Below are 49,167 nucleotides of genomic sequence, written 5' to 3' on the forward strand. Positions count from 1 at the left end.
GAGGGTGGGGAGAGGGGTGCCCTCGGGCGAGATGATCGATGAGGGCGCGAACCGCACAATCGGAACGTGCGTCATCGAAACGCATCCGGAAGCAAAATGGCCTTGATTTTGATGGATTGCCGGGTCATCCCGGCGTCCAACGCCATGACGCCACGAGCTACGGACCCACAGATGCGATCCATTTCCGCACGCGCGCCCCTCGCATTGCTGCTCGCCCTGCCGCTGCTGGCAGGCTGCCTCGAGCGCGGGCGATCGCCGATCGCGGAGAGCATGGGCGACGACGATCAGTACTGCCAGGCGAATGGCAAGGTGGCGGTCGGCTCGCCCGAATATGTCGCCTGCCGCAAGGATCGCGACGTCCAGCGCCAGAACGCCGAAGCCCGTACCGATCGGCGGCAGCGCGATCTCGGCGAATACATGATGAACAATCCGGACCGGCACTAGGCGCCGCGGCTACGGCGCGGATCTCCTAAGGAAGGCGAGCTCGCGGTGCAGCGTGACAGGATCGGCGAGCTCGACGGTTTGCGCGCGATCGCGGTCCTGATCGTAGTCATCTGGCACTATTTCGGAACGCCTGATGGTCCCGACGGCTGGCCGTGGAAATTGCTGCATGTCGGGCGTTTCGGCGTCGACCTGTTCTTCATTCTGTCCGGCTATCTGATCACCGACATCCTGCTGCGGCATCGCACGGCCGAGCGATATTACTCGGCGTTCTACGGCAGGCGCGCGTTTCGCATCTGGCCGCTCTACTATCTGATGTGCGCGGCCGCGCTGATCGGCTGGACGTTCTCGCTCAGCCCCGACCTGTTCGACACCAGGGGCGTGCCCGGCTGGCTGTATCTGTTCGGCTTGCAGAATTTCGGCATGGCCAAGGCGCAGACCGATGGCGCCTACTTTCTGGCCGTGACCTGGTCGCTTGCGATCGAGGAGCAGTTCTATCTGCTGTTTCCGTTGCTGGTCCGCAACGTGCCGCCGGAGCGACTGTTCGCGATCCTGCTGGTGCCGATCCTGATCTGCCCGATCGGGCGCCTGATCGACAGCGCGCTGCCGGACGCCTATGGCTGGTACGTGCTGCCGCAATTCAGGATCGATTCGCTCGCGATCGGCGCGCTGATCGCCTGGTGGCGGCTCTATCGCAAGCCCGATGCCGAGGTCTCCCGACGCGTCGCCGCGATCCTCAAATGGTCGAGCCTGTCGCTTCCATTGCTATGGCTGTTCGGCTGGAAGCGCTGGTCGGTGGCGTTCTCGCACACCCAGGTCGAGATCTTCTTCGGTGCGCTGTTATTTGTCGTTCTGGAAAACCGTGGCTCGCCAAAACTCGCGATCCTGCGCAGTTCGGTCGCGACCTTCTTCGCCAGAACCTCCTACGCGGCGTACCTCACCCACCACGTCATCGTGTATCTGCTGTTCGCCGTGCTGCATGAACCAAGAACGATCGAGAGCCTCGCCGGCATTTCGTTGACGTTCGGCGCATTTGTCCTGACGTTCGGGTTGTGCGCCCTGAGCTACCGCTACTTCGAGCGTCCGCTGCTCGACTTCGCGCACCGGCGCTTCTCGTTCGGCTGAGCGAAGGCCGCAAGCACCGCGTGCTGCAAACAAAAACGCGGCGGGTGGTCCCGCCGCGTTTGGCATTGCATTCTACGCGATGCGCGGTCGGTGCTCACTCTTCCTCGTCGTCGGCCTTCTTGCCGCCGATCGTCTTCAGCTTGGCGAACACGGCATCGACGTTGAGGTCGTCGTGCTTCTCGGCCGGCTGGTCGTCGAACTCGTCCTTGCGCGTGGTCTCGGAGGCCGGCAGCAGGGTGGCGCCGCCATAGACGGTCGTGGTCGGCTTCTCCTTGGCAGCGCGCTGCACCTCGAAATCGAGCTCGATCTGTGAGCACAGGCCGAGCGTGACGGGGTCCATCGGGGTCAGCGTCGAGGCGTTCCAGTGGGTGCGGTCGCGCACGCTCGCGATCGTGGTCTTGGTGGTGCCGACCAGACGCATGATCTGGGCGTCCTTCAGCTCGGGATGGTTGCGCACCAGCCAGAGGATCGCGCTGGGCCGCTCATGGCGGCGCGACACCGGGGTGTAGCGCGGGCCCTTCTTCTTGGCGGCCGACGGCAGCACCACCTTGCTCTCCTGGAGCCTGAGGCGGTAATTCTGGTCGCGCTCGCCGCGCTCGATCTCCTCGCGGGTCAACTGGCCGTTGGAAATGGGGTCCATGCCCTTGATGCCCTGGGCGGCGTCGCCGTCGGCGATGGCGCGGACTTCCAGGGGGTGCATTTTGGTAAAATCGGCCACCTGATCGAAGGTCAGGGCGGTATTATCGACCAACCACACGGCAGTCGCCTTCGGCATCAGCGGTGCGTTGCTCATGGCAAATCTCCTTTGTGCTTCGCCCACCTCTGTCGAGGCGAAGCTGGTAGTCATCGGCGATGACGGGAATTATGCCGCCTATATAAGCCCTCCGGGGGGAATGGCGCAATGGGCCAGCAAAATCGCCTTGACAGCGCCCGAAAGCAGCCCCAAGTCCTTACCTTAACTGGCCGTTCCCCGCCCGCCGGCGAGGGGTGATTCGGTCCCGAAATTTGCCCCGAGACAGCCTGATGTCAGCGAAAAAACCCGATCTCAGAATCGTGCTTTGTTCCCCCCGCGGCTTCTGCGCCGGGGTGGTCCGCGCCATCGACACGGTCGAACGTGCCCTCACGATTTATGGCGCCCCGGTCTATGTCCGGCACGAAATCGTCCATAACAAGTACGTGGTGGACAGCCTGAAGACCAAGGGTGCCATCTTTGTCGAGGAATTGTCCGAAATCCCCGATGAAACCAACGCGCCGGTGGTGTTTTCGGCCCATGGCGTTCCGAAATCGGTTCCCGCCGAGGCCAAATCGCGCAATTTCTTCTCGCTGGACGCGACCTGTCCGCTGGTGACCAAGGTCCACCGCGAGGCGGCGATCCATTTCAAGCGCGGCCGCGAGATCCTGCTGATCGGGCATTCCCACCACCCGGAGGTGGTCGGCACCCTGGGCCAGCTGCCCGAGGGCGCCGTGACCCTGATCGAGACCGCCGAGGACGCCAAGACCTTCATGCCGAAGGATCCCAACAACCTCGCCTTCGTGACCCAGACCACGCTGTCGATCGACGACACCGCCGAGATCGTGGCGCTGCTCAAGCAGCGCTTCCCGAACGTCAACGGTCCGCACAAGGAAGACATCTGCTACGCCACCACCAACCGCCAGCTTGCGGTGAAGAAGGTGGCGCCGGTGGTCGATGCGCTGATCGTGGTCGGCGCGCCGAACTCGTCGAACTCGCAGCGACTGCGTGAGGTCGCCGAGCGCGAGGGCTGCCCGATCGCGATCCTTGCCCAACGGGCCAGCGACATCGACTGGGCGCGCTTCGAAGGCATCAAGAGCCTCGGCATCACCGCGGGCGCATCGGCGCCGGAGGTGATCGTCGAGGAGATCATGGGCGCTTTCGCTGAGCGTTACGAACTGCATGTGGAGACGGTCTCGGCCGCGGAAGAGAACGAGTTCTTCCCGCTGCCGCGTTCGCTGCGGCCCGACGCTGCCGCGGCGGAATAGACCATATGGCGGTCTACACCGACGTTGCCGCCGAAGACCTCGCGGAATTCCTCAAGAGCTACGACATCGGCGAACTGCTCTCCTACAAGGGCATCGCCGAGGGTGTCGAGAATTCGAACTTCCTGCTGCACACCAGCCAGGGCGCCTACATCCTCACGCTCTATGAGAAGCGCGTGGCGGAGGACGACCTGCCGTATTTCCTGTCGCTGATGGCGCATCTCGCCGCGCGCGGCGTGTCGTGCCCGCAGCCGGCGCGCAACCGCAAGGGCGAGGTCACCAGCCGGCTCGCCGGCCGACCCGCGGCGATCATCAACTTCCTCGAAGGCGTCTGGCCGCGGCGGCCGAACGTGGCGCATTGCGCTGGCGTCGGCGATGCGCTGGCCAGGATGCATCTCGCCGGCCGCGACTTTCCGCTGGTGCGCAAGAACCCGCTGTCGGTCTCCGGTTGGCGGCCGCTGTTCGATCTCGCCGCCGCGCGGGCCGACAGCGTGCAACTCGGCTTGCACGACTTCATCGCGCGCGAGCTCGATCATCTCGAGGCCGCGTGGCCGACCGATCTGCCGGTCGGCGTGATCCATGCCGACCTGTTTCCCGACAACGTCTTCTTCCTCGGGGACAAGTTGTCCGGCCTGATCGACTTCCCGTTCGCCTGCAACGACATCCTGGCTTATGACGTCGCGATCTGCCTCAACGCCTGGTGCTTCGAGCCGGATCATTCCTTCAACGTCACCAAGGCGCGTGCGCTGCTCAATGCCTATGGCCGCGAGCGGCCGCTGTCGGCGGCAGAGGAAACCGCATTGCCGCTGCTGGCGCGCGGTGCCGCGCTGCGCTTCCTGCTGACCCGGCTGGTCGATTTCCTCAACGTGCCAGAGGGCGCGCTGGTGCAGCCGAAGGACCCGCTGGAATATGTCCGCAAGCTGCGCTTCCAGCAGAGCGTCGCCGCCATCAACGACTACGGCATCACGCCGGCGGGATGCGCGGCGTGAGCGACAAGCCGCATGTGATTGTCTTCACCGATGGTGCCTGCTCCGGAAATCCCGGACCGGGCGGCTGGGGCGCGATCCTGAGATTCGGCGATGTCGAGAAGGAATTGAAGGGCGGCGAGGCGCATACCACCAACAACCGCATGGAGCTGATGGCGGCAATCTCGGCGCTGGAGGCGTTGAAGAAGCCCTGCGTGGTCGACGTCACCACCGACAGCCAGTATGTCCGCCAGGGCATCACCGGCTGGATCCATGGCTGGAAGCGCAACGGCTGGCGTACCGCCGACAAGAAGCCGGTCAAGAATGTCGAGCTGTGGCAGCGCCTCGACGCCGCGTTGAAGCCGCATGAGGTGCGCTGGCACTGGATCAAGGGCCACGCCGGCCACGCCGAGAACGAGCGCGCCGACGAGCTCGCGCGCGAGGGCGTGGCGATGGCGAAGCTGAAGGGGTAGGGGGCGCTATCGCGCCGCGAACCGTCTGCGTAGCGTGGGTAGAGCGAAGCGAAACCCACGATCTCCATGCCCGACACGAAGTTGATGGGTTTCGCTGCGCTCTACCCATCCTACAATTCCGCGGTCGCGGTGATCGCCATGCCCAAAACTGTCATCGCCCGCGAAGGCGGGCGATCCAGTATTCCAGAGACGGTGATGGCCGAAACGAGAGGCCGCGTCGTGCCAGGTCGCCCGGTCAAGCCGGGCGCCGGCAGTGTGCCTGGGGCGTCGGCTCAGAGCTGGCCGAGCAGCGTGTCGCCGCCGGAGACTTCGACCTTGCCCGGAGCCGGCTCCTTGTTGAGCTTCTTCACCACGCCGTCTTCGACCAGCATCGAGTAGCGGTGGGAGCGGATGCCGAGGCCGTTGCCCGAGGCGTCGAGCTCCATGCCGATCGCCTTGGCGAAGTCGGCATTGCCATCGGCGAGGAAGACGGCTTCGTCGCGTTGGTCGGTGTCGCGCTTCCAGGCGTTCATCACGAAGGCGTCGTTGACCGAGACGATCGCGATGGTGTCGACGCCCTTGTTCTTCATGGCGTAGGCGTTGAGGAAGATGCTCGGCAGGTGCATCTTGTGGCAGGTGCCGGTGTAGGCGCCGGGCACCGCGAACAGCGCGACCTTCTTGCCCTTGAAAATATCGTCGGTGGTTTTGACCTGCGGACCCTCGGCGGTCATCACGCGAAACTTGGTTTCCGGCAGCTTGTCGCCAACATTGATCGTCATCGGTATTCTCCCTCGGTGAAGCTGAATTGTCTTAGACCCGGCGGTTGGACGGCACAATACGACCTGCTGCAAGAACGGCAATGCCGGAGAGCAGAGCGTTTTCGAGCGAAGTGGATACCGGTTCGCGTGAAGAAAACGCGTCAAAACAAGATTCTAGAGCCCCGTTTCGATTCAATCGGAACGGTAAAGGCTCTGGTCACCGTTCCGTCATCAGCCGGAAAACCCGCCGGCGTCGAGAAAGGCCTGTTCCTCCGCGGTCGTTTCGCGGCCCATCACCCGGTTACGGTGCGGGAAGCGGCCGAACCGGCGGATGATGTCGGCGTGGTCCTCGGCATATCTGAGGTTGTCGGGGTGGCAGTCATATTGCCGGAACAGCGCCACACAGCGTTGCTGGTCGTCGAGGTCCTCCGAATGCTCGAACGGCAGATAGAGGAATTCGCGCAAGCCTGGGTCGGTCCGCGCGTCGACGCCGCGCGCGATGGCGCGGCCTGCCACCTCACGGGCCAGCGTATCGCTTGAAAAGGCCTTGGCATCGCCTCGAAACAGGTTTCTCGGAAATTGGTCGAGCACGATGGTCAGCGCCAGCGCGCCGTCGTCGCTCGCCTCCCATGACGACATTTCGCCGGTAGCCGCTTTCTGCCAGGTGGCGAGGAAGCGGTTGCGGATTTCCGCATCGAAGGCATCGTCGCGCGTGTACCACCGATCGCGGCCAGCCTCGCGCCAAAAGGCGAGCACGTCGGCAGGCGTCGCGATGCGGGCGTCAGTCATGTCGATCCAACGCCCGCTCGTGATGTCGTCAGGCCGCGGCCTTCTTCTCGTCGCGCAGCTCGCGGCGCAGGATCTTGCCGACATTGGTCTTCGGCAGGTCGGTCCTGAACTCGATCTGTTTCGGCACCTTGTAGCCGGTGAGCTGGGTGGCGCTGAACTTGATGATGTCCTCGGCGGTGACGTTCGGGTCCTTCTTGACCACGAACGCCTTCACCGCCTCGCCGGACTTCGCATCGGGCACGCCGATCACGGCGCATTCGAGCACGCCGGGGTGGCTCGCGATCACTTCCTCGATCTCGTTCGGATAGACGTTGAAGCCGGAGACCAGGATCATGTCCTTCTTGCGATCGACGATCTTGGTGTAGCCCTTCTCGTCCATCACGCCGATGTCGCCGGTGCGGAAATAGCCGTCCGCGGTCATCACGCGCGCGGTCTCGTCCGGCCTGTTCCAGTAACCTGCCATCACCTGCGGGCCCTTGGCGCAGATCTCTCCGGCCTGGCCGAGCGGCAATTCGTTGCCGTCGTCGTCGCGGATCGAGAGCCAGGTCGACGGAACGGGAAGGCCGATCGTTCCGGAGAACTCCTCGATCGTGGCGGGATTGCACGTCAGGGTCGGCGACGTCTCCGACAGGCCATAGCCTTCCGACAAGGAGATGCCGGTGACCTTCAGCCATTTCTCGGCGACCGGCCGTTGCGTCGCCATGCCGCCGCCATTGGCGATCTTCAGCTTGGAGAAGTCGAGCTTGTCGAATCCGGGCGTGTTCAGCAGGCCATTGTAGAGGGTGTTGACCGCCGGGAAGAAGCTGACCTGGTACTTCGACAGCTCCTTGACGAAGCCCGCCATGTCGCGCGGATTCGGAATCAGCAGATTGGTGCCGCCGCACCGCATGCCGAGCAGATAGCAGGCGGTGAGCGCGAAGACGTGATAGAGCGGCAGCGCGCAGACGATGACCATCTGCTCGACGATCGGCGGCTTCACCAGCGCCGGCTGCAACCAGGCGTCGTTTTGCAGCACATTGGCCAGGATGTTGCGATGGAGCAGGGTCGCGCCCTTGGAGACGCCGGTGGTGCCGCCGGTATATTGCAGGAAGGCGACGTCATCGAGCGTCAGCGCTGGCTTGCTCATCTTCAGGCCGCGGCCGGCCGACAGCGCGTCGTTGAAGGGGACGGCACCGGGGATCGACCAGGCCGGCACCATCTTCTTCACCCGCCGCACCACCAGATTGACGATCACGCCCTTGAAGCCGAGCAGGTCGCCCATGCTGCCGACGATGACGTGCTTGACGGCGGTGTTGGGCAGCACCTTCTGCACGGTGGTCGCGAAGTTCTCCAGCACGATGATGGCTTCCGCGCCGGAATCCTTGAGCTGGTGCTCGAGCTCGCGCGGAGTGTAGAGCGGGTTGACGTTGACCACGGCAAAGCCGGCGCGCAGCACCGCTGCGGTCGCGATCGGATATTGCAGCACGTTCGGCATCATCAGCGCGACCCGCGCGCCCTTTTGCAGGCCCTTGCCCTGGAGATAGGCGCCGAGCGCGATCGACATCTCGTCGAGCTCGCGATAGGTGATCGCCTTGTCCATGCAGATGAACGCCTTGCGATCGGCGAACTTCCTGAAGCTCTCCTCGAGCAATTCGACCAGCGACGAATATTGCGTGACGTCGATATCGGCAGGCACGCCGGCCGGATAATGCTTGAGCCAGATCCGCTCCATAATGGTCTTTCCCTCTCTCAAATTTGCCTGATGTCCCGGATTGATTCCGGGTTTTCCGCGCCTTGGTTGCATTATTCTTGGCCGCGGTATTTCAAGCAGTATTGAGCGATGCCGCGGCCAATGGCAAGCCGCTGCGCGCTATCGACGCATTGGGAAGATCGGAGGGGGACGCTCTGCTAGCCGGCCGGCTTGGCGTCAGCCTTGGGCTTGGCGTCAGCTTTGGGCTTGTCCGCGGCTTTCGGCTTCGCGGCCGGCTTTGCCGCCACCGGCTTGCCGGCGGGCTTTGCAGCGGCCGGCTTGTCCGCCGCCGGCTTCGCAGCTGCGGCATCCGGCTTGGCGTTGGCGTGACGCACCGGCTTGGCCGCCGGCTTGGAGGCGCTCTTGGCGTCGGCCTTGGCGTCGTCAGCTGCGTCGGGCTTCTTGCCTGCGGCGCGGGTGTGCTTGCCCTTGGCGCGCTTGGCCGGCTGCATCTTCTCGGTGTCGGCGTCGACCGCGGCGATCAACGCGGCGCCGGTCTTGGTCGGCCCGGTATAAACCACGACCGGCTCGGACGCCGCGGCCGGCTGCGCCAGCATGTCGGCCGGCTTGGTCGGCATCGCGGCCTGGAGGCCGGAGGCGAAGAAGCTCGCGCCATTGTCGCCATTGGTGCTGGCGCCTCCGGCATTGGCGACGGTGTCCTCGCCGTCCTCGTCGCTGGCGGGGCGCTTGTGCTTGGCGCCGCACATCTCCTCGCGCAGGTTCGGCGGGGTGGCATCGATCGGCACCAGATTGTCGACGGTGCCGAGCGAGGGCCGCAGCCATGCCAGCCCGTTGCCGGCGAAGCCGCGATCGAGCAATTGCGCGGCGCGGATCGCGCGCATGCGGCCCGACGAGGCGCCGAGCACCACGGCGATCAGCCGCTTGCCGTCGCGCGTCGCCGACGCCACCAGATTGTAGCCGGAGGCGCAGATGAAGCCGGTCTTGAAGCCGTCGGCGCCGGGATAGCGGCCGATCAGCTTGTTGAAGTTCTGGGTGACGCGGCGACCGAAGCGGATCGAGGGGATGTGGACGAAATACTCGTATTCCGGCAGGTCGCGGATGATGGCGCGGGCGAGGATCGCCATGTCGCGCGCCGAGGTGATCTGGCCGTCGGCAGGCAGGCCGTTCGGATTGACGTAGCTCGTCTGCGTCATGCCGAGCTTTTGCGCGGTCTGGTTCATCATGCCGGCAAAGCCGTCGATCGAACCGCCGACGCCTTCGGCCAGCACCACGGCCATGTCGTTGGCCGACTTCACCAGCATCATCTTCAGCGCGTTGTCGACGGTGACCTGGGTGCCGGGCCGGAAGCCCATCTTCGAGGGCGACTGCGACGATGCGGTCGGCGACACCGTGAGCAGCGTATCGAGCGACACCCGGCCGTCCTTGACCGCCTTCAGCGTGACATAGGCCGTCATCAGCTTGCTGAGCGAAGCCGGATACCACGGCATCGTCGCGTTGTCGGCTTGCAGCACCTTGCCGGTATCGGCCTCGACCACCAGCAGCGCCTCGGCGCGCGCCATCTGCGGCGTTGCGATCGCGAGCATCGCGACGGCAAGGATCCATTTCAACGACGGGCGCAGCGGGCGAGGAAATTGCACGAGTCCGGTTCCGGTCCTTTGAGACCCGCCTTCTGGGAAGAGGAGGTCTTGCGATTGACGTTCGGGTTTCAAGCGTGTCCGGCGCCGCGTTGCGGCGGTGCAAACCCTATACCGGCTTGCCAGTAGAGAACAGAGGCCGGCCAATTATATCGTGGACGAAATCGGCTGAATTTCGGCAGCCGCCTCAATTGGAAAGCCCGATTTATGGCGTCTCGATGCTGGTGCGCGCCTGCTCCTGCACCATGAACTGGGCACGCGCGAGATCGGCAAAACGGCCGCCTTTTGCGACCAGTTCATCGAAAGTTCCGCTTTCGATCACCCGTCCCTGGTCGAACAGCAGGATGCGTGTGGCGTAACGGATGGTCGAGAGGCGGTGCGCGATCACGAATGTGGTACGGCCCTTCATCACTTCGTCGAGAGCAGCGTTGACCTTGGCCTCCGTGACCGCGTCGAGCGCGCTGGTGGCTTCGTCGAGGATCAGGATCGGCGGATCCTTCAGCAGCGCACGCGCGATCGACAGCCGCTGGCGTTCGCCGCCGGACAGCATGCGGCCGCGTTCGCCGGCATGGGTGTCGAACTTCTTCTCGCTGCGCTCGATGAAATCCAGCGCCTGGGCGCGGGCCGCGGCGGTGCGCAGTTCCTCATCGGTCGCGTCCGGCTTGCCGACGCGGAGGTTCTCAGCGAGCGAACGGTTGAACAGCAGCGCTTCCTGAAACACCACGCCGATGTTTCGCCGCAGCGCCGTCAGCTTCATCGCACGTATGTCCATACCGTCGATCTTGATGATGCCGGATTGCGGATCGAACGCGCGATGCAACAGCGCGATCGCGGTCGACTTGCCGGCGCCGGTCGAACCGACCAGCGCGATGGTCTGGCCCGGCAATGCGGTGAGGGTGAGATCCTCGATCGCCGGCCGCTTGCCGTCATAGGAGAACGAGACGTCGTTGAATTCGACGAGGCCCGACAACCGTCCGGGATCGATCGCGCCGGGCCGGTCGCGCACCGCCGGCACCGCATCGAGCACGTCGAAGAATTCCTGCAACCGCGGCGCCTCCATGAACACATTGTTGATGAAGCTCACCACCTGCTCGAGCTTCTGGATCAGCATGGTGGCGAACGAGACGAACATCACGATCTCGCCGACCGTGGTCAGGCCCTCGTTATGCAGCGCGATGCCGACGGTGAAGATCGCGAGTACCGTGATGGTGGTCGAGGCGCGGGTAATTACCGAGACCAGCGCCCACCATGACAGCACCGGCATCTGCACCGCCAGCAGCTTGTCGGCGACATAGCGCAGGCCCTGCACCTCGGAATCGATCCGCACGAAGCTCTGCACCAGTGCGACGTTGCCGAGCGCGTCGGAGGCACGCGCCGACAGGTCGCTGTAATAGGCCTCGACCTCGCTCTGCATGCCGTAGGTCTTGCGCACCACCAACGTGGTCAGCACCGTGAACACGACGCAGAGCGCGAACAACAGGATCGCGAGCCGCCAGTTGATGTAGAGCGCGAGCGGCAGCAGCACCACCAGCGACATGATCGCGGCGAAATGCTCGCGGAAGAAGCCGATCCAGAGCCGCCACAGCGCGTCGACGCCATTCAGCATCACCTTCATCAGCCGACCGGAATGAGTGCCGGAATGGAAGGTCAGCGGCAGTTGCAGGATGTGCTCGAAATAGCTCGTCAGCACCGCCTGACGCCGGCGGTGTGACAGCCGGTCGGCCTGCAACGCTACGATCGCGCTACAGCCGATCGTGAACAGGCCAAATGCCGCCCAGGCGCCAAGCAGCGGCCATGCCGAGGAGGTCGCGAACATTCCGGTGACCGGACGGCCCGACAGCACGTCGACGATCTTGCCGAACAACACCGGCTCGGCGAATTGCGCGCCGGCGAGCACCAAGTTGGCGGCGGCGAGGATCCAGCCGAGCCGCGCCTCCTTGCCGAGCAGTTCGAGGACACGGGTATAGAGGCGAAGCATGGACATGCCGGCGGGACTCTCGAACAATGGTCGCCCGGTCAGGCGGGATACGATCTAATCAGGGTTCGCGATGCAGGGCCAGCGGTGACAGCGCGTCATGCTCAGGTGACGATAATTGTGGCGAGCTGCTCCCTGCGCGGTCGTCCTGGCGAAAGCCAGGACCCATAGGCACCGAACTTGATCGTGAGTGGGATAGTGGCCCCGGCGTCGCGCAACAACAAACGGCCGGGGTAATGGGTCCTGGCCTTCGCCAGGACGACGCTGAACACTTGGCGGAGTTCGTCAGTTATGCATTCGCGTGCTCTCAATTCACCAGCCGGCCGTCGATCGGCGGCAGGAATTGGTCGTCGAAGATGTCGGCGGTGTGCGGCCGCTTCAGGAATTTGCCGTCCTCGGCAAGCTGGTCGACCGAGCGCTCGAAGCGCTCCGCCTCGATGCCGCCGATGCCGTTGCGTTTCACTTCGGCGGTCAGGATATTGTCGCGGATGATGGCGGATAGCCGCTCGAGCTCCAGATCGCGTGACCCGCCATCCATCCGGTTCACCACCTCGCCGGCGGCGCGGGCCGGGTCCTTGATGACGAGGTTGGTGCCGCCGATCACCGCGCGCACGAACCGCTTGACCGTATCCGGCTTCGCACCGGCGAGGCGCGGGCTGGCGATCACGGCAAAGCCATAGGCTTCGCAGCCATAGTCGGCGAAGCGCAGCACCGCGAGATCGTCGGCCGGCACGCCGCGATCGCGCAGATTGATCGCCGAGAGATAGGAGAACCCGGTGACGGCATCGACCTGGCCGGCGGAGAGCATCGGCTCGCGCACCGCCGCGCTGATGGTGCTCTGCTTCACGCTCGAAAGCTTGATGCCGTTCTGCTTCGCGATCGCGGGCCACAGCCGGATCGAGAGGTCGCCTTCGGCGACGCCGAGGCTCTTGCCGTCCATATCGGCCAGCGTCTTGATGCCACGGCTCTTGCGGGCAACGATCGCGTAGGGCGCCTGGTTGAACAGTACGAACACCGCCTTGATGGGGGCGGCGCCTGGCTTGTCGCGGAAGCGGATCAGCGCATTGATGTCGACGAGGGCGAAATCGCTCGAGCCGTCGGCGACACGTGCGATCGCGTCCGCCGAACTGGTGGCAATGTTGGTGCCGACCGCCAGGCCCTCGGCGCTGAACAGGCCGCCGGCCGATGCCATCACGAACGGGGCCGCTGCGGCATCGAGCGGCCGGTCGAGCGTCAACTGGACGGTGAGCGGCTGTGGTGCATCGCCGGCGTGCAGCGGCGTGACGGCCGGCCATGCCCCGCCCGAGACGCCGATCACGACGGCCAGTATCCAGCGGAGAATGGTGATCCGAGTTACCTGCATCCTACCGTCCGGGAGGCGAGACAAAGTGCCGCGCCGGCTACGCCTGCTTCAGGACACCGAATGCGCCAGGCAGGCGTGCATATCAAGCGTCAATTTCAAGCGTTATTTGTCTGCATTCTGTCCCTGGCAAGGTGAACGTCCGATGACTGCCTTGCGTTAACCCTGGGTTGTTCAGCTTGCGTTCGGCTTGGGGAACCTAATCTGGAGGGAGTGGTTAGCTAACCAAGGCCCGTCGGGCCGGCTTCCACAAAGGATGACTGCAATGTTTGCGCGAAAAGGTGTTTTTTCGTCTGTTGGCCGCGCAGCCGCATTGGCAACGGTTGCCGCGGTGGCGTTGACGGCCGTTGAGCCGACGATGGCTTTCGCAGGCTCTGCTCCGGCAGGCAAGGCGGCCGCAATGACCACATCACACGGCACGAGCGGCGCGACCGATATCAGTGCGCGGCGCCGTTACTATCGCGGTGGCGGCGGTGGCGCGGCCGCAGCGGCAGCGTTCGCTGGCATCGTCGGTACGGGCCTGGCGATCGCCGCTGCCCAGAGCCGCCGCGACTACTATGACTCCTACGGCTATTACGGTGGCCCGGGCTATTACGGCGGCGGTCCCGTCTACTACGGTGGCCCGGCCTATTATGGCGGCGGACCGTATTACGGCTATCGCGGGTATCGCCGGTCGCAGTTGCCCTATACGCCTTACTGAGGTCGTCGGCGGTTCTCGAAACTGTCACAAAGCACTCAATCCACCGGCCTCGAGGCCGGTGGATTTTTTTGTCGTCGCGCGCGCCGTTAACACGCTGGCGACGCGTTTCGACTAGGCTCGAAGAATGAGTGATTCGATCGAGCGGCTTTATGATGCGGTGATCGCGGCCAAGGATCTTGATCCGGCCACGTCGCGCACCGCACGGCTGTTTCAGCGCGGGCCGGCCAAGATGGCCAAGAAGCTCGCCGAGGAAGCGGTCGAGGTCGTGATCGACGCCGTCAGCGGCAATTCTGACGCCGTCGTTCGCGAGAGCGCGGACCTGCTCTACAACCTCACGGTCCTCTGGGCGTCGGCTGGCGTCAAGCCGGAGCATGTGTGGCGCGAGATGGAGCGACGCGAGCGGCTGCTCGGGATCGCCGAGAAGCTGCCGAAGTCGCCGGTCAAGGTCTCCAAGAACCTGTCCAAGACCGCGCCCGTCCCGGTGGTTCGGCGTCGAATTGTCGCGCTGGAGAACCGGCTGCGCAAACGGCAGCCGTAAATCGCCGCAAATCTACCCACTCCCGGCATGGACAAATCCGCTCCATGATGGTTCATCGCGCCCATGTTGAAACGGATTTACGACTGGTGCGTCGAGGCGGCCGACAAGCCCTACGCACTCTGGATTCTCGCGGCCGTTGCCTTCGCCGAGAGCTCCTTCTTCCCGATCCCGCCCGATATCATGCTGCTGCCGATGTCGCTGGCGCGGCCGAAGCGGGCATGGTGGTTCGCGGCCGTCTGCACCGTCGCCTCGGTCGCCGGCGGCGTGCTCGGCTATGCGATCGGCGCGCTGCTCTATGACTCGCTCGGGCAGTGGCTGATCCATCTCTACGGTCTCTCCGACAAGGTCGACGCGTTCCGCGCCTCCTATGCCGAATGGGGTGCTGTGATCATCCTGCTGAAGGGGCTGACGCCGATCCCCTACAAGCTGGTGACCATCACCTCGGGCTTTGCCGGCTACAACATCTGGCTCTTCATCCTGTGCTCGATCGTCGCGCGCGGCGGCCGCTTCTTCTTCGTCGCGCTGCTGCTCAACCGCTATGGCGACGTCATCCGCGCCGAGCTCGAGAAGCGGCTCGGCCTGTGGGTCGCGCTCGGCGCGATCGTGTTGGTGCTGGGCTTCGTTGTCGCATTCAAGCTGATCTGAAGCGTTTTCGAGCGAAGTGGATTCCGGTTCGCGGGAAGAAAACGCGTCAAAATGACTAGCCGCTTGCGGCTTTGCCTGCCGATGGCTTCGGGTTACGCTCGCCGCGATGGCTGACAGAACCAGGGATTGGCTCGTTCCCGCCGCAACATCGCGCGCCGTGCTGGCGGGCCTTGCGCTGTCGGTGATGCTGGCGACGATCGATCGCGGCCGGGCGCAGGCCGCGCAGCCGGCGCTCGGGGTCCAGTCGGCCGCGGAGCAGCCGCCGGAACCTCAGCAGCAGATCGAGTTGCCGCCCGCGCCGGTCGAGCGCGAGAATCCCGGGCTGATCAACGAAATCGGAAAACTGTTCGAGAAGTCGAAATTGGCGCTGCCGCCGCTGAAGAGCCCGAGCGAGACCTTCAACGACCTGTCGAATCTGGCGCGCCCCTCGACGATGGTGACCGGGCGCGCGGCCTGCGCGGTGGCGGCCAACGGGGCGCCCGATTGCAAGATCGGCGCCGACCGGCTGTGCCAGAGCAACGGATACAAGGAAGGCAAGGGCATCGATATCAGCACCACGGAGAAATGCTCTCCGCTGGTCTATTTGCCGGGCCACAAGCGCGGCCCGAACGACTGCAAGGCGGAAAATTTCGTGACGCGGGCGGTGTGCCAATAAGCTGCTTCGAAATCGCGCCTGGGATGCCAAACGCCTGAGAAAATCACGTTGCCTGGATGAGGTTTTGTCATCCTTATTGCAGCGCCATAACGCAATACTTGACACTGGAAAGATTGCCTTGTTGGTATGACGGTCAGCATTCGAGACCAACCAGCTTGAGGATCCGCCGCCAATGTCCATGCCTGCTCTGTTCAAGGGCCGCCTGTCTCTACCCGTGATCGGGGCGCCGCTGTTCATCATCTCCGTGCCCGACCTCGTCATCGCGCAGTGCAAGGCCGGCGTGGTCGGCTCGTTTCCGGCGCTGAACGCGCGGCCGCCGGAGCTGCTCGACGAATGGCTGTACCGGATCAAGGAAGAGCTTGCCGCTTACGACAAGGCGCACCCGGAGCGGCCGTCGGCGCCGTTCGCGGTCAACCAGATCGTGCACAAGTCGAACAACCGGCTCGATCACGACATGGCGCTTTGCGAGAAGCACAAGGTGCCGATGATCATCTCCTCGCTCGGCGCGCGCGAGGAGCTCAACCAGGCCGTCCACGGCTGGGGCGGCATCGTGTTCCACGACGTCATCAATCAGAAGTTCGCGCACAAGGCGATCGAGAAGGGCGCCGACGGCCTGATCCTGGTCGCGGCCGGCGCCGGCGGTCATGCCGGCACGCTGTCGCCGTTCCCGTTCGTGTCGGAGACGCGGCAGTGGTTCGACGGGCCGATCGCGCTGTCGGGCACGATCGCCAACGGCCGCGCCATTCGCGCGGCGCGCATCATCGGCGCCGACTTCGCCTATATCGGCTCCGCCTTCATCGCCACCAAAGAGGCGAATGCGGTCGAGGGCTACAAGAGCATGATCACCAATTCGTCCGCCGAGGACATCGTCTACTCCAATCTGTTCACCGGCGTGCATGGCAACTACCTGAAGCCGTCGATTGTCGCGGCTGGCATGGACCCTGAGAACCTGCCGACATCCGATCCTTCGAAGATGAGCTTCGGCACCGACTCGTCGGGCGAGCGCGCCAAGCCGAAGGCCTGGAAGGAGATCTGGGGCTCCGGCCAGGGTGTCGGCAGCATCTCCAAGGTGGTGCCCGCGGCCGAGCTGATTGGCCGGTTCAAGAAGGAGTACGACGAAGCGGTTGATCCGGCGCTTTGATGGACCCGATCTTCAGGGTTGACGGCGACCGCGTCGTCACCAGTCCCGATGCCGCGGGTCCCTGGGACCCGCGGATGCAGCATGGCTCAGCGCCGGCGTCGCTGGTGGTGTGGGCGGCCGAAGCGATCGCCACGCCGGTGCCGATGCGGATCGCGCGCGTCACCATCGATCTGATGCGTCCGGTGCCGGTGGCGCCGCTGACTGTGCAAAGCGAGATCCTGCGCGATGGCCGCAAGATCCAGCTCTGCGGCGTCAGGCTGCTCGCCGACGATGTGGTCGTGGTCTCGGCCAGCGTGCTGAAGATCAAGCAGCAGACCGCCGAGCTGCCGCCTGACATCGCGGCGCTTCCGGTCGAACTGCCGGGGCCCGAGCAAAGCATGATCGAGCCGGGTAATCTCGCGAACAGCCCGTTCGTCAAATGCATCTCGATGCGGGCCGCGCGCGGCCGCTTTGGCGTGATGGGACCCGGCGCGATCTGGTTCCGGGTCGACCGGCCGTTGATCGCGGGCGCCGCCGTGTCGCAGGCGATGCGGGCGGTGGTCGCCTCGGATTTCTCCAACGGCGTCTCGCCGGCGCTCGATTTCAGCCAATGGACCTTCATCAACGCCGACCTCACGGTGAGCCTGGCGCGGGAGCCGGTCGGCGACTGGGTCCTGCTCGACAGCGAGTCCTGGATCGGGCCTGACGGCGCCGGACTGGCGATGTCGCGGCTTGCCGACACCAGTGGCTATTTCGGCCGGACGGTGCAGAGCCTGGTGATCGAGCGGCGCTAAGGCGGGCCAGCGTCGCTGGGGCTGACCATCCCGGCCCCTTCCCGGATCGGGCGACGCAGTGTTTTCGGAATATTAGAAATGTACCCTTGATTTGCCCGACGCGTCAAGTCGTCGTGTCGAAGGCCGACGCCGCCGGCTGCTTTGCATGGGGTTGTTTTCGATATTTGGCGGCGCGGCCGCGACGGAGCCCGATCCGTCGTCGGCGATCGTCCTGCCGTTTCGGAGGGAGGGCCCAAGCGGCTGCCCCTACGACAAAAATAACTGCGCGTCCGGGGAACGGTTGGCGGCACCAGCGAGTTTCGCTCCGGTTAGGGGGCCCCATGACGTGTATCGATCCCGCCGCCGGCATCGTGGCTTTCGCCGCCCGGCGGCTTCTTGATGCCTCGTCTGGTGCTGCGCGGCAGCTTGAGGGGCGCGCGCAATGAGGCCCGGTCCGTCCTCCGAACGCGCGGTCATCCTGGCCGCGAACGAGCGGGACGCCGTAAAGACCGCCCATCTGATCAAGGAAGCCGGCTACTACGCCAACATCTGCGGCGACCTCGCCGAGCTCGAGCGTCAGGTCGCAAGCGGCGCGGGCCTTGCCATCATCGCCGATGAGGCGATCAGGAGCGCCGATCTCGCCGGCCTGACGCGCTGGCTGAACGAGCAGCCGTCATGGTCGGATTTTCCGATCGTGCTGATGAGCGAAGGCGGTGGATCGGAGCGTAGTCCGGAAGCGGCGCGGCTCGGCCGTGTGCTCGGCAATGTCACCTTCGTCGAGCGGCCGTTTCATCCGACCACGCTGGTGAGCCTGGTGGCCGCGGCGGTGCGCGGCCGCCGCCGCCAGTACCAGACCCGCCAGATCCTCGAGGACCTCACCGAGAGCGAAGACCTGTTGCAGACCGCGCTCAATGCCGGCCATCTCGGCGCGCTCGAGGTCCATTTGCCGGGTCTCGACCTCGAGGCGTCGCCGACCTGCAAGAGCTTCTTCGGGCGCAAGCCCGGCGATCCCTTCACCTATCAGGACCTGCTGGATGCGGTGCATCCCGATGACCGCGCGCGCCGCGGCGAGATCGCCGAGCAGACGCTGCGCACCGGTGCGGATTACCAGATCGAATATCGCAACATCTGGCCCGACGGCACCGAGCACTGGGTCGACGTCCGCGCCCGCGCGGTGCGCCGGCCCGACGGCAGCATCCGCTCGCTGGTCGGGGTCTGCTCCGACATCACCGCGCGCAAGACCGCGGAGATCGAACGCGAGGCGCTGCTGGCGCAGCTCGCCGCCGAGCGCACCGCGCTTGCCGAGCTCACCGCGACGCTGGAGCAGCGGGTCGAGCATCGCTCCGCCGACCTGATGAAGGAGGTCGCCGCGCGCGAGCGGGCGCAGGAGCAACTCCGCCATGCCCAGAAGATGGAGGCGATCGGCCAGCTCACTGGCGGCGTCGCGCACGATTTCAACAATCTCCTGATGGCGGTGATGGGCAATCTCGATCTGCTGCGCAAGCGGGTGCCGGAGGATCCGCGCCTGCAACGGCTGATCGACGGCGCGCTACAGGGCGCCGAGCGCGGTGCATCGCTGACGCAGCGGCTGCTCGCGTTCGCGCGGCAGCAGGATCTGCGCGCGGTGCCGGTCGATCTCGGCGCGCTGGTGCGCGACATGAGCGATCTCCTGGAGCGATCGCTCGGACCGCGCATCGCGCTGCGGCTCGACATTCCCGAGGGGCTGCCGCCGGCCTGCATCGACACCAACCAGCTCGAGCTTGCGATCCTCAACCTTGCGATCAACGCGCGTGACGCGATGCCGGATGGCGGCACCATCGAGATCCGGCTCGCGGCCTGGCAGACGAGGAGCGAGCAAGCCAGGAGCGAGCAGGCCCGGAACGATCCGGCGTTGCAGCCGGGCAACTACCTGAAACTGTCGGTCATCGACAGCGGCACCGGGATGGCGCCGGACGTGCTGAAGCGGGCGATCGAGCCGTTCTTCTCGTCCAAGCCGGTGGGCAAGGGGACCGGGCTCGGCCTGTCGATGGTGCACGGGCTCGCGGTGCAGCTCGGCGGCGCGCTACAGCTCTCGAGTGCGGTCGGCAAGGGCACCACGGCGGTGCTGGTGCTGCCGGTCGCGACCGCCGCGCCGGAAGCCGAGAGCCCGGCGCCCGCGGCGCGGCCGGTCAGGCGGTCGGCAGTGATCCTGCTCGTCGACGACGATCCGTTGATCGCGATGTCCACCATGGAGATGCTGGAGGATCTCGGCCATCGCGTCATCGGCGCCAGTTCCGGACCGCACGCGCTCGATATCCTGAAGAGCGACCAGGAGATCGACCTGATGATGACCGATCACGTGATGCCCGGCATGACCGGCATGGAGCTCGCCGCGGCCTCGCGCGAAGTGCGGCCGCAACTCCTTGTCCTGCTCGCCACCGGCTATGCCGAACTGCCCGATGGCTTCCAGGTCGACCTGCCGCGGCTGGCCAAGCCCTACCACCAGGATCAACTGCGCGAACGGTTGGATCAGCTGCTCGGGCAGGATGTAAGGCAGCACGCGGCCAAGGTAGGTGCCAGCGCCGATACCCTCGCTGCGCCGTCCACTCTCTCACCGTCACCCTGAGGAGCCGCGAAGCGGCGTCTCGAAGGGCGACGGCCCCTCTGTTGCCGCAAGCGAGCAGAGCGCGCGCTGCTGCATCGGGGCCGTGCATCCTTCGAGACGGCCGCTGCGCGGCCTCCTCAGGATGACGGTGATAGATTTGTGCGCAGCCGCGTCCTCACCCCACCATGCGGTCGCGACCAGTCCAGAAGCGTGCCTTCAGCACCTTCTTGTCGACCTTGCCGACGCCGGTCATCGGCAGCTCCTTGACGAACTGGATCTGCTTCGGTGCATGCGCCGAGCCCTTTTTCGCCTTCACCAGCCCGATCAGTTCGTCCGCGTCGGGTGCTGCGCCCTCGCGCGCCACGACGACGGCGGTGACGGCCTCGCCCCATTTGTCGTCGGGCACGCCGACCACGGCGACCATCGCCACGTCGGCGTGCTGGGAGAGCACGTCTTCGACCTCGCGCGGGAAAATGTTGAAGCCGCCGGAGACGATCATGTCCTTCTTGCGGTCGAGGATGAACATGTAGCCGCGCTCGTCCATGCGGGCGATGTCGCCGGTATGCAGCCAGCCGCTCTTCAGCGTCTCGGCCGTGATGTCGGGCCGCTTCCAGTATTCGGCCATCACGTGGCTGGCGCGCACGCAGATCTCGCCGGCCTCGCCGGTCGCGACCTCCTGGTCGTCCTGGTCGAGGATCTTGACCTGGCAGGAGGTGATCGGGAAGCCGCAGGACGCGAACAGCTCCGGTGTCTTCGGATCATGATCGGCCTTGCGCAGCACCGAGATCGGATAGCACTCGGTCTGGCCGTAGAGCTGCGAGAACACCGGGCCGATCCGCTCGATCCCCTCGACCAGCCGGCTCGGCGACATCGCCGATGCGCCGTAGAGCAGCAGCTCGAGCGAGGACAGGTCGGTCTTGGGAAGCGCCGGATGATCCAGCATCACGTAGATCATCGTCGGCACGAACAGCGTGAAGTTGATCTTCTCGCGCTCGATGGTCTTGAACACGGCTTCCGGATCGAAGCCCTTCAGCATGTGCACGGTGCCGCCACGCATCAGCGTCGGCAGCACTTTTGTACCCGCGACATGACTGATCGGCGCCACCGTCAGGTAGCGTGGCGTCTCCGGAATCTCGAAGTCGGCAAGGATCGCGGTGGTGGCGCCGGCATTCTCGCGATGATGGCGCAGCGCGCCCTTGGATTTGCCCGTCGTGCCGCCGGTATAGTTGAGGATCGCGATGTCGTCGTAGTGCGCAAAGCTCCTTGGGCTGGCGCTGCCGGCATCTTCGACCACCTGCAACAGGTCGACGCCGTAGCTCGCCGGGCCGAGCGTGAATACGTTCTTCAGGCCCGCTGCCTTGGCCGCGAGCTCGCCGCCGCGGTCGCGAAACGTGATGCCGTCGACGATCAGCATCTCGGCTTCGGAGTCCTCGATCTGGAACAACTGGTCGTCGAGCGAGCCGAGCGGATGCAGCCAAGTGATCGCGAGCCGCGACAATTGCGCGGCGACGCCGGCGCACCAGGTATCGGCGCGGTTGGCGGTGAGCATGGCGACGCGGGTGCCCGGCGCGAATCCGAGCTGCATGAACACGCTCTGCATCCGCCCGATCAGGTCGGTCGCGCCTTGATAACTGAGCGAGCCGCCCGGCCACGCGAAGGCGGTGCGTGACGGATAGCGCGCCAGCGCCCGCAAGGTCTGTTCGCACACCGCCGGAAATGCATAGAGCGGATCGCTCATCTGGTGTCCCTCCCGTCTTTGTCTTTGGCTTCGCTCGTGCCAATGTTGCCGGCAACGCTAACACAATGAGTCAGGGAAGAAACAACTTGTCCGCTGATCTCCTCGCGCGCTTTCATGATCGTCTCCGGCTGCCGCTGATCGCGGCGCCGATGTTCTTGGTGTCCGGTGTCGAGCTGGTGGTAGCCGCCTGCCGCAACGGCGTGATCGGTTCGTTTCCGACCGTGAATTGCCGTGAGACGGAACAGCTCGATGCGTGGCTCGGCGATATCGAGCGCCGCCTGCAAGCGCATGCCGATGCGAGCGGCAAGGCGGCGGCGCCGGTCTGTCCGAACCTGATCGTGCACCGCTCCAACGCGCGGCTACAGCAGGACCTCGCCGTGCTGCTGCGGCACGAGCCCGAGCTCGTGATCACCTCGGTCGGCTCGCCGGCGCCGGTGCTCGCGCCGTTGCACGATGCCGGCGCGCTCGTTTTCGCCGACGTCGCCTCGATCCGCCATGCCGAGCGCGCGGTCGCCGCCGGCGCCGACGGGCTCGTGCTGCTGACCGCCGGCGCGGGCGGGCAGACCGGCTGGCTCAATCCGTTCGTGTTCGTCCGCGCGGTGCGTGGTTTCTTCGATGGCCCGATCGTGCTCGCCGGCGGCATCAGCGACGGCCACGCGCTGCGCGCCGCGGAGGCGCTCGGCTGCGACCTCGCCTATATGGGCACCAAGTTCATCGCGACGCGCGAGAGCATGGCGGACGCCAGATACAAGCAGATGCTGGTCGATGCGACCGCAGATGACATCTTGCTCACGACGGCGTTCACCGGTTTGCAGACCAACATGCTGCGGCCCTCGATCGAGGCCGCCGGTCTCGATCCCGACGACCTGCCGGCGCGCGGCGCGATCGACATCGGCAAGGACATCGACATCGGCGCCCGCGAAAGCCGCCCGAAGCGCTGGCGCGACATCTGGAGTGGCGGTCACTCCACCTCCGGGGTGACCGGGGTGCTCGCGGTCGACGACCTCGTGGCGCAGACGATCGCGGAGTACGAGGCCGCCAGCGCGCGGGGGCGGCTCGGTTAAGTCCAGGCGATTGCTGAAATCCTGCCGCTCCACTTAACGCGGCATTAACCATGCCAGTCCCAACAATGGCGTCATGGGATGGTCCGCCGCTACGGCTGGCCGCCCGGCAGTTGTGGGAACGCGACATGGCCCTTGAGGCGCTCTTTGCCAAAACCCCGGCATCGCTCGACGAACTCCGGACCCGGGTGTTCTACGCCCTGCAACGGCATCCGCTCTGCCGTCAGGTCGAATTCGATATCGTCAGGACGCCGCCGACCCGCCGCACCAACTGGACGGTCAGCCTGCATTCGGTCCAGCCCGGAGCGCTGTGGACGGCGCATGAGATCGTCGCGGACATCCAGGAAGCCTACGAACTCGACCTTGCGGCCTGATTTTCGGGCCGTTTCGGGACGAATTTCACCCAATTGGCGTCGTCGCGGCACGCTAACGCCGCATTTGGTCCGCAGTTTGCGATGACACCGGCCGGGAATGGAGTTGTTTTTGACCAGAGCCATCACCCTCGCCGCGCTGACATGCTTCCTTCTCGCAGGCGCCGCGATCACAGCCATTTTGGGCCGTGACAGCCTGCCGGCAGCACGGGCCGATATCGGTCCGGTCGCCAATCGCGCCAGCAAGCAGGACAAGCTCGCCGTCACGACGCTTGCCGCGGCCTCGTTCGAGGTGCCGCAGTCGACCGAGCCGCCCGCCAATCCGTCGCCGCTGCTGTTGCGAGCCCAGGCCGCTATTCCGGGCGTGACCGACACGGTGCGTCAGGCCTACGCCTCCGCCGAGCCGGCCGATATCGGCCTGCCGAAGGTCAACGACGCGGTCGACGCCGTCCAGCCGAAGATCGCCGAACCGGTGGTCGCACCGGCCGCGGCTGTCGCGCCGCCGAAGCCGAAGGCCGCCGCCAGGCCGGCGCCGCAGAAGAACTATGCGCTGCTCAGCGATGCCCAGATCGCCGGAATCAAGGACCGGCTCAAGCTGTCGTCGTCGCAGGAATATTACTGGCCCGCGGTCGAGACCGCGCTGCGCGCCGTCGCCCGCAAGATCCACGCCAAGCGCCAGGGCGATCCCGCCGCCGGCGCCATGCCGATCGATCCCGACTCCGAGGAAGTCCAGCAGCTGAAGTCGGCAGCGATGCCGTTGCTGTTCCAGCTTCGCGAGGATCAGAAGAACGAGGTCCGTTCGCTCGCACGCCTGATCGGCCTCGAGCGCGTCGCCTCGATGATCTGAGCGGCACGGCCGGTCCAGCCGCAGCCGCGCTGCACGCGCGTCAGCGGGCCTCCAGAGGCCGCAGCTTCTCCACCTTGCCTTGGGTTTCGACGAGCAGTTGCTTCATGAAGTCCTTGTTGCGCTTCAGCCAGGGCTCCAGCGTTTGCCGCACGTCGCCCGGCGACTTCTTCTCGATCGCCTGCGCAAGCCGGGCCTGAAACGTCCCCCAATCCTTGAACATCTCCTTCAACAGAGCATCGTCGGCGATATTGATCGTCGATTTGATGTCGCCGACGGTTTCGAGCTCGCGCATGTTGCCCTGCCGCAGGATCGAATCGAGATTTTCCAGGCATTCGTGGTAGCGTTGCAGCAGATCGTCCCATCGCTTGGCGCTGCAATCCTCGTCGAGGTCCTCGACGGCGTTGTAGAGCGGCTCGAGAAACGACCATCTGAAGCGTCGCGCCAGTCGCAGCAGGATCGAGAGGAAGACGATGTCCTTTGGCATGTTCTGCGCGACCATCAGCCTCGGGTCTTCGCTGAAGGGCGGCATCGGCACGAAGATGATGACGACCGAGAACGGCGTGTTGTCGAGATATTCGAGCCGGGCGATCACCGGCTGATACAGCTTCAGATCGCGGAAGATCGGGCTGAGGACCTGCTCGCGGCTGCGCCGGCTGGCGACATCGACGTCGGAGAACGAGTTCGCGACATAGCTCGTCAGCTCGTCGAGCCAGGCGCCGCTGTCGTAGCGGTTCTGGGCGCTGAGCAGATCCTGCCAGTCGAGATTGGCCGTATCGGGGCCGGACAGCAGCGTGGTGGTGGCGGGATCCGCCTCCAGCTTGGCATCCCTCAGGAATCCACGCGCACGGTCCGTGGGCGGCAATGCCTTCAGGGTATCGGCCTTCTGCCGGAACGACAGCTCGTCGCTGAATACGACGCGAAGCCGCAGACGAAACAACTCTTCCGGCCGGGTGATCTGCATGAATTGCGCGTGCAGGTCCTTCACCGCCTCGTTGAAGTCGCGGGCGTGATTGGCGTTCAGCTTCGGCCGCAGCGGCACCGCGCCGAACGTCGGCCGCACGAACAGATCCTCGAGGAACCGCCGGACCTCGTCGTCGCCGATCCCGTAGAACTCGTTCTCCGCCAGCATCGGAAACGAGGGCGAGCTGTCGACCGAGAACCACAGCACCTTTGACGTGAGCTTCAGCGCGCGCTTGTAGCCGTCGAATTGGGAAATCTCCGAGGCGCACCACGTCCAATTGTGCTCGGCATTGGTGTGGATGAAGATCAAGCAGTCGGCTTTCGCCGTGTTGTCGATCATCCATTGCCGCCATTCCGCGCCGCCGGGAATCTCCTCGCACACGAAGCATTCCAGCGAACGCTGATCGTCCAGGCTGCTGAGATATTCGAGCCGTGCTTTCAAAAGCCGTGCAAGAAATCTGTCTTCGGCGCGATGGCTGATAAAGACCGAGAAATCATTGGGCATGGCAAAATCCGATCTGCATGAACTTTATGCGACGGCTGGCCGTGTCGCATCGGCCGGATGCCGCGGCTGCACGTCTTGCCGCGCATCCATGATAGCCCGGCTCTGAAACCTGCGATCGCCGGACGCGAAAAAGAAAAACCGCCTGCCAGTGAAATATCTCACTATACCCTAGGATGTGCTGCGTGCAGAATGCCAAGGGAGCCGGCGTGCTGTGCTCGTCGTGCTCCGTGATGACTGGCTAAGATTTTTCGAAATTTGGCGGATGCGTCGACTTGAACGCATCGCTTCATTTGAAGCCCTGGCGCTGTTGGCGCGAGGGTGTCCGACCAATTGAGCCTTCGGCCGTGATCGGTCGGCCGGATCGAGATCAGCGAAAGTCATTGTGCGGGGGCAGTCATGCCGAAGACGAAGCAGCAGCATCTTGATCGCGAAGCCGGCCCGAAGCGGATCCTTGCGCTCGACGGTGGCGGCATTCGCGGCATCCTGACGCTCGAATACCTGGCTGCGATCGAGACGCATTTGCGCGACCGATACAAAAACCGCGAGCTGCTGCTGTGCGACTATTTCGATCTGATCGGCGGCACTTCCACCGGATCGATCATCGCGGCCGGGCTCGCCTGCGGCATGACCGTGGACGCCTTGAAGAAGCTGTATCGCGGGATCGGCACCGACATCTTCCAGGAATCGTTCTGGCGCCGCGGGCTGCTGGCCCCGAAATTCGATTCCGACGCCTTGCAGCACGCGCTCGATGCGCAGCTCGGCGCCGATACCGTGCTCGGCGGCGATCGTATCCGCACCGGCCTGATGATCATGACCAAGCGGCTCGACACCGGCAGTCCCTGGCCGCTGCACAATCATCCGGACGCGCCCTTTGCCAAACAGGACGGTGCACTGCGGCTGACACAAGTCGTTCGCGCCAGCACCGCGGCGCCGACCTATTTCAAGCCGGAGGAGATCACGATTTCGGCGCGCGACGGTCACACGGTCAATGGCGCCTTTGTCGACGGCGGCGTCAGCCCGTTCAACGATCCCGCCTTGCAGCTCCTGATGCTCGCTGCCCTCAACGGCCACGGTTTCCGCTGGCAAAGCGGCCACGACAGGCTGCTGCTGATTTCTGCCGGCACGGGCGTATTCAAGGCGACATATTCGACGGAGCAGATCCTCCGTATGCCGGCGGCGGAACAGGGCGTGCGGTCGCTGCAATCGCTCATGGACGATTGCGGACGGGTCAATCACGGCATGCTGCAATGGCTCACCAAGTGCCTGACCCCGTGGTCGATCGATCGTGCGGTCACGGATATGCTGGCCGATAGCCAGGGCGGACCGCAGCTCGCGACCTATGCGCGCTACAATGTGCTGCTGGAAACCGCGTGGTTGAAGGACAAGCTCGCCATCGACCGGACCGCGGACGCGGTTGCGAAGGTCGCCGCGATGGACGACCCGAGCAACATGGACGAGCTCGCCGGGATCGGCGCGCTCGCCGCGAAGGTGCAGGTCAAGCCGGAACACTTCCCGCAGGCCTTCGATATCGCGTGATGCCGCGCGTACCGGCGCGTCGCGACACGCCGATCCCGGCTTCGACAAGGAATTCGCCTTCGGTTAAGTTCGTCACCTGGACACGATGATCCAATCATTAAGTCGAGGTGTCGCGATGGCTACCGAACAAGACGCCAAGTCACCGAACACGGTGGTTCTCTTCAGCGGTCACATGATCGATGCGCCAGATCGAAAGACCCCACGCTTTCCACCGGACAAGGAGGCCGTTGCGGCCGCTGCGATCGCCGACGCGCTGGCGAAGATCGGTGTCACCAAGGGCGATCTTGCGATTTGCGGCGGCGCCTGCGGCGGCGATCTGCTGTTTGCGGAAGCCGCGCTCGCGCAGGGCATGCGGCTTGAAATCTATATTCCGTTCGACGAGCCGACGTTCCTTGCTGGATCGGTCGATTTCGCCGGCGGCGACTGGCGCGCGCGCTATTTTGCTGCGAAATCGAAGGCGACGCTCCATGTCATGCCGGACGAACTGGGTCCGCTGCCGGCCGGTGAGAACGCCTATGAGCGCGACAATCAATGGATGCTGGAGCGCGCCGCCCGGTTTGGCGACAAGAAACTTGCCTTCATCTGCCTGTGGAACGGCGAAGGCGGCGATGGTCCCGGCGGCGCCAAGCACCTGATGGACGAGGCGGGGCGCAAGACGACGTGGGTTTACTGGCTGGATACGAAAAAATTATGGGACTAGGAGATTTCAGGAATGCCGTCATGTTTCATGATCATGCCTTACGGCCGCAAGGCGACCCAGGCTGAGCCGGGGCGTGGGCCGACCGAGATTGACTTCAACGCGTTGTGGGATCGTTGCTATGTCCCGGTTATCAAGGCGCTCAAGTATGAGCCGGTGCGCGCTGACCAGGACACCAGCGCATTGATCATCAGCGAGATGCTGGAGCGGCTCTACTTCGCCGATCTGGTGCTGGCCGACATGACGATCCCGAACGGCAACGTGTATTACGAGGTCGGTATTCGCCACGCGTCGCAGGAGACAGGGTGTGTCCTGCTCGCGGCCGACTGGTCCAAGCCACTGTTCGACGTCGCGCAGATGCGAACCATTCGATATCCGCTGCCCGAAGGCGAGATTACCGAGGCGACCGCCGTCGCCGTGCAGGGCGCGATCAAGGATCAGATCGAGGCGCGTCGTGACGGAGTTTCGCCGATGCACCAGTCGATCCCTGGCTATCCCTGCAAGGTCGATCCGGCGAAGGCGATAACCATGCGGGATCAACTCGCCGAGCAGGCCGAATTCCAGACCAAGATTCGGGCGGTGCGTGCGGCACCCAAGGCGGAGCGCATGAAGCGCGCGCAGGCACTGGTCGCCGTGGAGGCGAATCCACCCCTAAGCTACGCGAAGGCCCTCGCCTTGTTGCTGTTGTTGCGCGACTGCGTCGATACCAAAGCGGATTGGAACGTCCTGCTCGACTACACCAGCGGACTCCCCAAGCGCTTCGCGAACCAGGCGGAGGTGCAGGAAAATCGCGCATTCGCTGTTGCCCAGATAGGCGACGATGTTCGGGCCGTCGCCGAAATCCAGACACTGATTGATCTCGCGGGGCCAACGCCGGAACGCTTTGGCCTGATGGGCGGTCGCTACAAGCGCCTCTCCAAGGCACCGACGGCGAGCGCATCCGAGTGCAAGGAAGCCCTTGCCAAGGCGATCTGCTGCTATGAGCAGGGAATGGACCTTGATCTCAACGCCTATTATTGCTCCAGCAATCTGCCGCGACTCTATCGGCGGCGGGGAAAAGCAGGTGATGAGGAGCGCGCGCAGACGACCCTTCGTGCGGTCATCGCGGCCTGCGAGCGCGCGAGGCGGCTACAGATCGCCGACCGATGGTACCGCCCGACGCTGCTCGTCGCAGCTTTTGACCTGGGCGAGGCCGACAAGGCTGACGACCTTGCGGAGGATGTGATTGCCGAAGGCAAAGCCAAGTGGGAGGTCGATAGCGTGATCGAGGACCTCGAAACCACCGTTGCGCAGGTCACCGACCCCGCAAAGCGCGCGCGATTGTCCGCCATCGTCGACAAGATCAAGACAGCCTGATCGCGCGCGTCTTGCATTCCGGCGTCAGCCGAGCCGCATCGACAGCTCGACGTCTCCGCCGAACGGCACCGACAGGTAGCCGTTCGCCGGCGCGCGCACCCGCGCCAGATAGTCGGGGCTGTAGTCGGCGTTGTCGGCGACGACGAAGGCGCCGGGCTTCAGGCGGCTCTCGACGAGATCGAGGATGTCGGGATAGAGCGCCTTGGCGCCGTCGAGCAGCACGAGGTCGATCGTATCGGGCAGACCGGTGCGCAGCGTCGTGAGCGCGTCGCCTTCGCGGATCTCGATGAGGTCGTCGAGACCACCGGCGACGAGATTGTCGCGGGCGCGCGCCACCTTGGACGGCTCGAACTCGCTGGTGATCAGGTGTCCGCCGCCATTGTCGCGCAGCGCGGCGGCAAGATGCAGCGTCGAGATCCCGAACGAGGTGCCGAATTCGACGATGTTGCGCGCGCGAGCGCCGCGCGCCAGCATGTAGAGCAGCGCGCCGGTGTCGCGCGAGACCGCGAGCGGCGCATTCTTGAACCGCTCGTAGAGCGCGCGGTAGTCGGTCCTGCTCTGCATCAGGCGATCCCGTTCCTCGTCGGAAAGGTCGGCGACCGCGAGCTGGGTTTGCTCCACCGCGGCGGAAGCCTGCTCGAACAGGCGATCGAGCAAGCCCGCGAGTTTCGGTGAGGTGAGGGTGGTCATATCTGGTCTCCGGTTCGTCAACGGCGCGTCCTTGCGCCTCGCCAGAAATACGAATAATTAGTCGCATTCGCTAATCGCATTCCCCAAAGTGCTCATAGGGCGTCCATGGCCAGGCGGCGAACGTCTTCAATTTCCTCGCGAAAGCAGCCGCAACAGGCCCGCTCGAGCGAGCTCGTCGCGGCCATTCTCGATGCCGCTGTTCAGGTTTTGACGAAGGAGGGGGCGCAGCGTTTCACCACGGCGCGGGTGGCCGAGAGGGCCGGCGTCAGCGTCGGCTCGCTGTACCAGTATTTCCCGAACAAGGCCTCGATCCTGTTCCGGCTACAGAGCGACGAGTGGCGGCAGACCACGGTGATGCTGCGCGATATCCTCGAAGACGCCACGCGGCCGCCCCTGGACCGGCTGCGCGCGCTGGTGCACGCCTTCATCCGTTCCGAATGCGAGGAGGCCGCGGTGCGCGTCGCGCTCAATGACGCAGCCCCGCTCTATCGTGACGCGCCCGAAGCGCGCGAGGTGCGGGCATCGGGCGAGCGCATCGTCGCGGTCTTCATGCGCGAGGCTTTGCCGGACGCTTCCGACGCGATCCGCGCGACGGCCGGCGGTCTGATCACGACGACGCTGAGCACGGTCGGCAAGCATTTCTCGGAAAGCCCGCGAACGCGCGCGGAGATCAAGGCCCATGCCGACGCCATGGCCGACATGTTCTGCGCCTATCTCAGGCATCTCCGGGATCGTTGAGGCGGGCACGCCGAGTGGAGACGTGCGCCTCGCCGATGAATACATGCCGGCGCGTCCGCCGTCCCAGATACGTCAGAGAGCGACCGCTAACTCATTGCAGTTGCTTGCGATTAAGCGCGTATCTCGAATTGTGTATCAATTTCAGAAATAAATTGTTAATAAATAGAAATACTAAGCAATAATAGTTGGGAGAGTGAGATGAATTTCAAATACGTCATCGCCGCGCTCGCACTTGGCCTCATGTCAGGCACGGCCAGCGCCGACACCTACACCAGCGTGAATTTCTCGGGCGGAATATTCGGCGGCAACGCGAATGTCTCGGCCCCGTTCACCGGCGTCGTGTCGCCGGGCGACACCTATGCGGGCTCATTCGTCTACGACAACAATCTGGTGCCCGGCGCGGGCAGCGGATTTGTGAATGTCTTTCTGTCGAGTTTTCCTAACGCCGTTCCATCGATCAGCTTCAGCGTGAACGGCCACAACTTCACGGTCACCGATCCGAATGCGGCCATTCAGTACAACAACGGCCAGTTCAACGGATTTTCGATCAATGACGAGTTCAACTTCTCCGGCAACGCCTACCTGCTGCAAGTGAACGGTGGGATCATCAGCGTCGTGCTTGCCAGCGACCCGATAGGGCACAGCTACGTGAATGGCTATGTCAACATCGGGAACGGGAGCCTGACCGGTCAAACACCATTCGTTCCGCAGGTTGCCGCCATCCCCGAGCCCTCGACATGGGCGATGATGATCCTGGGCTTCGCGGGGATCGGGTTCATGGTCTATCGCCGCCGCAATGCGCCAGCGATGGCGTGAGTTGCGGGGACTGTCGAGACCGTTGCGGCAAGCAAGCTGGAGTGTTCTCGAGCGAGGCCGTCGCTGCTTCGCGTGAACAAGCGCATCGGAAAAGCAATCTGGAGCAACGGTTCTGATCCAATCAGAACCGTTGTACGGCTAGACGGCCGTCTCGTATCCGATGTCGAAATCGGACGCGGCGTTGCCACCGCGCATTCCGACATTCTCGCGCGCCACCTCGATCAGGATGATCTTGATGTCGTTGGCCGGCACGCCGAACCGCGCCAGGTTCTCGACGATGGCCTTGTAGAGCGCGCGCTTTGTCGCAACGGATCGGCCGGGAAACATCGTGATCTCGATATGCGTGAACCGCTCACCGGTCCAATCCGGGATCGAGAAACTGTCCGGCGCGTGCTGAACAAGGCGTAGGATCTTGTCATGCACCGGCGTTCGCAATGTCTCGCTGATCGCATCCTGAATGGCAGCCAGAAATTCGCTGCCTTGGCCGGCGAGCCAGCCTTCGCGTATCTCAACCAGAACGTCAGGCATATCGCTCCCCCCGGAACACCCGCCGATTGTCGAAATTGCTGCGAGCGTATCGGACGCTGCGGCGGTGACAATTCGGATGTTCCGACGGCTCGCTTCGGCCGTGCCGAAGCTGCTCCCGGCGTTGTGCGGATCGCTTGATCCAGCCTCGGCGATGCTGCCGGCTCGAACGCGACCGTGATGTCTACAGATAGTGCTTGGCGGCCAACAGGAATCCGAGCACCCCGCCCGTCACCACGAAAACGGTCATGCCATTGCGGAGGCTGACGCAAGCAGCCGACCAATAAGGAGTGGTCCGGGAGGAGGCCGCGACTTTCTTCGATCTTTGAGGCACGCCTGCGTATTCCTGAAAAGGCGCCGCCACCCGGTCAACGCAGGTGACGACGCCCGTCTGAGGGCTTCAGGGCGAAACCCTGACTCAGCGTAAGCCGTGATGATGAACGGTTCGTATATCGCTGCGGGTTGCAAGCTCGCACGAGGACATCAGCATCGCGAGTTCCGCGGAGCTTCGGTTCCGATTGAGTTGGAATCGAAGCTCCGGACTCATTCTCCTCGCGCGAACCCGTTGTCGAGTTTCGCGCGACAGCGCGCTAGAACGAAGCGTAGGCGTTTCGGAACGCGATGGCGCCGGCCAGCGAGCGCGGCCGCGTGCGCACCGCATGTCCATCGTTGCCGCTGGTGACGATCCACTGGCCATTCTCGTGGCCGACGATCTTGCCGACGTGGTGACGCCAGACGACGATCGCGCCGACCGAAGGACCGCCGGCATTGCTGCCGTAGCGTGCCCAGGATCGCGCCAGATTGTACTGCGGACCCGGATCGCTGCCGACCTGGGTGCGCATGAACCAGCCGCACCACGCGGCCGGGCGACCGGAATGTGCGTGTGCATAGTGTCGATGATGATGGCGGCCGCGCGCTTCGGCAGCAGACGAAGCAAAGGCCAGGAGCACGGCGACAGCCGCAAGAGTTTTACGCATTACAAAGTCCTCTTGTTGTTGGCAGACCATCCTGATTGTGGGAGGGGCGCAGCGATGATCTGCGATTAGGTTGCGAAGCGACCGCATCGGCCGGGCGACGCAAAACAGAGGCGGGGACATGGCCCGCTCGGGCCTTTAAGAAACGGGCTATGGCCAAAATATGGCGCAGAGCGCGCCGGCATGGAGGTCTGCGCCGACGCCATGGCCAAGATGTTCATGCCTGTCGAAACGGTCCCGCGCCCGCCTCGCGTGGTTCGCGCTGCGAGCGAAAAAGCGTGACTGGATTGTTGCCGATCCCCCGCCGATTCCGCGGAGCGGCCCGGCTGGTGCGGCTCGCTGACGCGTCTGTGTCTTGACGGTTCGCAACATCGGGGACGACACTGGCGTCAACCAACAACGAGCTCGTAGGCATCTGGTCACGTTCCCGGAGAGGACACCATGTCGAAGCGAAGCAGCTCGCGCCGCGATGGCGCGCCCGATTCCAGCCGCCGGAATTTCCTGAAAGGAGCGACGATCGCCGGCGCGGCCGCGCTGAGTACGCCGGCCGCGGCCAATGCCGCGATCCCGGCGCTTCCGGAAGAGCGTCCCAAGGCTGCGCCTCCCGGAGCGCGGCTCGCGGCCGCCGACGCGGCGCCGCCGCCGGCCGATCCGGTCAATCAGACGTCGAGCGGCGGCGACTTCATGGTCGACGTGCTGAAGACGCTCGACATCGACTATCTCGCGATGAACTGCGCGTCGAGCTTCCGCGGCCTGCACGAGGCTGTCATCAATCATGGCGGCAACAGGAAGCCCGAGATCATCACCTGCCCGCATGAAGAGATCGCGGTGCATATGGGCCAGGGCTACGCCAAGATGGAAGGCAAGCCGCTCGCCATGATCTGCCACGGCGTGGTCGGGCTCCAGCATGCCTCGATGGCGATGTACAACGCCTGGTGCGACCGCGTCCCCGTCATCGTGATGGGCGGCAACATCATGGAGGGCGACAAGCGCGCGCCGGGCGCCGAATGGCCACATTCGGCGATCGATCCCGCGGCGTTGACGCGCGACTTCGTCAAATGGGACGATCAGCCGGCCTCGCTCCAGCATTTCGCTGAATCGGCGGTGCGCGCCTACAAGATTTCGACCACGCCGCCGATGGCGCCGGTGATGCTGTCGCTCGACCAGGAATTGCAGGAAAACCCGATCGAGAATCGCGACCGCCTGCGCATCCCGAAATTCACCGCCGCGGTCCCGCCGCAAGGCGACGACGCGGCGCTGGCCGAGCTCGCCAAAATGCTGGTCGCGGCCGACAACCCGGTGATCCTGTGCGACCGCATGGCGCGCACGCCGGCCGGCATGCCGCGTCTGGTCGAGCTCGCGGAGACATTGCAATGCGCCGTGATCGACAATTACGGCCGCATGAACTTCCCCTCTCGCCATCCGCTCAACCAGTCGTTCCGGCGCTCGATCCTGTCGCAGGCCGATCTGATCCTGGCGATGGAGGTCAACGATATCTGGGGCACGCTCAGCGATTTCCACGATCGCATCGTGCGCACCTCGGAGCCGCGCTACAAGAAGACCGCCAGGATCGTCACGCTCGGCACCCGCGGCCTCTACATGAAGGCCAACTACCAGGATCTCGGCCGCTACCAAGAGGTCGACCTCGACATATCCGGCGACGCCGAGGCAAGCCTGCCGACATTGACCGAGCAGGTGAAGCGCCAGATCGACGAGGGCCGCAAGGCGGCGTTCGACGCGCGCGGCAAGAAGCTCGCGGCGGCCAAGCTCGCCACCGTCGAGCAGGCGAAGCTCGACGCCACGATCGGTTGGGACGCGAGCCCGATCACCACGGCGCGGCTGTGCGCCGAGCTCTACAGCCAGATCAAGGACGAGGATTGGTCGCTGGTCGGCACCTCGATCGGCCTGGCATGGCCGCATCGCTTGTGGGATTTCAAGAAGCCTTATCAATGGAACGGCGTCGCCGGCGGTGGCGGTGTCGGCTATACCCTGCCGGCCTCGCTGGGCGCTGCGCTCGCCAACAAGCGGCATGGACGATTGACGGTTGCGATCGGCGGCGACGGCGATTTCATGTTCGTGCCGTCGACGCTATGGACCGCCGCGCATCACCAGATCCCGATGCTCTACATCGTGCACAACAACCGCGCCTATCATCAGGAATACATGTACCTGCAGGCGATGGCAGCGCGCCATGGCCGCGGCATCACCAACACCGATATCGGCACCACGATCAAGGATCCCTTCGTCGACTACGCGACGCTCGCCAAGGGGTTCGGCGTCTATGGCGAGGGCCCGATCAACGACCCGAACCAGCTTGCGCCGGCGCTGAAGCGTGCGATCGCCATGGTCAAGGGCGGCCAGCCGGCGCTGCTCGACGTCGTGATGGATCAGCGTTGAGGGGGATGGCGATGATGACGATCGGTCGATCCGTGATACGCCTCGCAACCGTCGCCGCGATCGCGGGGGCATTCGCCGCCGGTGGCGGCATCGCCGCGCGCGCCGATGACGCGTCGCCGGCTGGCGATCCCGTCAACGGCAAGCGGCTCTACCTCGCCGACGGCTGCTTCGAATGCCACGGCCGCGCCGGGCAGGGCGGCCGCTTTAACTATCTGACGCCTGCGCTGGCGCAGATCGCGCTGCCGGTGGAGTCCTTCATCGCCTTCCTGCGCGAGGCGCCGAACGACATGCCGTCGTTCTCGGCCGACGTGCTGTCGGACAAGGATGCCGCCGACATCCACGCCTATCTCAGCTCGCTGCCTGGTCCGAAGGCGCTCAAGGACATTCCGCCGATCCTCAACCAGTAGGGCCTCGCACTCGTCACCAGCGGTAGGAGACGCTGCCGATCACGGCCCGTCCGGGGCCAAGCCAGCAGGCGTAGGTTTCGAAGCACATGCCGTTGCGTCGATCGAACAGGTTGGTGCCATTGACGGCGAACCGCCAATGCTTCTGATATTCGTAGGACAGCGTGGCGTCGATCAGCGCATATCCCGGGACCCTGAATGTGTTGAGATTGTCGCCCCAGGTCTCTCCGATGTAACGAACGCCGGCGCCGAGGCCGAAGCCCGCCAGCATGCCGTCGTTGAAATGATATTTGGCCCATAACGACGCCATGTCGGTCGGCGTGTTGTAGGGCGTCTTGCCCTGGGTGTCGTCGTTCGCCTTGGTGAATTTCACCTCCTGACGGGTGTAGGCTGCCGTCAGGTCGAGGCCTTCGGTCAGGCTGACCAGTGCCTCGAGCTCGATGCCGCGCGACCGGGTCTCGCCGACCGCCACGGAGTAGAGCGGATTGACCGGATCGGCCGTCAGACCGTTCTGCTGTCTGATATCGAAGGCCGCGACCGTGAACATGCTGCGCGAGCCGGGCGGCTGGAATTTGAGGCCGACCTCGTTCTGGGTGCCGGTCAGCGGCTTGAAGCCCTGTCCGTTGCGGTCCGAGCCGATTTGCGGAATGAACGACTGCGCATAGTTGTAATAGGGTGCGAAGCCGCTGTCGAAATTGTAGATGGCGCCGACGCGGCCGCTGAACGCGCTGTCGTTCTGCTTGCTGGTGACGTCGTTGACCTGCTCATACTGGCTGGTCCGCGCGAAATCCTCCCGACCGCCGAGCACGACGGTGAGGCGTCCGAGCTTGATCTGGTCCTGCGCATAGATGCCGGCCTGCGAGGAGTTTCCCTGCAGGCGGGTGTCGTTATAGTCCGGAGCAACGAAGCTCTGGAAATACACCGGATTGAAGATGTTCAGATCCGGCAGCGATCCGTAACCCTTCATCACACTGGTGTCTTGATATTGGTAATCGACGCCAAAGAGCAGCGTGTGATCGAGAATGCCGGTCGAGATCTTCTTCTCGGCCTGGTTGTCGACGTGGAAGGTCGTGAGCGTGGCTTGGGCTAGTCCGCTCAGGCGACTGAGCGACACGTGGTCGGACGCCAGTCCCGGATACCACCCGAAGGTCGCCTTGGAGGCGAAGTCGAGATGCGCGACCCGCATATTCTGCCGGAAGGTCCAATCCTCATCGGTCTTGTGCTCGAACTGATAGCCGATGGAATATTGGTTCTTGGTCGTTGCGTTGTAGTTTGGATCTCCGCCGAAGAAGCTGTTGGACAGGCGCCCATACGGATTCGGCAGGAAGGTGCCTGATGCCGGCAGATAGCCGGCGACGCCGCCGGTAGAGATGTGCATGTAGGTCGCTTCGATGTTGAGCTTGGTCGAGGCGTCCGGCTGATATGTGATCTGCGGCTGGAGGTAGACCCGATCATCCGGCATGTAGTGGACATAGCTGTCGCTGTCGCGCGCAACTCCGGTGAACCGATAGAGCAAGGTGTGGTCGTCGTTGGCCGGACCGCTGAGGTCGAACTGCACCTGCTTGCGGTTGAAGGTGCCGAACTGGACTCCGATTTCGTGAAACGGGTCCTCGGTGGGCTTCTTGCTGATCAGGCTGACCAGTCCGCCGGGATAGTTCTGGCCGAACAGGACCGAACTCGGTCCCTTCAGGATGTCGACGCGCTCCAGCGCGTAAGGCTCCGCCGACCAGGAGGTGTCGGGGCTCTCGATGCGCGGCAGGCCGAGGCCGTCCAGATAGAATCCGGACGTCGACTGATTGAAGCCGCGGATCGAATACCAGTCCATGCGCGCATCCGGTCCGTAGAGATCGGTCTGGACACCGGCGGTGTACCTCATCGCATCGTTGACGGTCTGAGCGTCCCGGTCGGCGATCTGCTTGCGCGTCACCACCGAGATCGACTGCGGTGTCTCCATGATCGGTGCGTCGGTCTTGGTTGCCGCGGCGCTGCGCGATGCGACATAATCCTGCACCGGTCCCCAAGCGGTTTCCGGTCGTTGCGGTGTCGTGTTGCCGTTCGCCACCGGCGGCGCGCTCCTGCCGCGGCTCGCATTTCGTCGGCCGCGAACAATGGAGCGGGACGACTGGCCGGCCTGGATCGATTTCGGTGCATTCCGTTTTGCCGGGCGGGCCTGGACTTCGATCGGCGGCAGCGATGTTGCGCCGGACATCGGTGCGGTGGTTTGAGCCGAAGCGCTTTGGACCAGACAGAACCCGAATGCCAGACAACTCGAGGCAGCGATTGCGCCTTGGACGGCGCTATTCTTGAACAACATTGAAAAGTACGCTCCGGACTTGAACGAAGAGAATCCGGACTTGCTCTAGCTCGACGTCGCTTCTGCGCAATCCACGCTCGCCTAGAAGCTTTCCAAGTCAGGCGGTTGTGCGCTGATTGTTGCTTCGCGATCGCACGGTGTTCGACTTAGAGCGATTCAATTTCGGTCTGGCGCCGCGGCGCGTACTCGATTTCGAGCGCACCTGGCCGCGTGGTGCAGCTACGCGACGTCGACCGGTCGCGCTGGGCGTAGGCAGGCCAAGCCTAGGTCAGAGGTCGCCGCGGCCGAGCAGCGCGTGCAGTGCGGCTTGCCGCATGATCGAGAAGATCGACTGCTCGTCCAGGCCTTTCTTGAGCGTCGCCGCCGTGTTGAGCATGGAGAACACGGCCTGCGTCAACAGTCGTGCCTCGGCTTCGGACAGGTCGGGCCGCAGCGGGGCTACGACAGAGACCCACTCTTCGGCGTACAGCGCCATCTCGCGGCGGATCCTTCGGCGGTCGTGTTCGGGAAGAGCGTGCTCGTTTTTAGTGAAGATGAGCGTGCTCGGCGGTCCTTGCAGGATGAGCCGGATGTGGGATTCGACCATCGCCACGATCGCTGCCTTGGGTTCCCTGGTCGTCTCCGCGATTCGTTTTGCGACCTCGTGCACGACCTGCGTCGGCTCCTCCAGAACCGCGATCAGCAAGGCCTGCTTGTTCTGGAAGTGGCGATAGAGTCCGGGACCGGTGATGCCGGCGCGCGCAGAGATCATCTCGACGGTCACTGCGTCGTAGGAGTGATGCAGGAAGAACTCGGCGGCGACCGAGATCAACTGCTCGCGCCGCCGGCTCCTGGATGCGCGCTTGATCGGGAGTGTCTGGATGTTCATCGCGACAAACCGTACCGCACGGCGGGCGCGAAGCAACCCGCTATCCTTCGCTCCGGCGTGATCCTTCGCGGCCTCGGCGTTCCGATCATGGAAACGTCTCCTCTTCTGCCAAAAGTAAATACGTACTAACTTTATTGACGGCTACCGGATTCGCCAAACAGGGGGCGGGCATCTGATTCCATACGCTCGTTTCGCAGAAAAGTCCGATAATAATAGCATTAGGCTCTAAGATGGGTTCTAAGCAGCCAGCACCAAAAGGCCGTTGACAAGACGCGATAGCTGACAATAAAGTTAGTTCGGATTAACATTAAGGTGCAGAGGAGGCACAACGCATGCGGTTCATCTTCTTCAGCGAAGGGGAAACCCAGCCGGGACACACCCACGCGCACCGCTATCGCGAGCTCATCGATGAAGTGATTCTGGCGGAGAAAGTCGGATTCGATGCGTTCGGGTGCTCCGAACAGCATTTCGCGATCGGCACGGCTTCGACCTCCGCTCCCGAGGTGATCTACCCGTACATGATGGCGCTCACGAGCAGAATCCAGTTCATCCACCTGATCACGCCGCTGCCCAAGAAGATCAATCACGCGCTCCGCGTCGCGGAGCGGCTGGCGACCGAAGACATCCTGTCGAACGGCCGCGTCGGGCTCGCCGTCGGGCGCGGCAACACCACCCTCGCGCTGCACGCCTTCGAGGTCGACCCCGCGGAGACCAAGGCGCAGCAGATGGAGGGCATCGAGGTCATCCGCCGGGCCCTGTCGAACGACATCTTCTCTTTCGTCGGCGAGCACTACAAGATTCCGCCGCGCAGCCTGACGCCCAAGCACGTGACGCTACCCTATCCGCCAATGATGATGGCGACCGCGAGCCCGCAATCGATCGCCGCCGCGGCGCATATGGGCATCGGCGCCATGATGGGCGGCGGCTATAACGGGTTCGCCTCCGTCCAGAGGTCGGCCGAGCTCTATGACAAGGAGCTGGCGAGTGCCGTGCATGTTTACCCGGTGCAGGCGCAGAAGGTCGCCGTGATTTCCGGCGGAATGCATTGCGCCGATACAAATGAGGAGGCGGAGCGGTGGGCGGCGACGCTGGCCCATAGCGTCGCCTTGTCAATCGACGCCTATGAGCGGCTGGCGAAACTGTCCGCCGACTACGGATCGCTCGGCGAGATCAAGAACATCGACTTCAAGAACGAGCGCTATTTGTTCGACGAGTCCGGGAGCTTCATCGTCGGCGACGTCGAGACCTGCATCAGGCAGGTCCAACGGTACGTCGACATGGGCATCGACGCGCTCGCGCTGCGCATCGACGGCATGCCGCACAAGGAGCTGATGAAGTCGATCGAGCTGTTCGGCAAGTACGTCATCCCGAGGTTCAAAAACCCCCGGTCGGTCGTGCGTGCGTCCGACGCGATCCTTGCCGACATCCGCGCCGCCCGCCCCGACCACTATGCCGAGCGCGAGGCCTTTGAAAATGCCAAGGCGGCCGCCGGGACGGTCGATGGATCCGTCCGTAATTCGGCGGCTTCGGCCTGACGCCTATCTGAACAACGGGAGACTGAAAATGAAAGATAAAAAGTACGTGGGCTTGCTCGTGGAGATACGTCCGAGCGGTGTGGCCGTCATCACCATGAACCGGCCCGAGATACTCAATGCCATCGATTGGCCTATGCATGCCGCGTTGGAGGAGCTGTTCGTGGATCTCGATAACGATCCCGCGGTGAAGGCTATCGTCCTTACCGGCGCTGGTCGTGGGTTCTGCTCAGGCGGCGATCAGAACGCGCTCGATCAGGGCATACATAAGATATCGCCGACGCGCTCGGGCCGACACCTCATTAGAAACATCCTTGAGGTGGAGTCCCCCGTCATTGCCGCCGTGAACGGCGTGGCGGTCGGGTTGGGCGCCACGCTCGCTCTGTTCTGCGACGTTATCTTTGCCCAGCCAAGCGCTCGTTTCGCCGATACGCATGTGACGGCCGGCGTCGTCGCCGGCGACGGCGGTGCTGTCATATGGCCGCTTCTTCTGGGCCCGGCGCGGGCCAAGCATTACTTGATGACCGGTGAATTCATTTCGGCGGAAGACGCGGCGGCAGCGGGGATGATCAACAAGGTCGTGCCGGAAGGCACCGTTCTCGAGTATGCGATCGGATATGCCGAACTGCTCGCGAGCGGTCCCCGTAGCGCAATCATCTGGACCAAGTACAGCGTCAACAAGCTGATCAAGGAACAGGCGCATCTCAATCTCGACACCGCGGGTGCGCTCGAGACGCTTACGTTCAATAGCCCCGAGCGGAAAGAGGCCGTCGCGGCCTTCCGGGAGAAGCGCAAGCGCTTCGCAGAAGGCACAAGCTGACGGGCTCGTTGCGTAGCGTATGCGCTCTTTGCGGGCGCGGTGCTTGCTGCGCTCCACGCCGGCTCGGATTCCCTGAGATCAGACAGAGACGCATTCGATGACGGTCCGATACGAGAGCGAGGCGGCGACCGGACTGCGGACGGCCGGCCACGACGGCGTCCTGGTCGCAACGCTCGACAGGCCGCCAGCCAACGCCCTGAACCGTCCGCTGCTGCTCGCCATGATCGCGCTGTTCCGAGACCGCGGCGAGGGCGACCCGCCGCCGGTGGTGATCACCGGCGCCGGCGATCGGTTCTTCTGCGCCGGCGGCGACATCAAGGAGGTGGACGGAGCTGCCGCCGGCCCGATCCAACAGCGGATGCGGGGATTCCACAATCTGCTCGTCGCGATGGAGCGATACCGGGCTCCGGTGATCGCCGCCGTCAACGGCGACTGCGTCGGCGGCGGCGTCGAGTACGCGCTGTTCGCGGACGCGGTGCTCGCGGCGCCGCACGCCCGGTTCGGATTCCCCGAGATCAGACATGGCCTGCTGCCCGCTGACAAAGGCATCCAGCGCCTCATCCGGTTGATCGGAATGCGGCGCGCGCGTGACCTGCTGCTGAGTGGTGAACTGATCGGTGCCGAGGAGGCGGCGCGGTGGGGGCTCGTCGACGCCATTATCGAGCCCGGCCGACTGATGATCGAAGCGCTCGATCGTGCCCGAGAGGCCGGGCGTCGAGCGCCGGTGCTCTATGCGGCGCTCAAGCATGCCGTCAACGACTACGACGACATCGAGGACCAACAGCGAGCCGACGTCACGCTCGCCAAGGCTGCCTCCTGGATCGACGACCCCGTGGCCCGGAGCCTCCGAGAAGGATGGAGGAAGCAGCGGGCGCCGTCGCGGTCTTCCGACGGAACGCCGCCGGCACTGAACACCACACCAGACCACACGTAGGCCAGCCAGGCCTGCCATTAGGAAATGGAGCGATATGATGGTCACGAATACCGTCCCCGCAGCCGATGCCCGCGCCCGGCAGGTGCCCGTCCTGAGCGGCGTCACCGACATCGGCGTTGCCAACTTCGAGGCCGTCGACCGCACCTTCGCCCAGATGGTGCAGGACCGCGCGGAAGTCGAACCCGAGGAGGTCGCGTTCTGCCAGTGGGACGGGACGCGCGCGATCCCGACCAGTTGGGCGCAGTACGCTTCGGCCGTACGCGAGGTCACGCTCGGCCTGGCTGCCCTCGGCGTCGCGCCCGGGGACAGGGTCGCCATCATGGCGTCGGGCCGCACCGAATGGGTCATGACGGCGCTCGGCATCCTGTCGGCCGGGGCGATCCCGGTGGGCGTCTACCCCACGAGCTCCCCTGCTGAGGTGAGGCAGCTCGTCGGGCACAGCGAGGCCATCGCCATCGTGGTCGGCGATGTCGCCGACGTCGCAAAGGTCGCCGCAATCGCCTCGGAGCTCCCCGCGCTGCGCGCCGTGATCAGCTTCGATGATGCCCCGTCGGGGTTGCCCGAAACGGTCGTCAGCAGGACATGGGCCGACCTGCGCGAGACCGGTCGAGCCCATGACGCGGCCAACCCGGCGCTGTTCGACCAACGCCTCGCCGGCGGAAACATCGACCAGCCGGCAGCCTTGTTCTACACCTCAGGCTCTACCGGAGCTCCCAAGGGGGTTGTCCACACCCACCGCACCCTGCAGTACTCGGTGCTCGGCTCCGCCGTGCTCAACCCCGAGCTGACCACGACCCGCCGCGACTCGCTCAGCTTCCTGGGCCTATCCCATGTCGCTCCGGCGCTGTCCGGCGTCTACGCGCCGATCATGACCCGGTCGGTGGTGACCTTCTGCCGCATCGACCAGTTGTCCGAGGCGCTCCGCGGCGTACGTCCTGCGGGGATCGTCTGGCCGCCGCGGCTGCACGAGAAGTTGCTCAGCGTGGCGCTGGCCGCGCTCAAGCAGACGCCAGCACCGTTCCAGAAGTCCTACGAGAACGCGATGGAGGTGGCCCGCGAGGTTGCCGCCGCGCGCCGGCGCGGCGACGCCGTGCCCGCCGAGCTGCAAGCGCGCTACGACCAGGCCCAGCAGCAGGTGTTCCTGCCCCTGCGCGCGAAGTTGGGCGTGGACCGCGTCAACGTCGCTTGGACCTCGTCGGGAGCGATGACCCCCGAGGTGCAAGCACTGTGGCAGATGTGGGGGGTGGATCTGCGCGAACTGTATGGCACCACCGAGACCTGCGGCTGGGTGCTCGGGCAGTGGGACCGCGCCTTCCCATCCCCTGGGACCGTAGGCAAGGCCATGCCCGACCCGCGCTTCGCAATCAAGACCAGCAGTGAAGGGGAGCTGCTGGTGAAGGGACCGCTGCTGTTCCGCGGCTACTGGAACAACCCGGAGGCGACGGCGGACGTGATGGACGGAGAGTGGTATCGCACCGGCGACCTCGTCGAGATCGACGCCTCCGGTGAGGTCAAGCTGATCGGTCGGGCCAAGGACATCATCGTCACCAGCGGCGGCAAGACCATCAGCCCGCAGCCCATCGAGGTGCGCCTGAAGGCCAATCCCCTGATCGAGGAGGCCGTGGTCGTCGGCGACGGCCGCAACTACCTCACCGTTCTCATCTGGCCGACCGAGACGGCCGGCAGGCTCGACAGCGATGCGCTGCATCAAGGCCTGCAAGCCTGGATCGATAAGCTCAACGCCGACCTCGCACGCCCCCTTCAGCTCAAGGACTTTCGGATCGCACCACGCGCGCTCTCGCCCGGCGCGGGCGAGCTCACGTCCAAGGGCACGATCCGTCGGCCAGCAGTGCTCAAATCGTTCAGCGCACTCGTGGATGAGATGTACAGCGCCGCCGAACACAACGAGTTCGCCGACCAGGCGCGGCTCCAGGGTTGAAGGAGCCAGACGTGATGCGTTCCGAGCAACCGCGTGAGCTGCGGATCGAACACCTGACCAGCGCCGAGATCGCCGAGGCGATCGCGGCCGGCGCCCGCACGGCGATCCTACCGCTGGGTGCGATCGAGCAGCACGGACCTCATCTTCCGCTGTCGATGGACAGTGATCACGCCGATGCGCTCGCGGTCCGCATCGCCCGCAAGCTCGGCGCTGCACTGGTGCTGCCGACGGTCAAGGTCGGGTACTCGCCCCACCACCTCGGCTTCTGCGGCTCGCTTTCGGTGCGTCCCGCTACGCTAGAGGCGATCTGCCTGGACTATTGCAGCAGCCTCGCCGCGCACGGGTTCGCCCGCGTCGTCCTGTTCTCCGGCCACATCGGCAATTACCCGATCATGCGTGACTTCGAGCCGCGGCTGGCCGCGGCACTCGCCCCGGCGCTTCAGGTCATCGTCTATCGAGACAGTGCCGCGATCCTCGACGCATGGCGGAAGTCGGCGCAGTCGGTCGCTGGTCTCGGAAGCCACGTCGGTGGTCACGCAGACGTGGCGGAGACCTCGGTAATGCTCGTCCTGCACCCCGAGAAGGTTCGGCCCGATCGGGCGGCTGCGGGGTATCTGGGCACGGTGGACGAGGCGTTCCTGCGGCGGGCGTTCGTCGAGGGCATCGACGCGGTCTCGCCCAACGGCGTCCTCGGCGATCCCGCCGGGAGTTCGAAGGCGATTGGCCACGCTGCGTTGGATGCCGTGACCGATCTCGTCGTCGCGTACGCCACCGCACACGGAGCACGAGCCGAATGCAATCCATGAGCGAGCAGATGGACAGCAGGATGCTGCGCGACGCCTTCGGCGCGTTCCCGACGGGCGTCGTGGCCGTGGCGGCGCAGGTCGACGGGAGGCTGGTGGGTCTTGCAGCCTCCTCGTTCACCTCGGTGTCTCTCGAACCTCCGCTGGTGTCATTCGCCGTCGCGAAAGGCTCGACCACGTGGCCCGAGCTACGCCGAGCCGAGCACCTCGGAGTCACCGTGCTCGCTGAGGACCACGGCGCATTGTGTCGGCAGCTCGCCGGTCCGGCCCGCGAACGGTTCACCGACGTCGCCTTCGAGATCATCGACAGCGGTGCAGTGATGCTCGCCGAGGGGATCGCCAAGTATGACTGCACTGTCCGCGAGGAGCTGGAGGCGGGCGATCATGTCATCGTGCTGCTCCAACTTCATGGCGTCGTCGTCGATAGCCGCAGGCAGCCCCTCATCTTCCACCGCAGCGGGTTCGGAAGGCTCGCGTTGCTTGAGGAAAGGCCATGATCTTGCGGTATGTACTCCCGACTTGCAGCGCAAGCCTTCTACTTGCGACGTTCGGCACCGCTTTCGCGCAGAAAGCATACGATGCCGGTGCGACCGATACCGAGATCAAGATCGGCAACATCATGCCGTATAGCGGCCCGGCCTCCGCCTTCGGCATTCTCGGAAAGATCGAGGGCGCCTACTACAAGATGATCAACGATCAGGGCGGCATCAACGGCCGCAAGATCAACTTCATCAGCTACGACGACGGCTATTCGCCTCCCAAAGCCGTCGAGCAGGCGCGCAAGCTTGTCGAGAGCGACGAGGTGCTGCTGCTGGCGGGCGTGCTCGGCACGCCGTCTAACTCCGCCATCCAGAAATATATGAACGCCAGGAAGGTGCCGCAGCTCTTCGTGTCGTCCGGCGCGACCAGATTCGGCGACTACAGGAACTTTCCGTGGACGATGGGCTGGCAAGCGGACTATCAAATCGAAGGACGCGTCTACGCGACGTACCTCCTCAAGCAAAAGCCCGACGCCAAGGTCGCCATTCTTTATCAGAATGACGATTTCGGCAAAGACCTGCTCAAAGGTGTGAAAGATGGCCTTGGCGAGCGCGCTGCAAAGATGATCGTCGCGGAAGAGCCATACGAGATCATTGAACCCACAGTCGAAAGCCATATCGTCAAATTGAAAGCAAGCGGCGCTGATACCTTCTTCAGCATGACCACGCCCAAGGCTGCTGCGCAAAGCATCAAGAAGGCCGCGGAGCTCGGCTGGAAGCCAGTTTATTTTCAGAGCCTCATCGGCGCTTCAAGCACGGTGCTGAAGTCGGCCGGCTATGATAACGCCCAAGGCATCCTGTCGGCGGCCTTTTCAAAGGATACTGATCGGCAGTGGGATAACGACGAAGGGATGAAGAGGCTTAGCGCCTTTCTCGCCAAATATGCTCCGGAGGCCGACAAGGGCGACGGAAGCGTCGTCTACGCCTATGGGGTCGCGGAGACCGTCGTTCAAGTCTTGAGACAGTGCGGCGATACGCTGACGCGCGAGAACATTATGAAGCAGGCCGCCAACCTGAAGGATTTCGCGCCCGATATCCTTCTGCCCGGCATCTTCATCAACACATCTCCGACCGATTACTATCCGGTCGAGCAACTGCGGATGATGCGCTTCAAGGGTGATAAATGGGAAATGTTTGGTGATGTCATTGACGGCAAGAGACCGGAATGACCGCCGCTGGCGGCGTACTCAGCACCGCTGACAAGGCAAACTATCCGCCAGGACGTTGATCTTCAGGATTCCGTATATCGTGGCCCGTCACGGACCGGCCAAGTGGCTTCGCCGGACACGTTTCGCTCTTGCAGCCTTGGCGTGGCTGCGCCACGCGAAGCCCGCAAGGGCGAAGCGTGGTGCCCCTGGCCGGAATCGAACCAGCACTCCTTGCGGAACTCGATTTTGAGTCGAGCGCGTCTACCAGTTCCGCCACAGGGGCATTCGCGATGGACCGGACCGGGAAGGGCCGGGGTCGCGAAGCGCGGCGGACTATAGCGGGCGGCCCGTCACGGTCAACCCGCGCGGAAGTGATTGTCCCGTGCCTCGACAGCGATATTTTGGCGCGATACGACCCGGATCGAGCATGGAGCAGGGGCCACGGCGCTCCCGATCGATGCTCCCAGGAGGACTGCCCGTGACAACCGCCACCGCCCATCCGTCGCATGCTTCCGCCGCCGTCAATCCAGCGCTGACCTCGGCGCTCGCGATTGCGGTGATCGCGGCGGCGACGCTGGCCGGCGCCTGGTTCTTCCAGCTGGTGCTGGAGATCATGCCCTGTCCGCTTTGTCTCGAGCAGCGCTATGCCTATTACCTCGCGGTCCCGCTCGGCGCCCTGGTTGCGGTGGCCGCCGCCCGCGGCGCGTCGCGGCCGGTGCTGCTCGCCGGGCTTGCGATCCTCGGCCTCGCCGCGCTCGCCAATGCCGGGCTCGGCGGCTATCACGCCGGCGTCGAATGGGGCTTCTGGCCGGGGCCGACCGATTGCACCGGCCCGATGGTGGATTTCGGCAAGGCCGGCTCGCTGCTGGAGCAACTCGACAAGGTCAAGGTGGTGCGCTGCGACGAGGTGCAGTTTCGCTTCCTCGGCGTCTCGCTGGCCGGCTACAACGTGCTGATCTCGCTGCTGATGGCCGCGATCGCCGGCTGGGGCATGGTGAAGGCCGCGAGGGCCTAACCTGTAGGGTGGGTTAGCCGACGGCGTAACCCACCATGTCGCGGTGAGAAGGTGGTGGGTTACGCTTCGCTAACCCACCCTACGCTGCTGCGCTTTCCAGCTAGTCGTCGACGTCGTCCTGCGGCCGTCCGAACAGATGGATGATGCCGGGCGTCGAGATGGTGACGAACAGAAACCGTGACAGATGATGCGCCCCGACGAAGATCGGGTCGATGTGCAGCGTCAGCGCCAGCGCCAGCATCGCGTCCATCGCACCCGGCGCGAAGGCAACCACGACGTCGGCGAGCCGCACATGGGTGGTGAAGGCGATCACCGCGACGAACACCGCCGAGATCAGGATGGCGATCGCAAACGAGCCGAGCCCGGCATTGACGTGGCTGAGCAGGGTCGAGGTCTTCATCCGCGCGAAGCGGGTGCCGATCAACGCGCCGATGCCGACCAGCGCGACATTGCGGAGCCAGGGCGGCAGGCCGCCATCGACCAGGCCGGAGCCGTGCAGCAGGCTGGAGGCGAGCATCGCGCCGAACATCCAGCTCGCCGGGAATTTGATCCAGCGCAGCAGCAGCGAGACGGCGACCGACGCCGCGACCAGAAAGATCAGGCCAAGCGGCGAGGCAACCGAGGTCGGCAAAGGCGGCGGCGCGGCATGCGTCACGCCGGTCAGCGCCAGCACCAGCGGCAGCGCCGCGGTCAGGATGATGACGCGCATGGTCTGCACCACGGCGATCGCCGCGACGTCGGCGCCCTTTTCCGCGGCCAGGATGGTGATCTGCGAGAGCGCCCCGGGGCTGCCGGCGAGGAAGGCCGAGGTCTGGTCCCAGCCATGCACGCGCTGGAGGTATAGGCTCGAGCCGAAGGTGGCGCAGAACGTCGCCAGTGCCAGCAGGCCGATGGTGAGCGGATAGGAGCTCATGTGCTGCAACAATTGCTGCGACATCAGCGAGCCCAGGGAAATGCCGAGCAGCAGCAGCACCGTCTGCGTCAGCACCGGCGGCACCGCGAGCGGCCGACCGGCCAACGCCGCGATCCCGACCGCGCACATCGCCCCCGAGATCAGGCCGCCCGGCAATCCCGCCCACAGAAACAACAGGCCGCCGCCGGCGCCGATGACGAGAGTCTCAAGCCCGTTCAGGACCTTGCTGCGGTCGGGAATGGCCAGGGCCATCGAAGCGCGGATCTGAGTCACGCCGCGTTATGGCAAATTCGCACCCGCGGGACAATTGCAACCACGCGGTGCAGCAATGCACCGCCGACGGATTCACGCCGGCAGCGCGGGCAGGGAGCGGCGCACGCGCCGCTCCGATGCCGTCGATGGCCGGAGCGGCGCGCTGGCCCTGCGGGCTTTACTGCTTGGTCGCCGGGGCGGCGGCCGGCGCGGCCTTGTCGCCGGCTTCCTTGATGCACGCCTTGCGAAACTTCTTGCGCTCCTTGCCCTTGAGGC

The 49,167-nt window shown here is 64.6% G+C and carries 45 protein-coding genes, 1 tRNA gene and 1 pseudogene; 31 read left to right on the plus strand and 16 right to left on the minus strand.

All coding sequences use genetic code 11. The annotated features are described in order from the left end of the window. The first annotated feature begins 171 nt into the window (after positions 1-171). Together B2W55_RS30440 and B2W55_RS30445 are read left to right on the plus strand one after the other, a co-directional pair. A complete protein-coding gene (locus tag B2W55_RS30440; protein WP_029878796.1) occupies positions 172-444 on the plus strand; it encodes a hypothetical protein in 273 nt (90 codons plus the stop codon). Between the two features lie 45 nt (positions 445-489). Continuing rightward, positions 490-1,566 carry an acyltransferase family protein gene (locus B2W55_RS30445; RefSeq protein ID WP_024579076.1) on the plus strand — a complete coding sequence of 359 codons (1,077 nt, stop codon included), beginning with the start codon at positions 490-492 and terminating at the stop codon, positions 1,564-1,566. Between the two features lie 94 nt (positions 1,567-1,660). Here the strand turns inward: B2W55_RS30445 and B2W55_RS30450 are convergent, their stop codons facing one another. After that, the gene (locus B2W55_RS30450; protein WP_024579077.1) at positions 1,661-2,359 is read right to left on the minus strand and encodes a DUF1013 domain-containing protein; all 699 of its coding nucleotides are present in this window, start codon (positions 2,357-2,359) and stop codon (positions 1,661-1,663) included. Positions 2,360-2,589: 230 nt separating this feature from the next. Here B2W55_RS30450 and ispH point away from each other — a divergent pair, with 230 nt between their 5' ends. The 3 genes from ispH to rnhA are packed head-to-tail and all read left to right on the plus strand — an operon-like array spanning position 2,590 to position 4,999. Continuing rightward, complete coding sequence (ispH, locus tag B2W55_RS30455) at positions 2,590-3,564, plus strand: 4-hydroxy-3-methylbut-2-enyl diphosphate reductase (RefSeq protein ID WP_024579078.1); 975 nt, start codon at positions 2,590-2,592, stop codon at positions 3,562-3,564. Between the two features lie 5 nt (positions 3,565-3,569). Next, on the plus strand, positions 3,570-4,550 hold the full coding sequence (locus B2W55_RS30460; protein ID WP_024579079.1) for a homoserine kinase: 981 nt from the start codon (positions 3,570-3,572) through the stop codon (positions 4,548-4,550). Next, complete coding sequence (rnhA, locus tag B2W55_RS30465; protein ID WP_192827256.1) at positions 4,538-4,999, plus strand: ribonuclease HI; 462 nt, start codon at positions 4,538-4,540, stop codon at positions 4,997-4,999. Before B2W55_RS30460 ends, rnhA begins: the two co-directional genes overlap by 13 nt. Positions 5,000-5,271: 272 nt before the next feature. On the opposite strand, the gene B2W55_RS30470 is transcribed toward rnhA, so the two are convergent. The 6 genes from B2W55_RS30470 to B2W55_RS30495 form a co-directional block, all read right to left on the minus strand. Further along, positions 5,272-5,757, minus strand: a complete 486-nt coding sequence (locus B2W55_RS30470) for a peroxiredoxin (RefSeq protein ID WP_024579081.1) — start codon at positions 5,755-5,757, stop codon at positions 5,272-5,274. Positions 5,758-5,967: 210 nt separating this feature from the next. Further along, positions 5,968-6,525: a DUF924 family protein gene (locus tag B2W55_RS30475; protein WP_024579082.1), complete on the minus strand. Its 558-nt coding sequence runs from the start codon at positions 6,523-6,525 to the stop codon at positions 5,968-5,970. Positions 6,526-6,553: 28 nt separating this feature from the next. After that, positions 6,554-8,236 carry a long-chain fatty acid--CoA ligase gene (locus tag B2W55_RS30480; protein WP_024579083.1) on the minus strand — a complete coding sequence of 561 codons (1,683 nt, stop codon included), beginning with the start codon at positions 8,234-8,236 and terminating at the stop codon, positions 6,554-6,556. 176 nt (positions 8,237-8,412) lie between these two features. Continuing rightward, entirely contained in the window at positions 8,413-9,798 is a 1,386-nt protein-coding gene (locus B2W55_RS30485) for a D-alanyl-D-alanine carboxypeptidase family protein (protein ID WP_043855474.1), read from the minus strand. Positions 9,799-10,054: 256 nt separating this feature from the next. After that, positions 10,055-11,833, minus strand: a complete 1,779-nt coding sequence (locus B2W55_RS30490; RefSeq protein ID WP_024579085.1) for a glucan ABC transporter ATP-binding protein/ permease — start codon at positions 11,831-11,833, stop codon at positions 10,055-10,057. A gap of 298 nt (positions 11,834-12,131) precedes the next feature. After that, the gene (locus B2W55_RS30495) at positions 12,132-13,187 is read right to left on the minus strand and encodes an ABC transporter substrate-binding protein (protein WP_024579086.1); all 1,056 of its coding nucleotides are present in this window, start codon (positions 13,185-13,187) and stop codon (positions 12,132-12,134) included. A 262-nt stretch (positions 13,188-13,449) separates the two neighbouring features. Here B2W55_RS30495 and B2W55_RS30500 point away from each other — a divergent pair, with 262 nt between their 5' ends. From B2W55_RS30500 to B2W55_RS30530, 7 genes are all read left to right on the plus strand, one after another. Continuing rightward, positions 13,450-13,884, plus strand: coding sequence for a hypothetical protein (locus B2W55_RS30500; RefSeq protein WP_024579087.1), 435 nt, complete (start codon positions 13,450-13,452; stop codon positions 13,882-13,884). A 124-nt stretch (positions 13,885-14,008) separates the two neighbouring features. Further along, a complete protein-coding gene (gene hisE, locus B2W55_RS30505; protein ID WP_024579088.1) occupies positions 14,009-14,422 on the plus strand; it encodes a phosphoribosyl-ATP diphosphatase in 414 nt (137 codons plus the stop codon). Positions 14,423-14,485: 63 nt separating this feature from the next. Then, complete coding sequence (locus tag B2W55_RS30510; RefSeq protein WP_024579089.1) at positions 14,486-15,067, plus strand: YqaA family protein; 582 nt, start codon at positions 14,486-14,488, stop codon at positions 15,065-15,067. Between the two features lie 106 nt (positions 15,068-15,173). Next, on the plus strand, positions 15,174-15,722 hold the full coding sequence (locus tag B2W55_RS30515) for a hypothetical protein (RefSeq protein ID WP_024579090.1): 549 nt from the start codon (positions 15,174-15,176) through the stop codon (positions 15,720-15,722). Positions 15,723-15,894: 172 nt separating this feature from the next. Further along, positions 15,895-16,863, plus strand: a complete 969-nt coding sequence (locus tag B2W55_RS30520) for an NAD(P)H-dependent flavin oxidoreductase (protein ID WP_024579091.1) — start codon at positions 15,895-15,897, stop codon at positions 16,861-16,863. Beyond that, complete coding sequence (locus B2W55_RS30525) at positions 16,863-17,636, plus strand: thioesterase family protein (protein ID WP_024579092.1); 774 nt, start codon at positions 16,863-16,865, stop codon at positions 17,634-17,636. The genes B2W55_RS30520 and B2W55_RS30525 overlap by 1 nt, the downstream gene beginning before the upstream one ends. A 421-nt stretch (positions 17,637-18,057) precedes the next feature. After that, positions 18,058-20,220 carry a hybrid sensor histidine kinase/response regulator gene (locus B2W55_RS30530; protein WP_024579093.1) on the plus strand — a complete coding sequence of 721 codons (2,163 nt, stop codon included), beginning with the start codon at positions 18,058-18,060 and terminating at the stop codon, positions 20,218-20,220. Between the two features lie 154 nt (positions 20,221-20,374). On the opposite strand, the gene B2W55_RS30535 is transcribed toward B2W55_RS30530, so the two are convergent. Continuing rightward, a complete protein-coding gene (locus tag B2W55_RS30535) occupies positions 20,375-21,937 on the minus strand; it encodes an AMP-binding protein (protein ID WP_024579094.1) in 1,563 nt (520 codons plus the stop codon). 65 nt (positions 21,938-22,002) lie between these two features. Here B2W55_RS30535 and B2W55_RS30540 point away from each other — a divergent pair, with 65 nt between their 5' ends. From B2W55_RS30540 to B2W55_RS30550, 3 genes are all read left to right on the plus strand, one after another. Next, entirely contained in the window at positions 22,003-23,001 is a 999-nt protein-coding gene (locus B2W55_RS30540; protein WP_371412422.1) for an NAD(P)H-dependent flavin oxidoreductase, read from the plus strand. Between the two features lie 125 nt (positions 23,002-23,126). Further along, a complete protein-coding gene (locus B2W55_RS30545) occupies positions 23,127-23,372 on the plus strand; it encodes a hypothetical protein (protein WP_024579096.1) in 246 nt (81 codons plus the stop codon). A 109-nt stretch (positions 23,373-23,481) separates the two neighbouring features. Next, positions 23,482-24,216 carry a hypothetical protein gene (locus B2W55_RS30550; protein WP_024579097.1) on the plus strand — a complete coding sequence of 245 codons (735 nt, stop codon included), beginning with the start codon at positions 23,482-23,484 and terminating at the stop codon, positions 24,214-24,216. A 40-nt stretch (positions 24,217-24,256) separates the two neighbouring features. Here the strand turns inward: B2W55_RS30550 and B2W55_RS30555 are convergent, their stop codons facing one another. Further along, on the minus strand, positions 24,257-25,681 hold the full coding sequence (locus B2W55_RS30555; protein ID WP_024579098.1) for a toll/interleukin-1 receptor domain-containing protein: 1,425 nt from the start codon (positions 25,679-25,681) through the stop codon (positions 24,257-24,259). A gap of 396 nt (positions 25,682-26,077) precedes the next feature. Between B2W55_RS30555 and B2W55_RS30560 the strand changes: the two genes are divergently transcribed. The 3 genes from B2W55_RS30560 to B2W55_RS30570 all read left to right on the plus strand — a co-directional run bounded on the left by B2W55_RS30560 (position 26,078) and on the right by B2W55_RS30570 (position 29,270). After that, positions 26,078-27,217, plus strand: a complete 1,140-nt coding sequence (locus B2W55_RS30560) for a patatin-like phospholipase family protein (protein WP_024579099.1) — start codon at positions 26,078-26,080, stop codon at positions 27,215-27,217. A 115-nt stretch (positions 27,218-27,332) separates the two neighbouring features. Next, positions 27,333-27,917 carry a hypothetical protein gene (locus B2W55_RS30565; RefSeq protein ID WP_024579100.1) on the plus strand — a complete coding sequence of 195 codons (585 nt, stop codon included), beginning with the start codon at positions 27,333-27,335 and terminating at the stop codon, positions 27,915-27,917. A gap of 27 nt (positions 27,918-27,944) precedes the next feature. Next, positions 27,945-29,270 (plus strand): TRAFs-binding domain-containing protein, encoded by a 1,326-nt coding sequence (locus B2W55_RS30570; protein ID WP_024579101.1) that lies wholly within the window; start codon positions 27,945-27,947, stop codon positions 29,268-29,270. Positions 29,271-29,294: 24 nt separating this feature from the next. Here the strand turns inward: B2W55_RS30570 and B2W55_RS30575 are convergent, their stop codons facing one another. Further along, positions 29,295-29,960 carry an O-methyltransferase gene (locus tag B2W55_RS30575; protein ID WP_024579102.1) on the minus strand — a complete coding sequence of 222 codons (666 nt, stop codon included), beginning with the start codon at positions 29,958-29,960 and terminating at the stop codon, positions 29,295-29,297. A 105-nt stretch (positions 29,961-30,065) separates the two neighbouring features. On the opposite strand from B2W55_RS30575, the gene B2W55_RS30580 reads away from it, so the two are divergent. Continuing rightward, on the plus strand, positions 30,066-30,698 hold the full coding sequence (locus tag B2W55_RS30580; protein WP_024579103.1) for a TetR family transcriptional regulator: 633 nt from the start codon (positions 30,066-30,068) through the stop codon (positions 30,696-30,698). A 720-nt stretch (positions 30,699-31,418) separates the two neighbouring features. Then, a pseudogene (locus tag B2W55_RS34310) lies at positions 31,419-31,514 on the plus strand (PEPxxWA-CTERM sorting domain-containing protein); the annotation flags it as partial. 138 nt (positions 31,515-31,652) lie between these two features. Here the strand turns inward: B2W55_RS34310 and B2W55_RS30590 are convergent. Together B2W55_RS30590 and B2W55_RS30595 are read right to left on the minus strand one after the other, a co-directional pair. Then, positions 31,653-32,042: a tautomerase family protein gene (locus B2W55_RS30590; protein WP_024579105.1), complete on the minus strand. Its 390-nt coding sequence runs from the start codon at positions 32,040-32,042 to the stop codon at positions 31,653-31,655. 587 nt (positions 32,043-32,629) lie between these two features. Further along, complete coding sequence (locus tag B2W55_RS30595) at positions 32,630-32,881, minus strand: hypothetical protein (RefSeq protein ID WP_024579106.1); 252 nt, start codon at positions 32,879-32,881, stop codon at positions 32,630-32,632. Positions 32,882-33,454: 573 nt separating this feature from the next. On the opposite strand from B2W55_RS30595, the gene B2W55_RS30600 reads away from it, so the two are divergent. After that, positions 33,455-35,410, plus strand: a complete 1,956-nt coding sequence (locus B2W55_RS30600) for a thiamine pyrophosphate-binding protein (RefSeq protein ID WP_024579107.1) — start codon at positions 33,455-33,457, stop codon at positions 35,408-35,410. Positions 35,411-35,424: 14 nt separating this feature from the next. Next, positions 35,425-35,817: a c-type cytochrome gene (locus tag B2W55_RS30605; protein WP_160306696.1), complete on the plus strand. Its 393-nt coding sequence runs from the start codon at positions 35,425-35,427 to the stop codon at positions 35,815-35,817. A 13-nt stretch (positions 35,818-35,830) separates the two neighbouring features. Here the strand turns inward: B2W55_RS30605 and B2W55_RS30610 are convergent, their stop codons facing one another. Further along, a complete protein-coding gene (locus B2W55_RS30610) occupies positions 35,831-37,876 on the minus strand; it encodes a TonB-dependent siderophore receptor (protein ID WP_024579109.1) in 2,046 nt (681 codons plus the stop codon). Here B2W55_RS30610 and B2W55_RS30615 point away from each other — a divergent pair. Next, entirely contained in the window at positions 37,863-38,039 is a 177-nt protein-coding gene (locus tag B2W55_RS30615; RefSeq protein ID WP_291532726.1) for a hypothetical protein, read from the plus strand. The genes B2W55_RS30610 and B2W55_RS30615 overlap by 14 nt on opposite strands. A gap of 357 nt (positions 38,040-38,396) precedes the next feature. On the opposite strand, the gene B2W55_RS30620 is transcribed toward B2W55_RS30615, so the two are convergent. Next, positions 38,397-39,032, minus strand: coding sequence for a TetR/AcrR family transcriptional regulator (locus B2W55_RS30620; RefSeq protein WP_244468625.1), 636 nt, complete (start codon positions 39,030-39,032; stop codon positions 38,397-38,399). A gap of 296 nt (positions 39,033-39,328) precedes the next feature. Between B2W55_RS30620 and B2W55_RS30625 the strand changes: the two genes are divergently transcribed. From B2W55_RS30625 to B2W55_RS30655, 7 genes are all read left to right on the plus strand, one after another. Continuing rightward, complete coding sequence (locus B2W55_RS30625) at positions 39,329-40,531, plus strand: LLM class flavin-dependent oxidoreductase (protein WP_024579111.1); 1,203 nt, start codon at positions 39,329-39,331, stop codon at positions 40,529-40,531. Positions 40,532-40,559: 28 nt separating this feature from the next. After that, on the plus strand, positions 40,560-41,348 hold the full coding sequence (locus B2W55_RS30630) for an enoyl-CoA hydratase/isomerase family protein (RefSeq protein WP_024579112.1): 789 nt from the start codon (positions 40,560-40,562) through the stop codon (positions 41,346-41,348). A 97-nt stretch (positions 41,349-41,445) separates the two neighbouring features. Then, positions 41,446-42,282, plus strand: coding sequence for an enoyl-CoA hydratase/isomerase family protein (locus B2W55_RS30635; RefSeq protein WP_024579113.1), 837 nt, complete (start codon positions 41,446-41,448; stop codon positions 42,280-42,282). A 37-nt stretch (positions 42,283-42,319) separates the two neighbouring features. Further along, the gene (locus B2W55_RS30640) at positions 42,320-44,221 is read left to right on the plus strand and encodes an AMP-dependent synthetase/ligase (RefSeq protein WP_244442119.1); all 1,902 of its coding nucleotides are present in this window, start codon (positions 42,320-42,322) and stop codon (positions 44,219-44,221) included. 14 nt (positions 44,222-44,235) lie between these two features. After that, complete coding sequence (locus B2W55_RS30645) at positions 44,236-45,027, plus strand: creatininase family protein (RefSeq protein ID WP_024579115.1); 792 nt, start codon at positions 44,236-44,238, stop codon at positions 45,025-45,027. Beyond that, entirely contained in the window at positions 45,024-45,521 is a 498-nt protein-coding gene (locus B2W55_RS30650) for a flavin reductase family protein (RefSeq protein ID WP_100555029.1), read from the plus strand. The genes B2W55_RS30645 and B2W55_RS30650 overlap by 4 nt, the downstream gene beginning before the upstream one ends. Next, positions 45,518-46,732, plus strand: a complete 1,215-nt coding sequence (locus B2W55_RS30655) for an ABC transporter substrate-binding protein (protein WP_024579117.1) — start codon at positions 45,518-45,520, stop codon at positions 46,730-46,732. The genes B2W55_RS30650 and B2W55_RS30655 overlap by 4 nt, the downstream gene beginning before the upstream one ends. Positions 46,733-46,909: 177 nt before the next feature. Here the strand turns inward: B2W55_RS30655 and B2W55_RS30660 are convergent. Then, positions 46,910-46,994, minus strand: a tRNA-Leu gene (locus B2W55_RS30660). Positions 46,995-47,189: 195 nt separating this feature from the next. Here B2W55_RS30660 and B2W55_RS30665 point away from each other — a divergent pair. Then, complete coding sequence (locus B2W55_RS30665; RefSeq protein WP_024579250.1) at positions 47,190-47,726, plus strand: disulfide bond formation protein B; 537 nt, start codon at positions 47,190-47,192, stop codon at positions 47,724-47,726. 100 nt (positions 47,727-47,826) lie between these two features. Here the strand turns inward: B2W55_RS30665 and B2W55_RS30670 are convergent, their stop codons facing one another. Further along, the gene (locus B2W55_RS30670; RefSeq protein ID WP_024579249.1) at positions 47,827-48,912 is read right to left on the minus strand and encodes an AbrB family transcriptional regulator; all 1,086 of its coding nucleotides are present in this window, start codon (positions 48,910-48,912) and stop codon (positions 47,827-47,829) included. Between the last annotated feature and the right edge of the window lie 255 nt (positions 48,913-49,167).

The sequence above is a fragment of the Bradyrhizobium sp. UBA2491 genome (assembly GCF_002341725.1).
In the GTDB taxonomy this organism is placed as follows: Bacteria; Pseudomonadota; Alphaproteobacteria; order Rhizobiales; family Xanthobacteraceae; genus Bradyrhizobium.

What these genes read in the sequence shown, in the direction of transcription:
- B2W55_RS30440 (WP_029878796.1), top strand. Translation starts at nt 172, where the DNA reads ATGCGATCCATTTCCGCACGCGCGCCCCTCGCATTGCTGCTCGCCCTG.
- B2W55_RS30450 (WP_024579077.1), bottom strand. Translation starts at nt 2,359, where the DNA reads ATGAGCAACGCACCGCTGATGCCGAAGGCGACTGCCGTGTGGTTGGTC.
- ispH (WP_024579078.1), top strand. Translation starts at nt 2,590, where the DNA reads ATGTCAGCGAAAAAACCCGATCTCAGAATCGTGCTTTGTTCCCCCCGC.
- B2W55_RS30460 (WP_024579079.1), top strand. Translation starts at nt 3,570, where the DNA reads ATGGCGGTCTACACCGACGTTGCCGCCGAAGACCTCGCGGAATTCCTC.
- rnhA (WP_192827256.1), top strand. Translation starts at nt 4,538, where the DNA reads ATGCGCGGCGTGAGCGACAAGCCGCATGTGATTGTCTTCACCGATGGT.
- B2W55_RS30470 (WP_024579081.1), bottom strand. Translation starts at nt 5,757, where the DNA reads ATGACGATCAATGTTGGCGACAAGCTGCCGGAAACCAAGTTTCGCGTG.
- B2W55_RS30475 (WP_024579082.1), bottom strand. Translation starts at nt 6,525, where the DNA reads ATGACTGACGCCCGCATCGCGACGCCTGCCGACGTGCTCGCCTTTTGG.
- B2W55_RS30480 (WP_024579083.1), bottom strand. Translation starts at nt 8,236, where the DNA reads ATGGAGCGGATCTGGCTCAAGCATTATCCGGCCGGCGTGCCTGCCGAT.
- B2W55_RS30485 (WP_043855474.1), bottom strand. Translation starts at nt 9,798, where the DNA reads ATGCTCGCGATCGCAACGCCGCAGATGGCGCGCGCCGAGGCGCTGCTG.
- B2W55_RS30490 (WP_024579085.1), bottom strand. Translation starts at nt 11,833, where the DNA reads ATGTCCATGCTTCGCCTCTATACCCGTGTCCTCGAACTGCTCGGCAAG.
- B2W55_RS30495 (WP_024579086.1), bottom strand. Translation starts at nt 13,187, where the DNA reads ATGCAGGTAACTCGGATCACCATTCTCCGCTGGATACTGGCCGTCGTG.
- B2W55_RS30500 (WP_024579087.1), top strand. Translation starts at nt 13,450, where the DNA reads ATGTTTGCGCGAAAAGGTGTTTTTTCGTCTGTTGGCCGCGCAGCCGCA.
- hisE (WP_024579088.1), top strand. Translation starts at nt 14,009, where the DNA reads ATGAGTGATTCGATCGAGCGGCTTTATGATGCGGTGATCGCGGCCAAG.
- B2W55_RS30510 (WP_024579089.1), top strand. Translation starts at nt 14,486, where the DNA reads ATGTTGAAACGGATTTACGACTGGTGCGTCGAGGCGGCCGACAAGCCC.
- B2W55_RS30515 (WP_024579090.1), top strand. Translation starts at nt 15,174, where the DNA reads ATGGCTGACAGAACCAGGGATTGGCTCGTTCCCGCCGCAACATCGCGC.
- B2W55_RS30520 (WP_024579091.1), top strand. Translation starts at nt 15,895, where the DNA reads ATGTCCATGCCTGCTCTGTTCAAGGGCCGCCTGTCTCTACCCGTGATC.
- B2W55_RS30525 (WP_024579092.1), top strand. Translation starts at nt 16,863, where the DNA reads ATGGACCCGATCTTCAGGGTTGACGGCGACCGCGTCGTCACCAGTCCC.
- B2W55_RS30530 (WP_024579093.1), top strand. Translation starts at nt 18,058, where the DNA reads ATGAGGCCCGGTCCGTCCTCCGAACGCGCGGTCATCCTGGCCGCGAAC.
- B2W55_RS30535 (WP_024579094.1), bottom strand. Translation starts at nt 21,937, where the DNA reads ATGAGCGATCCGCTCTATGCATTTCCGGCGGTGTGCGAACAGACCTTG.
- B2W55_RS30540 (WP_371412422.1), top strand. Translation starts at nt 22,003, where the DNA reads ATGAGTCAGGGAAGAAACAACTTGTCCGCTGATCTCCTCGCGCGCTTT.
- B2W55_RS30545 (WP_024579096.1), top strand. Translation starts at nt 23,127, where the DNA reads ATGGCCCTTGAGGCGCTCTTTGCCAAAACCCCGGCATCGCTCGACGAA.
- B2W55_RS30555 (WP_024579098.1), bottom strand. Translation starts at nt 25,681, where the DNA reads ATGCCCAATGATTTCTCGGTCTTTATCAGCCATCGCGCCGAAGACAGA.
- B2W55_RS30560 (WP_024579099.1), top strand. Translation starts at nt 26,078, where the DNA reads ATGCCGAAGACGAAGCAGCAGCATCTTGATCGCGAAGCCGGCCCGAAG.
- B2W55_RS30565 (WP_024579100.1), top strand. Translation starts at nt 27,333, where the DNA reads ATGGCTACCGAACAAGACGCCAAGTCACCGAACACGGTGGTTCTCTTC.
- B2W55_RS30570 (WP_024579101.1), top strand. Translation starts at nt 27,945, where the DNA reads ATGATCATGCCTTACGGCCGCAAGGCGACCCAGGCTGAGCCGGGGCGT.
- B2W55_RS30575 (WP_024579102.1), bottom strand. Translation starts at nt 29,960, where the DNA reads ATGACCACCCTCACCTCACCGAAACTCGCGGGCTTGCTCGATCGCCTG.
- B2W55_RS30580 (WP_024579103.1), top strand. Translation starts at nt 30,066, where the DNA reads ATGGCCAGGCGGCGAACGTCTTCAATTTCCTCGCGAAAGCAGCCGCAA.
- B2W55_RS30590 (WP_024579105.1), bottom strand. Translation starts at nt 32,042, where the DNA reads ATGCCTGACGTTCTGGTTGAGATACGCGAAGGCTGGCTCGCCGGCCAA.
- B2W55_RS30595 (WP_024579106.1), bottom strand. Translation starts at nt 32,881, where the DNA reads ATGCGCACCCAGGTCGGCAGCGATCCGGGTCCGCAGTACAATCTGGCG.
- B2W55_RS30600 (WP_024579107.1), top strand. Translation starts at nt 33,455, where the DNA reads ATGTCGAAGCGAAGCAGCTCGCGCCGCGATGGCGCGCCCGATTCCAGC.
- B2W55_RS30605 (WP_160306696.1), top strand. Translation starts at nt 35,425, where the DNA reads ATGACGATCGGTCGATCCGTGATACGCCTCGCAACCGTCGCCGCGATC.
- B2W55_RS30625 (WP_024579111.1), top strand. Translation starts at nt 39,329, where the DNA reads ATGCGGTTCATCTTCTTCAGCGAAGGGGAAACCCAGCCGGGACACACC.
- B2W55_RS30630 (WP_024579112.1), top strand. Translation starts at nt 40,560, where the DNA reads ATGAAAGATAAAAAGTACGTGGGCTTGCTCGTGGAGATACGTCCGAGC.
- B2W55_RS30635 (WP_024579113.1), top strand. Translation starts at nt 41,446, where the DNA reads ATGACGGTCCGATACGAGAGCGAGGCGGCGACCGGACTGCGGACGGCC.
- B2W55_RS30640 (WP_244442119.1), top strand. Translation starts at nt 42,320, where the DNA reads ATGGTCACGAATACCGTCCCCGCAGCCGATGCCCGCGCCCGGCAGGTG.
- B2W55_RS30645 (WP_024579115.1), top strand. Translation starts at nt 44,236, where the DNA reads ATGCGTTCCGAGCAACCGCGTGAGCTGCGGATCGAACACCTGACCAGC.
- B2W55_RS30650 (WP_100555029.1), top strand. Translation starts at nt 45,024, where the DNA reads ATGAGCGAGCAGATGGACAGCAGGATGCTGCGCGACGCCTTCGGCGCG.
- B2W55_RS30655 (WP_024579117.1), top strand. Translation starts at nt 45,518, where the DNA reads ATGATCTTGCGGTATGTACTCCCGACTTGCAGCGCAAGCCTTCTACTT.